The organism is Limnohabitans sp. Jir72 (genome assembly GCF_003063575.1).
Lineage (GTDB): Bacteria > Pseudomonadota > Gammaproteobacteria > Burkholderiales > Burkholderiaceae_C > Limnohabitans_A.
This window is the reverse complement of the sequence record NZ_NESC01000005.1, coordinates 54,541-108,716: the sequence shown is the minus strand read 5'-3', so window position 1 is coordinate 108,716 and position 54,176 is coordinate 54,541. Positions and strand designations below refer to the sequence as shown.

General features: G+C 58.9%; 57 protein-coding genes (1 of these 57 running past the window's edge). 18 read left to right on the top strand and 39 right to left on the bottom strand.

The window, feature by feature from the left end; translation table 11 throughout:
- Together B9Z52_RS08500 and B9Z52_RS08495 are read right to left on the bottom strand one after the other, a co-directional pair.
- Positions 1 to 181: the 5' end (the start) of a homoserine O-acetyltransferase gene (locus tag B9Z52_RS08500; RefSeq protein ID WP_108413424.1), read on the bottom strand. Its footprint begins 980 nt before the window's first position; the window shows 181 of its 1,161 coding nt (coding positions 1-181); its start codon is at positions 179 to 181; its stop codon lies off the left edge, out of view.
- A 133-nt stretch (positions 182 to 314) separates the two neighbouring features.
- Complete coding sequence (locus B9Z52_RS08495) at positions 315 to 878, bottom strand: TMEM165/GDT1 family protein (RefSeq protein ID WP_108413423.1); 564 nt, start codon at positions 876 to 878, stop codon at positions 315 to 317.
- Positions 879 to 1,101: 223 nt separating this feature from the next.
- Between B9Z52_RS08495 and B9Z52_RS08490 the strand changes: the two genes are divergently transcribed.
- Positions 1,102 to 2,304, top strand: a complete 1,203-nt coding sequence (locus B9Z52_RS08490) for an ammonium transporter (RefSeq protein ID WP_108413422.1) — start codon at positions 1,102 to 1,104, stop codon at positions 2,302 to 2,304.
- Between the two features lie 229 nt (positions 2,305 to 2,533).
- On the top strand, positions 2,534 to 3,097 hold the full coding sequence (locus B9Z52_RS08485) for an RNA-binding protein (RefSeq protein WP_108413421.1): 564 nt from the start codon (positions 2,534 to 2,536) through the stop codon (positions 3,095 to 3,097).
- Between the two features lie 110 nt (positions 3,098 to 3,207).
- Here B9Z52_RS08485 and B9Z52_RS08480 read toward each other — a convergent pair whose 3' ends face one another.
- The 4 genes from B9Z52_RS08480 to B9Z52_RS08465 are packed head-to-tail and all read right to left on the bottom strand — an operon-like array spanning position 3,208 to position 6,158.
- Positions 3,208 to 3,993 carry an SDR family oxidoreductase gene (locus B9Z52_RS08480; RefSeq protein ID WP_108413420.1) on the bottom strand — a complete coding sequence of 262 codons (786 nt, stop codon included), beginning with the start codon at positions 3,991 to 3,993 and terminating at the stop codon, positions 3,208 to 3,210.
- Positions 3,994 to 4,001: 8 nt separating this feature from the next.
- A complete protein-coding gene (lptC, locus tag B9Z52_RS08475; protein ID WP_233251894.1) occupies positions 4,002 to 4,604 on the bottom strand; it encodes an LPS export ABC transporter periplasmic protein LptC in 603 nt (200 codons plus the stop codon).
- Positions 4,601 to 5,179, bottom strand: a complete 579-nt coding sequence (locus B9Z52_RS08470) for an HAD family hydrolase (protein ID WP_108413419.1) — start codon at positions 5,177 to 5,179, stop codon at positions 4,601 to 4,603. Before B9Z52_RS08470 ends, lptC begins: the two co-directional genes overlap by 4 nt.
- Position 5,180: 1 nt before the next feature.
- Positions 5,181 to 6,158 carry an SIS domain-containing protein gene (locus tag B9Z52_RS08465; RefSeq protein WP_108413418.1) on the bottom strand — a complete coding sequence of 326 codons (978 nt, stop codon included), beginning with the start codon at positions 6,156 to 6,158 and terminating at the stop codon, positions 5,181 to 5,183.
- Between the two features lie 110 nt (positions 6,159 to 6,268).
- Between B9Z52_RS08465 and B9Z52_RS08460 the strand changes: the two genes are divergently transcribed.
- From B9Z52_RS08460 to B9Z52_RS08450, 3 genes are all read left to right on the top strand, one after another.
- Positions 6,269 to 8,254, top strand: a complete 1,986-nt coding sequence (locus B9Z52_RS08460) for a monovalent cation:proton antiporter family protein (RefSeq protein WP_108413417.1) — start codon at positions 6,269 to 6,271, stop codon at positions 8,252 to 8,254.
- Between the two features lie 4 nt (positions 8,255 to 8,258).
- Positions 8,259 to 8,813, top strand: a complete 555-nt coding sequence (locus tag B9Z52_RS08455; RefSeq protein WP_108413416.1) for an adenine phosphoribosyltransferase — start codon at positions 8,259 to 8,261, stop codon at positions 8,811 to 8,813.
- Positions 8,814 to 8,917: 104 nt separating this feature from the next.
- Positions 8,918 to 9,454 carry a 2,4'-dihydroxyacetophenone dioxygenase family protein gene (locus B9Z52_RS08450; RefSeq protein WP_108413415.1) on the top strand — a complete coding sequence of 179 codons (537 nt, stop codon included), beginning with the start codon at positions 8,918 to 8,920 and terminating at the stop codon, positions 9,452 to 9,454.
- A 67-nt stretch (positions 9,455 to 9,521) separates the two neighbouring features.
- Here the strand turns inward: B9Z52_RS08450 and B9Z52_RS08445 are convergent, their stop codons facing one another.
- From B9Z52_RS08445 to B9Z52_RS08380, 14 genes are all read right to left on the bottom strand, one after another.
- A complete protein-coding gene (locus B9Z52_RS08445) occupies positions 9,522 to 10,481 on the bottom strand; it encodes a branched-chain amino acid ABC transporter permease (protein ID WP_108413414.1) in 960 nt (319 codons plus the stop codon).
- 4 nt (positions 10,482 to 10,485) lie between these two features.
- Entirely contained in the window at positions 10,486 to 11,370 is an 885-nt protein-coding gene (locus B9Z52_RS08440) for a branched-chain amino acid ABC transporter permease (protein ID WP_108413413.1), read from the bottom strand.
- A 33-nt stretch (positions 11,371 to 11,403) separates the two neighbouring features.
- Positions 11,404 to 12,618 carry an ABC transporter substrate-binding protein gene (locus B9Z52_RS08435; RefSeq protein WP_108413412.1) on the bottom strand — a complete coding sequence of 405 codons (1,215 nt, stop codon included), beginning with the start codon at positions 12,616 to 12,618 and terminating at the stop codon, positions 11,404 to 11,406.
- A 34-nt stretch (positions 12,619 to 12,652) separates the two neighbouring features.
- Entirely contained in the window at positions 12,653 to 13,363 is a 711-nt protein-coding gene (locus B9Z52_RS08430; protein ID WP_108413411.1) for an ABC transporter ATP-binding protein, read from the bottom strand.
- Positions 13,356 to 14,132: an ABC transporter ATP-binding protein gene (locus tag B9Z52_RS08425; protein WP_108413410.1), complete on the bottom strand. Its 777-nt coding sequence runs from the start codon at positions 14,130 to 14,132 to the stop codon at positions 13,356 to 13,358. Before B9Z52_RS08425 ends, B9Z52_RS08430 begins: the two co-directional genes overlap by 8 nt.
- 163 nt (positions 14,133 to 14,295) lie before the next feature.
- The gene (locus B9Z52_RS08420) at positions 14,296 to 15,078 is read right to left on the bottom strand and encodes an SDR family NAD(P)-dependent oxidoreductase (RefSeq protein ID WP_108413409.1); all 783 of its coding nucleotides are present in this window, start codon (positions 15,076 to 15,078) and stop codon (positions 14,296 to 14,298) included.
- Positions 15,079 to 15,092: 14 nt separating this feature from the next.
- The gene (locus B9Z52_RS08415) at positions 15,093 to 16,070 is read right to left on the bottom strand and encodes a fatty acid desaturase family protein (protein ID WP_108413408.1); all 978 of its coding nucleotides are present in this window, start codon (positions 16,068 to 16,070) and stop codon (positions 15,093 to 15,095) included.
- 117 nt (positions 16,071 to 16,187) lie between these two features.
- Positions 16,188 to 16,766, bottom strand: coding sequence for an amino acid synthesis family protein (locus B9Z52_RS08410; RefSeq protein WP_108413407.1), 579 nt, complete (start codon positions 16,764 to 16,766; stop codon positions 16,188 to 16,190).
- 24 nt (positions 16,767 to 16,790) lie between these two features.
- A complete protein-coding gene (locus B9Z52_RS08405) occupies positions 16,791 to 17,759 on the bottom strand; it encodes a tripartite tricarboxylate transporter substrate binding protein (RefSeq protein WP_108413406.1) in 969 nt (322 codons plus the stop codon).
- Positions 17,760 to 17,818: 59 nt separating this feature from the next.
- On the bottom strand, positions 17,819 to 18,814 hold the full coding sequence (locus B9Z52_RS08400) for a zinc-dependent alcohol dehydrogenase family protein (RefSeq protein WP_108413405.1): 996 nt from the start codon (positions 18,812 to 18,814) through the stop codon (positions 17,819 to 17,821).
- A 2-nt stretch (positions 18,815 to 18,816) separates the two neighbouring features.
- Positions 18,817 to 19,683 carry a fumarylacetoacetate hydrolase family protein gene (locus tag B9Z52_RS08395; protein ID WP_108413404.1) on the bottom strand — a complete coding sequence of 289 codons (867 nt, stop codon included), beginning with the start codon at positions 19,681 to 19,683 and terminating at the stop codon, positions 18,817 to 18,819.
- 25 nt (positions 19,684 to 19,708) lie between these two features.
- Complete coding sequence (locus B9Z52_RS08390) at positions 19,709 to 20,248, bottom strand: VOC family protein (protein WP_108413403.1); 540 nt, start codon at positions 20,246 to 20,248, stop codon at positions 19,709 to 19,711.
- A 31-nt stretch (positions 20,249 to 20,279) separates the two neighbouring features.
- Positions 20,280 to 20,969, bottom strand: coding sequence for an FCD domain-containing protein (locus B9Z52_RS08385; RefSeq protein ID WP_108413402.1), 690 nt, complete (start codon positions 20,967 to 20,969; stop codon positions 20,280 to 20,282).
- 80 nt (positions 20,970 to 21,049) lie between these two features.
- Entirely contained in the window at positions 21,050 to 22,594 is a 1,545-nt protein-coding gene (locus tag B9Z52_RS08380; protein ID WP_108413401.1) for a glycosyltransferase family 39 protein, read from the bottom strand.
- Positions 22,595 to 22,737: 143 nt separating this feature from the next.
- On the opposite strand from B9Z52_RS08380, the gene B9Z52_RS08375 reads away from it, so the two are divergent.
- Positions 22,738 to 23,712, top strand: coding sequence for a glycosyltransferase family 2 protein (locus B9Z52_RS08375; RefSeq protein ID WP_108413400.1), 975 nt, complete (start codon positions 22,738 to 22,740; stop codon positions 23,710 to 23,712).
- A gap of 10 nt (positions 23,713 to 23,722) precedes the next feature.
- Complete coding sequence (locus B9Z52_RS08370; protein WP_233251893.1) at positions 23,723 to 24,103, top strand: GtrA family protein; 381 nt, start codon at positions 23,723 to 23,725, stop codon at positions 24,101 to 24,103.
- On the opposite strand, the gene B9Z52_RS08365 is transcribed toward B9Z52_RS08370, so the two are convergent.
- The 7 genes from B9Z52_RS08365 to rpmH all read right to left on the bottom strand — a co-directional run bounded on the left by B9Z52_RS08365 (position 24,050) and on the right by rpmH (position 30,569).
- Positions 24,050 to 25,432, bottom strand: a complete 1,383-nt coding sequence (locus B9Z52_RS08365) for a glycosyltransferase family 39 protein (RefSeq protein ID WP_233251909.1) — start codon at positions 25,430 to 25,432, stop codon at positions 24,050 to 24,052. The genes B9Z52_RS08370 and B9Z52_RS08365 overlap by 54 nt on opposite strands.
- Before the next feature lie 182 nt (positions 25,433 to 25,614).
- Positions 25,615 to 26,427, bottom strand: coding sequence for a ChbG/HpnK family deacetylase (locus B9Z52_RS08360; RefSeq protein ID WP_255417806.1), 813 nt, complete (start codon positions 26,425 to 26,427; stop codon positions 25,615 to 25,617).
- Positions 26,428 to 26,511: 84 nt separating this feature from the next.
- Positions 26,512 to 27,924 carry a tRNA uridine-5-carboxymethylaminomethyl(34) synthesis GTPase MnmE gene (gene mnmE, locus B9Z52_RS08355; RefSeq protein WP_108413397.1) on the bottom strand — a complete coding sequence of 471 codons (1,413 nt, stop codon included), beginning with the start codon at positions 27,922 to 27,924 and terminating at the stop codon, positions 26,512 to 26,514.
- 60 nt (positions 27,925 to 27,984) lie between these two features.
- The gene (gene yidC / locus B9Z52_RS08350) at positions 27,985 to 29,667 is read right to left on the bottom strand and encodes a membrane protein insertase YidC (protein ID WP_108413396.1); all 1,683 of its coding nucleotides are present in this window, start codon (positions 29,665 to 29,667) and stop codon (positions 27,985 to 27,987) included.
- Positions 29,664 to 29,936 (bottom strand): membrane protein insertion efficiency factor YidD, encoded by a 273-nt coding sequence (gene yidD / locus B9Z52_RS08345; RefSeq protein ID WP_108413395.1) that lies wholly within the window; start codon positions 29,934 to 29,936, stop codon positions 29,664 to 29,666. The genes yidC and yidD overlap by 4 nt, the downstream gene beginning before the upstream one ends.
- Entirely contained in the window at positions 29,933 to 30,367 is a 435-nt protein-coding gene (locus tag B9Z52_RS08340; protein WP_108413394.1) for a ribonuclease P protein component, read from the bottom strand. Before B9Z52_RS08340 ends, yidD begins: the two co-directional genes overlap by 4 nt.
- Before the next feature lie 67 nt (positions 30,368 to 30,434).
- Positions 30,435 to 30,569, bottom strand: a complete 135-nt coding sequence (gene rpmH, locus B9Z52_RS08335) for a 50S ribosomal protein L34 (RefSeq protein WP_005798102.1) — start codon at positions 30,567 to 30,569, stop codon at positions 30,435 to 30,437.
- A 238-nt stretch (positions 30,570 to 30,807) separates the two neighbouring features.
- Between rpmH and dnaA the strand changes: the two genes are divergently transcribed.
- The 3 genes from dnaA to gyrB all read left to right on the top strand — a co-directional run bounded on the left by dnaA (position 30,808) and on the right by gyrB (position 36,175).
- On the top strand, positions 30,808 to 32,208 hold the full coding sequence (gene dnaA, locus B9Z52_RS08330) for a chromosomal replication initiator protein DnaA (protein WP_233251892.1): 1,401 nt from the start codon (positions 30,808 to 30,810) through the stop codon (positions 32,206 to 32,208).
- A 165-nt stretch (positions 32,209 to 32,373) separates the two neighbouring features.
- A complete protein-coding gene (dnaN, locus tag B9Z52_RS08325) occupies positions 32,374 to 33,483 on the top strand; it encodes a DNA polymerase III subunit beta (protein WP_108413392.1) in 1,110 nt (369 codons plus the stop codon).
- Between the two features lie 94 nt (positions 33,484 to 33,577).
- Positions 33,578 to 36,175: a DNA topoisomerase (ATP-hydrolyzing) subunit B gene (gyrB, locus tag B9Z52_RS08320; RefSeq protein WP_108413391.1), complete on the top strand. Its 2,598-nt coding sequence runs from the start codon at positions 33,578 to 33,580 to the stop codon at positions 36,173 to 36,175.
- A gap of 15 nt (positions 36,176 to 36,190) precedes the next feature.
- On the opposite strand, the gene B9Z52_RS08315 is transcribed toward gyrB, so the two are convergent.
- Together B9Z52_RS08315 and B9Z52_RS08310 are read right to left on the bottom strand one after the other, a co-directional pair.
- Complete coding sequence (locus B9Z52_RS08315) at positions 36,191 to 36,835, bottom strand: RES family NAD+ phosphorylase (RefSeq protein ID WP_108413390.1); 645 nt, start codon at positions 36,833 to 36,835, stop codon at positions 36,191 to 36,193.
- 56 nt (positions 36,836 to 36,891) lie between these two features.
- Positions 36,892 to 37,266 carry an antitoxin Xre/MbcA/ParS toxin-binding domain-containing protein gene (locus B9Z52_RS08310; protein WP_233251891.1) on the bottom strand — a complete coding sequence of 125 codons (375 nt, stop codon included), beginning with the start codon at positions 37,264 to 37,266 and terminating at the stop codon, positions 36,892 to 36,894.
- A 123-nt stretch (positions 37,267 to 37,389) separates the two neighbouring features.
- Between B9Z52_RS08310 and B9Z52_RS08305 the strand changes: the two genes are divergently transcribed.
- From B9Z52_RS08305 to B9Z52_RS08290, 4 genes are all read left to right on the top strand, one after another.
- Positions 37,390 to 38,511 (top strand): S-(hydroxymethyl)glutathione dehydrogenase/class III alcohol dehydrogenase, encoded by a 1,122-nt coding sequence (locus B9Z52_RS08305; RefSeq protein WP_108413389.1) that lies wholly within the window; start codon positions 37,390 to 37,392, stop codon positions 38,509 to 38,511.
- Positions 38,508 to 39,335 (top strand): S-formylglutathione hydrolase, encoded by an 828-nt coding sequence (gene fghA, locus B9Z52_RS08300; RefSeq protein WP_108413388.1) that lies wholly within the window; start codon positions 38,508 to 38,510, stop codon positions 39,333 to 39,335. Before B9Z52_RS08305 ends, fghA begins: the two co-directional genes overlap by 4 nt.
- A gap of 234 nt (positions 39,336 to 39,569) precedes the next feature.
- Positions 39,570 to 39,983 (top strand): type II toxin-antitoxin system HigA family antitoxin, encoded by a 414-nt coding sequence (locus tag B9Z52_RS08295; protein ID WP_108413387.1) that lies wholly within the window; start codon positions 39,570 to 39,572, stop codon positions 39,981 to 39,983.
- A 143-nt stretch (positions 39,984 to 40,126) separates the two neighbouring features.
- Complete coding sequence (locus B9Z52_RS08290) at positions 40,127 to 40,468, top strand: helix-turn-helix domain-containing protein (RefSeq protein ID WP_108413386.1); 342 nt, start codon at positions 40,127 to 40,129, stop codon at positions 40,466 to 40,468.
- Positions 40,469 to 40,711: 243 nt separating this feature from the next.
- Here the strand turns inward: B9Z52_RS08290 and B9Z52_RS08285 are convergent, their stop codons facing one another.
- From B9Z52_RS08285 to B9Z52_RS08255, 7 genes are all read right to left on the bottom strand, one after another.
- Positions 40,712 to 41,773 (bottom strand): Fic family protein, encoded by a 1,062-nt coding sequence (locus B9Z52_RS08285; RefSeq protein WP_108413385.1) that lies wholly within the window; start codon positions 41,771 to 41,773, stop codon positions 40,712 to 40,714.
- Between the two features lie 154 nt (positions 41,774 to 41,927).
- Positions 41,928 to 45,791 (bottom strand): DUF3427 domain-containing protein, encoded by a 3,864-nt coding sequence (locus tag B9Z52_RS08280; RefSeq protein WP_108413384.1) that lies wholly within the window; start codon positions 45,789 to 45,791, stop codon positions 41,928 to 41,930.
- Between the two features lie 91 nt (positions 45,792 to 45,882).
- A complete protein-coding gene (locus B9Z52_RS08275; RefSeq protein WP_108413383.1) occupies positions 45,883 to 46,659 on the bottom strand; it encodes an HNH endonuclease in 777 nt (258 codons plus the stop codon).
- Positions 46,660 to 46,684: 25 nt separating this feature from the next.
- Positions 46,685 to 47,107 carry a hypothetical protein gene (locus B9Z52_RS08270; RefSeq protein ID WP_108413382.1) on the bottom strand — a complete coding sequence of 141 codons (423 nt, stop codon included), beginning with the start codon at positions 47,105 to 47,107 and terminating at the stop codon, positions 46,685 to 46,687.
- An 89-nt stretch (positions 47,108 to 47,196) separates the two neighbouring features.
- Entirely contained in the window at positions 47,197 to 47,874 is a 678-nt protein-coding gene (locus B9Z52_RS08265) for a metallophosphoesterase (RefSeq protein ID WP_108413381.1), read from the bottom strand.
- 20 nt (positions 47,875 to 47,894) lie between these two features.
- Positions 47,895 to 48,326: a type II toxin-antitoxin system VapC family toxin gene (locus B9Z52_RS08260; protein ID WP_108413380.1), complete on the bottom strand. Its 432-nt coding sequence runs from the start codon at positions 48,324 to 48,326 to the stop codon at positions 47,895 to 47,897.
- Positions 48,323 to 48,562 carry a plasmid stability protein gene (locus tag B9Z52_RS08255; protein WP_108413379.1) on the bottom strand — a complete coding sequence of 80 codons (240 nt, stop codon included), beginning with the start codon at positions 48,560 to 48,562 and terminating at the stop codon, positions 48,323 to 48,325. Before B9Z52_RS08255 ends, B9Z52_RS08260 begins: the two co-directional genes overlap by 4 nt.
- Positions 48,563 to 48,721: 159 nt before the next feature.
- On the opposite strand from B9Z52_RS08255, the gene B9Z52_RS08250 reads away from it, so the two are divergent.
- Entirely contained in the window at positions 48,722 to 49,024 is a 303-nt protein-coding gene (locus tag B9Z52_RS08250) for a CopG family ribbon-helix-helix protein (protein WP_108413378.1), read from the top strand.
- On the top strand, positions 49,021 to 49,311 hold the full coding sequence (locus tag B9Z52_RS08245; protein WP_108413377.1) for a type II toxin-antitoxin system RelE/ParE family toxin: 291 nt from the start codon (positions 49,021 to 49,023) through the stop codon (positions 49,309 to 49,311). The genes B9Z52_RS08250 and B9Z52_RS08245 overlap by 4 nt, the downstream gene beginning before the upstream one ends.
- Positions 49,312 to 49,360: 49 nt before the next feature.
- On the opposite strand, the gene B9Z52_RS08240 is transcribed toward B9Z52_RS08245, so the two are convergent.
- Positions 49,361 to 50,506: a Fic family protein gene (locus tag B9Z52_RS08240; RefSeq protein WP_108413376.1), complete on the bottom strand. Its 1,146-nt coding sequence runs from the start codon at positions 50,504 to 50,506 to the stop codon at positions 49,361 to 49,363.
- Between the two features lie 120 nt (positions 50,507 to 50,626).
- On the opposite strand from B9Z52_RS08240, the gene B9Z52_RS08235 reads away from it, so the two are divergent.
- Positions 50,627 to 51,241 (top strand): PolC-type DNA polymerase III, encoded by a 615-nt coding sequence (locus B9Z52_RS08235; protein WP_108413375.1) that lies wholly within the window; start codon positions 50,627 to 50,629, stop codon positions 51,239 to 51,241.
- Between the two features lie 84 nt (positions 51,242 to 51,325).
- Positions 51,326 to 52,558 (top strand): Fic family protein, encoded by a 1,233-nt coding sequence (locus B9Z52_RS08230; protein ID WP_108413374.1) that lies wholly within the window; start codon positions 51,326 to 51,328, stop codon positions 52,556 to 52,558.
- On the opposite strand, the gene B9Z52_RS08225 is transcribed toward B9Z52_RS08230, so the two are convergent.
- Positions 52,551 to 53,597, bottom strand: a complete 1,047-nt coding sequence (locus B9Z52_RS08225) for a TadG family pilus assembly protein (RefSeq protein WP_108413373.1) — start codon at positions 53,595 to 53,597, stop codon at positions 52,551 to 52,553. The two genes, B9Z52_RS08230 and B9Z52_RS08225, sit on opposite strands and share 8 nt — an antisense overlap.
- The gene (locus B9Z52_RS08220) at positions 53,594 to 54,028 is read right to left on the bottom strand and encodes a TadE/TadG family type IV pilus assembly protein (protein WP_233251890.1); all 435 of its coding nucleotides are present in this window, start codon (positions 54,026 to 54,028) and stop codon (positions 53,594 to 53,596) included. The genes B9Z52_RS08225 and B9Z52_RS08220 overlap by 4 nt, the downstream gene beginning before the upstream one ends.
- Positions 54,029 to 54,176 lie beyond the last annotated feature (148 nt).

The window sequence follows — 54,176 nt, the reverse complement described above, 5'->3', positions numbered from 1 at the left end:
AGACCCCTGCCACATGGTGCGAGGCGTTCAGCGCGTGGCAGATCAGCACCGCATTGGACTTGTCGGTGTTGAGCGTGCCGTATGTTTCGTAGCTGAGCGAATAGCCACGGATGGACGCACCGCTTTGCAAATGCAAAGCGGCTTCAAAAGTCATCGACTGTGGTGTGGCAATCAAGCGCATGGCGAAAATGAAAAAACCCGATAACGCTGAAGAAGCGATACCGGGTTGGGCTCTACCTCTTTAGCTGCATTTTGGAATCGTCTGGATTCCTGCGCCCGCAAGCTGGAGCAAATCGGCGCAATCCAAGTATAAATCAGCCCCAGCCCAGCAGTGCTGCAGCCCCCAGCACGGCAAAAATGACCGCCGACACAATATGGACCATGCGCAGCGGCACACGCTTCGTGATGGCATCGCCCAGCCAAACCACTGGCGCGTTGGCCAGCATCATGCCCAGCGTGGTGCCGGCCACCACGGTGAACCACGCTTGGTACTGCGCGGCCAGCATCACGGTGGCGATCTGGGTTTTGTCGCCCATCTCGGCCAGAAAGAAGGCCACCACGGTGGTCAAAAACACGCCCATGCGCGGCGCGTCGCCGCCCTTTTCGTCGTCCAACTTGTCGGGGATCAGCATCCACACCGCCATGACGATGAACGAGCCGCCCAGCACCCAGCGCAGCACATCGGGGCCCAGCACGGTGGTGACCCAGCTGCCCACGGCACCGGCCAGGCCATGGTTGGCCAGCGTGGCCACCAGAATGCCCAGCACGATGGGCCAGGGCTTGCGAAAACGCGCGGCCAGCACCAGCGACAGCAATTGCGTTTTGTCACCCATTTCGGCCAAAGCCACGATGCCGGTAGAGACGAGGAAAGCTTCCATGAGTGTGTGTTGACGCAGCCCATGTCCGCGCGCAAAAGTAAAACCTGATCTTACGAGACGCAGACGTGCAATCTTGGTGCTTCCGGCGGCAGGGTGCACCGAATAAGGCCGCGCGGTGGGTGTTGGCATCAAGTTGGGCATGATTCATGCTTTGCAATGGTGCAAAATGCTAAAAATAGCTTTTTTTTGCACCAATTTAAATCAAAAATCAAAGAGGACAGTGATGGATGCACTGAAACAGGGCGCAGATGCGCTCTTTATTTTGCTCGGCGGCATCATGGTCTTGGCCATGCATGCCGGTTTTGCCTTTCTGGAGCTGGGCACAGTTCGCAAAAAGAACCAGGTCAATGCGCTGGTGAAGATCTTGGTGGATTTTTCGGTCTCTACCGTGGTTTATTTTGTGGTCGGCTACGGCGTGGCGTATGGCACCAGTTTCTTTGTGGGCGCTGAAGTGCTCGCGGCCAAGAATGGTTACGAGCTGGTCAAGTTCTTTTTCCTGCTGACCTTTGCTGCGGCCATTCCCGCCATCATTTCCGGTGGCATTGCCGAGCGTGCCAAGTTCTGGCCGCAGTTGATTGCCACGGCCGTGATCGTCGGCTTTGTCTATCCCTTTTTCGAGGGCATCGCCTGGAACCAGCATTTCGGTGTGCAAGCCTGGATCAAAGCCTTCACCGGTGACGAGTTCCATGACTTCGCCGGGTCGGTGGTCGTTCATGCCATGGGCGGTTGGATCGCATTGCCTGCCGTCCTTTTGCTTGGCGCGCGCTACAACCGCTACCGCAAAGATGGCCAGGTCTCGGCACACCCGCCATCGAGCATCCCTTTCTTGGCCTTGGGCGCTTGGATTTTGATCGTGGGCTGGTTCGGCTTCAACGTGATGAGCGCACAGACCTTGGACAAAATCTCAGGCCTGGTGGCTGTCAACTCCTTGATGGCCATGGTGGGTGGCACCCTGACCGCCTTGTTGTTGGGAAAAAACGACCCCGGCTTTGTGCACAACGGCCCTTTGGCAGGCTTGGTTGCAGTGTGCGCTGGTTCTGACTTGATGCACCCATTTGGTGCCTTGGCTGTGGGCGCTGTGGCCGGCGCCTTGTTTGTGGTCATGTTCACACTGACCCAAAACAAATGGAAGATCGACGACGTTCTGGGCGTCTGGCCGCTGCACGGCCTGTGTGGTGCCTGGGGTGGCATTGCTGCGGGCATATTTGGCTTGCAGAGCCTGGGCGGTCTGGGTGGCGTGAATTTCACAGCCCAATTGATCGGTACGGTAATGGGGGTTGTCTGGGCGTTGTTCTGCGGCACTGTGGTTTATGGCCTGCTGAAAGTCAGCTTGGGTCTGAAACTCAGCCCTGAAGAAGAGTACGAAGGCGCTGACCTGACGGTGCACAAAATCAGTGCCACACCCGATCGCGAAGTGAGCTGGTAAATCTGACGCCTTGTGTTGGAAAGCCAACCATGGCGCGTTTTGCGGGGATACCCCTTGCATCTTTTTTTGTTTTATGACGCATAATGGACGAGCGTTGCTGTAGAAAAACAGCAACGCATTGTTTGCGGTGACCAGATCCGTTTCGCTTTCCTTCCGAAGTTTCAAGGTTTGTTGAATGCGCTTTCAGAGCTACATCGCTTTTATCTCTGTGTTTTGAGGAGTCCCTTTCATGGGCAACAAACTTTACGTCGGCAACCTGCCTTACTCGGTTCGTGACGGCGATTTGGAACAAGCTTTCGGTGAATTCGGTGTTGTCACCAGCGCCAAAGTCATGATGGAACGTGACACGGGCCGCTCCAAAGGCTTCGGCTTTGTGGAAATGGGCAGCGATGACGAAGCGCAAGCTGCGGTCAACGGCATGAACGGCCAGCCTCTGGGCGGCCGCAATGTGGTGGTCAACGAAGCCCGTCCGATGGAAGCACGTCCTCCCCGCACCGGCGGCGGTGGTTTTGGTGGTGGCGGCGGCTTTGGCGGCGGTCGCCGTGAAGGCGGCGGTGGCTACGGTGGCGGTCGCGAAGGCGGCGGCGGCGGTGGTTATGGCGGCGGCCGTGAAGGCGGTGGCGGCTACGGTGGCGGTCGTGAAGGCGGCGGTGGTTACGGCGGTGGCGGTGGCCGTGAAGGCGGCGGCGGCGGTTTCCGCAGCCCCTACGGTGCTGGCCCACGTGGCGGTAACGGCGGTGGCAATGGTGGCGGGCGTCGCGAAGGCGGTGGCGGCTACGGCGGCGGTTACTGATTCACGCCTGCGGCTGGGTCAATACCCAGTCCTTGAATTTTGACAAGGCCCTGCACTGCAGGGCTTTGTTGTTTCTGGGCCCGATGCATGCACAGACGCTCGGGCCAGTCTCAGTTGTCTGAGTGCCTGTGTTTTCGGGGCTGGCCCTTGAGCACGCGATCAAACACCGCATTGGGCAAGATGCGCAACAGTTTGGCCACCACAGCCATGGGCCGTGGGATGACCTGGTAGCTCGTGCCGCGTGCAATGCAGCGCACCGCCTGCTTGGCAAAGGCTTCGGCACTCATTAAAAAAGGCATGGGGTAGCGGTTGCGCTCGGTCAGGGGCGTGGCCACATAGCCGGGCGCGATGGTGGTGACGCAAACGCCGGATGCGCGCAATTCGCCACGCAAACTCTCGCAATAACTGATCACGGCGGCTTTGCTCGCGCAGTAAGCCGCATGACCAGGCAAACCGCGAATGCCCGCAACGCTGGCAATGCCCACCAGCGAGCCCGATCCGCGTGCTTGCATCCCGCGAATGAAAGGATGAAATGTGGCGGCCATGCCCAGCACATTGGTGTCCATCACCTGGCGCATCACCGCCAAGTCTTCGCGCTCGGCTGTGTCTACGCCTTGGCTGATGCCGGCATTGGCAATCACCACATCGGGCAGGCCCATTTGAGCGATGCATTGATCGGCAGCCGCGATGATGCTGTCCACGTCTTGCACGTCTGCACCATAGACCTGAAGACGATCCGGGCCCAGAGCGAGTTGCACAGACATGTCTGCGGTCCATGCCGTCAGGGCATCCAGCCGCCTGGCCACCAGCGCCACGCGCCAGCCTTGTTGCAAATAAACGGTGGCCATGGCTTGGCCAATGCCACTGGAGCCACCTGTGATGAATACCAGTCTCATGTGTGCTTTCAAGGTTTGGCCGCCAGCATGCCGCGGACGCGGCCTTCCAGCAGGTAAATGCCGCTCTTGCTGTTGAAATTCAGGGTGAGCGCGGTGAACACGTCCTTGTCGCGGGTGATTTCCACCGGGTCAGAAGACAGCAGGCGATTTTCTTTGGCCAGTGCCACCAGCCGCTCGCCCCGTAATTCAGTGCGGGGCGATTGGGCATCGGCAGGGCGAATGGCCTGCGCATTGCCAATGAGGGTCACGCGTTCACCATCACCTGTGGCGATGCCGGTTTGTGCTTGGGCGTATATCTTGACACCGGTATCGCTTTCGGAATAAACGCGTACATTGTCGATGTGCATGTCGTCCACATCTGGAAAGTGACGGCCTTTGTCACCCAGCACTTCGCGTGTCATTCGGCCCGTGGTGTCAAAGGACTTGACCGAGAAATTTTCCAGCCGGTAGTCCGGATCTTTACGCAAAGGCTTGTTCTCGTCGATACGGACCATGACGGGCATGCTGCGCACCAGCCACCAGCTGGCCAGTGCCAGAAAGCCCATCAGTATTAAAGGCAGGTAAAGCGACAGCCGGTCCAAGAATCGGCGAAAAAGGCTGATGACTTTCATGCCGATGCACCTTTGTGCGCATCCAAGCCCACATGGGCCAGCAAGCGTGCGTAATGACCGCTGGCGACCAGCAGCAGATCGCAGAAGGCGCGGGCGGCCCCTTCTCCGCCCCGCTCGGCCGTGACGTGATGCGCGATGGCCAAGGCCTGCGCATGACCATTGGCTGGCGCGCATGCGAAAGCCACCCGTTGCATCACCGGCAGGTCAGGCCAGTCGTCGCCCATGGCGGCGGCTTGTGACCAGCTCAGACCCAACTCTTTCAAGAAATCTTCAGCAGCAGGGCGTTTGTCTTCGGTGCCAAAGCGCGCATGGGTGATGCCCAGTGCTTTGAGGCGCAGGCGCAGAGGAGCCGAGTCGCGACCAGTGATGACCACTGGCGTGATGCCCGCTTGCTGCAAGAGCTTGAGGCCTTGGCCATCCAGAGTGCTGAAGCGTTTGAGCGTTTCGCCCGATTCAGAAAAGTAAAGACCGCCGTCGGTCAGCACGCCATCGACGTCGAAGAAAACCACACGGATGCCCTGCGCCTGCAGCAGCAATTCGGGTGCGTAGTTCAGGGCGGGGATCAAGGCCTGCATGTCAGATCACCTTTGCACGCATCAGGTCGTTGGTGTTGATGGCGCCGCACAGGCGGCCTGCATCGTCCACCACCAGGATGCTGGTGATGCGGTGCAGTTCCATCATCTCGGCCGCTTCCACGGCCAGCGCTTCGGCGGCGATGGTGCGGGGCTGGGGGTGCATCACATCGCGGGCCTTCAGGCCTCGCAGGTCAGCGCCCTTTTCAATCAGGCGGCGCAAATCGCCGTCGGTGAATACACCCAGCACGCGGCCTTCGTCATCGACCACCGACGAGGCACCCAGACCCTTGCTGCTCATCTCGCGCATCAGGTCCGAGAAGCCGGTGTCGAGGCCCACGCGGGGTACTTCGTCACCTTGGCGCATCACATCGCTCACATGGGTGAGCAGCTTGCGACCCAAGGAACCACCGGGGTGCGAGCGGGCAAAGTCTTCGGGCTTGAAGCCGCGTGCATCGAGCAAGGCCACGGCCAGGGCATCGCCCATGGCCAGCTGCGCGGTGGTGCTGGCGGTGGGGGCCAGGTTAAGAGGGCAGGCTTCTTTCTCGACCGAGGTGTCCAGCACCACGTCGGCATGGCGTGCCAGTGACGAGCTCAGGCCACCGGTCATGGCGATCAAGGGTACGCCTTGGCGCTTAAGCACCGGCAAGATGGCGACCAGCTCGTCGCTCTCGCCACTGTTGGAGATGCCCAGCACCATGTCCACCGTTTTGATCATGCCCAGATCGCCGTGGCTGGCCTCGGCCGGGTGCACAAACATGGCGGGCGTGCCTGTGGAGGCCAGTGTGGCGGCGATCTTGCGGCCGATGTGACCGCTTTTGCCCATGCCGGTCACCACCACGCGGCCTTGCACAGCCAGCATCATGTCCACAGCTTTGAGAAATCGTTCGTCGAGCCGGGCTTTGAGGCCCAGCAGCGCGGCAGCTTCGATGTCGAGGGTCTCGCGGGCGAGTTGAAGAGTTTGTGCATTGTGAGCGGGCATGAGGCCATTTTATCGGCCGGCATGGCAGCGCATACCCCCACTTCCTAGAACGATCAAGGGCAGGGGTCACCACGCATGAAATACGCCCTCGCGCTTGTTACCATCCAAGCATGAGCGCACTTGAGCTGACACTGCTGTATTTGCTGGCCGCCGTCTTGGGCGTGGTCGGCTGCCGCATGCTCAAACTGCCGCCCATGCTGGGCTATCTGGCTGTCGGTGTGGTGATCGGCCCCAATGCACTGGCGTTTGCACAAAACTCCGATGGCGTGAAGCACTTGGCCGAATTCGGCGTGGTGTTCCTGATGTTTGTCATTGGGCTGGAGTTCAATCTGCCCAAACTGCGCTCCATGCGCAAGCATGTCTTTGGCTTGGGGTTGTTGCAAGTGGTGGCGACATTGGTGATCGTGACCTTGACGTCCTTGTTTGTGGCGACTTTGGCGCCGACCCTTTGGAAGATGGAGTGGCAGACCGCTTTGGCTCTGTCGAGCGCCATGGCCATGAGCAGCACGGCCATTGTGGTCAAGCTCATTGCCGACCGCATGGAGCTGGAGTCCGAGCACGGCAAGCGGGTCGTGGGCGTTTTGCTCTTCCAAGATTTGGCGGTAGTGCCGCTCATTGTGATGATTCCCGCGCTGGGTGCGCCGGCTGAAGAGATGTTCAGTGCTTTGCTCGCGGCCGGTGCCAAGGCTGCAGTCCTGATTGCCTTGCTGATGACGGGTGGCCAACGCGTGATGCGCTGGTGGCTTACCTTGGTGGCCAGGCGCAAAAGCGAAGAGCTGTTTGTGCTGAACCTTTTGCTCGTCACGCTGGGACTGGCCTGGATCACAGAGTTGGCCGGATTGAGCTTGGCGCTGGGTGCTTTCATTGCCGGCATGCTGATCTCCGAGACCGAATACAAACATCAGGTGGAGCTGGACATCCGGCCGTTCCACGATGTTTTGTTGGGGCTTTTCTTCATCACCATTGGCATGTTGTTGGACTGGCACATCGTGATCGAGCGTTGGCCCTTGGTGGCGGTGCTCACTGTTTTACCGGTGCTCTTCAAGCTGGTGCTGGTGACTGCGTTGGCCAAGCTGACCGGGGCCACGCAAGGGGTAGCACTGCGCACAGGTCTGTATTTGGCGCAAGCTGGTGAGTTTGGTTTTGTGCTGCTCACACTGGGCTCTCAGCATCAGTTGATTCCGCCCACCTTGCTCAATCCGGTGTTGGCCAGCATGGTGCTGTCGATGTTGGCCACGCCCTTCATCATCCTGCACAGCAACACGATCGTGATGAAGTTGGTGGCCAGTGAATGGTTGCAGCAGTCTCTGCAAATGACCACCATCGCCCGCAAGTCGATCAACACCAGCAAGCACGTCATCATCTGCGGTTATGGGCGTTGTGGCCAGAACCTGGCCCGCATGCTCGAAAAAGAAAACATCCCTTACATGGCGCTCGACCTGGACCCCGACCGGGTGCGGCAGGCTGCAGCCGCGGGAGACTCGGTGGTGTTTGGCGATGCAGGGCGATTGCAGTCGCTCATGGCCGCTGGTCTGGCCCGCGCCAGTGCCGTCGTGATCACCTATCTGGATGTGCCTGCCGCCATGAAGGTGCTGGACCATGCACACAGTCACGCACCGCAGGTGCCGGTCATCGTGCGCACGCAAGACGATCTGGATCTGGAAAAGTTGCAACTGGCCGGTGCCACCGAAGTGGTGCCCGAGGCCTTGGAGGGCTCGCTGATGCTGGCCAGCCACGCGCTGGCGCTGGTGGGTGTGCCCATGCGCCGCGTGATCCGTCTGGTGCAAGACCAGCGTGATGCCCGTTACAACCTCTTGCGTGGTTATTTCCACGGCGCCGATGACGACACGCTGGACGAAATCGATCATGAGCGTTTGACCACAGTGGGCTTGCCCCTCGTTTCTCCTTGGTTGGGCAAGACGGTGCAAGACCTGGCTTTTCACGCCATGGGTGTGCGCGTGGTCAGTCTGCGCCGCGCCAACGGCCACACCGAAGCCGTCACCGACGACACCGAACTGAAGATCGGTGACACCCTGGTTTTGTCGGGCAAATCTCAAACCTTGGCCTTGGCCGAGGAAAAACTTTTACGGGGTTGAAGCCATGCAGGACTTGAACGTCAACGATTACCTGAAAAGCCACATCCGCACCGTGCCCGATTGGCCAGCGCCGGGTGTGCAGTTCCGCGACATCACGCCCCTCTTGCAAGACCCGCGCGTGTTTCGCGTGCTGATCGATGCCTTTGTGCACCGCTACATGGACCCGGCCTTGCGCCCCGATGTGGTGGCGGGTCTGGATGCGCGGGGCTTTATTTTGGGCTCGGTGGTGGCCTACGAGCTGGGCTTGGGTTTTGTGCCCATCCGCAAGAAAGGCAAGCTGCCCTTCACCACCGTGGAAGAAACCTACGAGCTCGAGTACGGCAGCGCCACGGTCGAGCTGCACACCGATGCGGTCAAACCCGGCCAACGCGTCCTGTTGATCGATGATTTGATCGCCACCGGCGGCACCATGATGGCGGGCAAAAAGCTGCTGGAAAAATTGGGCGCTACCGTCATCGAGGGCGCGGCCATTGTGGATTTGCCCGAGCTGGGTGGCTCTCAGCGCATCGAAGCCTCGGGTCTGAAGCTGTTCACACTGGTGTCTTTCGAAGGCCACTGACAGGGGCTGAAGAGGGACACCTGCGCGACGCGCTGTCGCGCACAGTGCTGACAGCCAGGGACGCTGCTTTTACGCTGTCCTTCTTTTGTTTGCACAGGACCGCCATGACCACCTCTGCCACCCCGCCAGCTGCTGCGGACGATCGCGTACCTTACGCCAAACCGCAACCTTGGGGCATGTCGCCCGACATGGTCATCCCCGATGTGGACACCGATGACGAACGTCTGTGGGCTCCCATTGCCCCTGGCATCTGGTCGCGCCCCTTGCATTTGAATGTGAATGGTGGGTTCTATGTTCACCTGCTCAAGGTCAAGCGCTCGGGCTTGCTGCAGCGCCATCGCCATTCGGGCATGGTCCACGCCTATGTGCTGCGCGGCAAGTGGCTTTACCTGGAGCACGACTGGGTGGCCGTGCAAGGGAGCTATGTGTATGAGCCGCCTGGCGAGACCCACACCCTGGTGGTGCCTGACGATTGCCAGGACATGGTCACCATGTTCACCGTGCATGGGGCGCTGATGTATGTGGACACACAAGGCAATGCCACCGGTTATGACGATGTGTTCACGCGCATCGAAAAGTACCGAGCACACTTCGAAAATGTCGGCTTGGGCGCGGACTATGTGAAGAACTTCATGCGCTGAGTTTTTGGCGCAAAGCATAAAAAAGGCCTGCTCTTTGAGCAGGCCTTTTGCATGAGCGCAGCAGAGATTACAGCGGCTTTTTGATCCAGTTGGCGATCTCTCCAATGATGCCTCGGCGGAAAGCCAGCACGCAGACCACGAAGATGAATCCTTGAATGATGGTCACCCATGCGCCCAGATGTGCCAGATAGTTTTCCATACTGATGATCACGGCTGCTCCCACCAAAGGCCCGAACAGGGTGCCCATGCCGCCCACCAAGGTCATCAACACCACTTCGCCCGACATGGACCAATGCACATCGGTCAGTGATGCCAACTGAAACACCAAGGCCTTGGTGCCCCCCGCTGTACCAGCAAGAGCACCAGAGATCACAAAGGCGAGCAGCTTGAACGTATCGGTGTCGTAACCCAAGGAGGTGGTCCGATCGGGATGCTCGCGGATGGCTTTGAGAATCTGGCCGAAAGGCGAGTGGATCACGCGCCAGATCAGCAGGAAGCCCATCAGGAAAATGGTCATCACGAAGATGTACATGTTGACGTTGTTTTCGAGGTCCACCAAGCCGAACAAATTGCCGCGTGGCACAGCCTGGATACCGTCTTCACCACCGGTGAAAGGCACTTGCAGACAGAAGAAAAACACCATCTGGGCCAGTGCCAAGGTGATCATCGCAAAGTAAATGCCTTGGCGACGGATGGCCAGTAGGCCGACCACCAGGGCCAAAGTGGCCGATGACACGGTGCCCAGCAGCACGCACAGTTCGGGGTTGAGCCCCCAAGACTTGGCCGAGTAGGCAGCGACATAACCGGCCGAGCCCATGAACATGGCATGGCCAAAAGACAGCAGACCCCCAAAGCCCAGCAACAGGTTGAAGGCGCTCGCAAACAAGGCGAAACACATCACCTTCATCAAGAACACGGGGTACACCCACATTGGGGCGATGGCCAGGATGGCCGTCATGAGGGCAAACGCCACCCACAGGTGCTTGGAGGATTTGGCCGATGAAGTGGCAGAAATCGCGTTGGACATGGTGTTACTTCTGTGTGCCGAACAGACCGGCGGGCTTGATGAGCAGGACGATGGTCATGATCACGAAAATGACCACGTTGGACGCTTCGGGGTAGAACACCTTGGTCAGGCCTTCGATCAGACCCAAGCCAAAGCCCGTCAGGATGGCGCCCATGATGGAGCCCATGCCCCCCACCACCACCACGGCAAACACCACGATGATCAGGTCGGCACCCATGGTGGGGTTGACTTGGTAAATGGGCGCAGCCATCACACCGGCCAATGCGGCCAAGCCAACGCCAAAGCCATAGGTCAGGGTGATCATGCGCGGCACGTTGATACCAAAGGCCTGCACCAGGCTGGGGTTCTCGGTGGCGGCACGCAGGTAGCCCCCGAGCTTGGTGCGCTCGATCACGTACCAAGTGGACAGACACACCACCAAGGATGCCACGATGACCCATGCTCTGTACTTCGGCAGAAACATGAAGCCAGTGTTGAACGCGCCTTGGAAGACTTCAGGCACCGGGTAAGGCATGCCTGAAGAGCCGAATTCGTTGCGGAACAGACCCTGAATGATCAGCGCCAGACCGAAAGTGAGCAGCAGACCATACAGATGGTCAAGCTTGTAGAGTTGTTTGAGCATGGTGCGCTCGATCAGCACACCGCTGGCACCCACGATGAACGGTGTCAGCACCAGAGCCAACCAATAGTTGACGCCCAGTTTGTTCAGGCCCAGGTAGGCCACAAATGCGCCCAGCATGTACTGGGCACCGTGTGAAAAATTGATGATGTTCAGCAAGCCGAAAATCACGGCCAGGCCTAAGGAGAGCAGCGCATAAAAGGACCCGTTGATGAGTCCGATTAGCAGCTGCCCGAACAAGGCTTGAGAGGGAATGCCAAAGATTTCCATGGTGATTTCAGGCTTGCGTGAACAGGGGTTGGATTACTTCTTGACCAGAGGGCAGTCGCCTTCGTTCAGGGGACGGAAGGCTTCTGCAGCGGGGATGGTGGCTGCGACCTTGTAGTAGTCGTATGGGCCTTTGGATTCCGAAGGCTTCTTGACTTCAAACAGGTAAGCAGGGTGAATCTTGCGACCGTCAGCACGGATGGAGCCTTTGCCGAACAAGATGTCGTCTGTGGGCAGGTCCTTCATCTTGGCAATGACTTTGAGACCGTCATCGGTCTTGCCCGCATCCACTGCCTTCAGGTAGTGGATCACACTGGCGTATACACCTGCTTGGTCTGACGAAGGCATTTTGCCGCCGTGCTGTGCAGCAAAACGCTTGGACCATGCGCGAGTCTGGTCGTTCAGATCCCAATAAAAGGTCTCGGTCAAGAGCAGGCCTTGGGCTTTTTCCAGACCCAGTGCGTGCACGTCGGTCAGGAACACCAGCATACCGGCGAGGTTCTGGCCACCTTTGACAATGCCGAACTCGGACGCTTGTTTGATGGAGTTGATGGTGTCAGCACCCGCGTTGGCCAAGCCAATGATCTTGGCTTTGGAGGCTTGCGCTTGCAGCAGGAAGGACGAGAAGTCTTGTGTTGGGAAAGGGGTGCGAACTTTGCCCACCACTTTGCCACCGTTTTTGACCACCACGGCTTCGGTGTCGCGCTCCAGGGCGTGACCGAAGGCGTAGTCAGCGGTCAGGAAGAACCAGCTGCTGCCGCCGTTTTTCACAATGGCTTTGCCGGTGCCGTTGGCCAGCATCCAGGTGTCGTACAACCAGTGCACCACGTTGGCGTTGCAGGACTTGCCGGTCAGGTCGGCGGTGGCCGAGCCGGTGTTCACGTGGGCCTTGTTCTTGTCTTTGGAAATTTGGGCAATGGCCAGACCCACAGACGATGTGGGCACGTCGGTGATCATGTCGACCTTGTCGGTGTCGTACCACTGGCGGGCGATGTTGGAGCCGATGTCGGGTTTGTTCTGGTGGTCGGCGCTCACGACTTCCACTTTGAGTGTGCTCTTGGTGGCCTTGATGTAGTCCTCAACCGCCATCTTGGCGGCGACCACGGAGCCTGGACCGCCGATGTCGGAGTAAGGGCCTGACATGTCGCTGAGCACACCGATCTTGACCAGATTATCAGACACTTGTGCCTGTGCCGTACCGGCAAATGCACATGCGGCCAAAGCGGCCGTTGCGAGAAGTTTGCGTTTCATGGGATCTCTCCTGTGGGATGGGTAAAAAAATGAATCAGACGCCGAGGTATTCATGCAGCATCGGCATCTTGGCCTGCAGCTCGCTGGCTGCAAAGCCTTCGATGATGCGACCGTGTTCCATCACGTAGAAGCGGTCGGCCAATGGCGCAGCAAAGCGGAAGTTTTGTTCGACCATGATGATGGTGAAACCCTTGGCCTTGAGCGAGAGGATCATGCGGGCCAGCGCCTGCACGATCACTGGGGCCAGACCTTCAGAGATTTCATCGAGCAGCAAAAGCTTGGCACCCGTGCGCAGGATGCGGCCCACGGCCAGCATCTGCTGCTCACCACCTGACAAACGTGTGCCGGGGCTGTTCTTGCGCTCCAGCAGGTTGGGGAACATCTCGTAAATCTCGTTGATGGGCATGCCGCCGCCAGCAATCACGGGGGGCAGCAGCAGGTTTTCTTCGCAGCTGAGCGAGGCAAAAATGCCGCGCTCCTCAGGGCAGTAGCCAATGCCCAGTTTGGCGATGTTGTGCGGTGCCATGTCGATCGACTCGCGGCCGTTGATCGTGATCGAGCCGGTGCGCTTGCCCACCAAGCCCACGATGGACTTGACCGTGGTGGTGCGGCCCGCGCCGTTGCGGCCCAGCAGCGTGACCACTTCGCCTTTGTGAACCGTGAGGTCCACGCCGTGCAGGATGTGCGACTCGCCGTACCAAGCGTGCAGGTTGCTGATGCGCAGGAATTCGTCGGAATCAGCCATGGGCCCCCTCCAACTCGGTTGCGACTGTGCCCATGTAGGCTTCCAGCACTTGGGGGTTTTGAGACACCACTTCGTAAGGTCCTTCTGCGATGACTTGGCCGCGTTGCAGCACACTGATGGTGTCGGCAATGCTGGAGACCACGTTCATGTTGTGCTCCACCATCAAGATGGTGCGGTTGGCACCGACCTTTTTGATCAGCTGCGTCACGCGGTCCACGTCTTCGTGGCCCATGCCCTGGGTGGGCTCGTCCAGCAGCATCAGCTCGGGGTTCATGGCCAGCGTGGTGGCAATCTCCAGGGCGCGTTTACGGCCATAAGGCAGCTCCACCGCCGTCAGGTCGGCCATGCTGCCCAAATCGACTTCGTCGAGCAAGGCCATGGCTTTGTCGTTGAGCTGGTCGAGCACGCGCTCGGAGCGCCAGAAATGCATGGACATGCCGGTGTTGCGTTGCAAGGCGATGCGCACGTTTTCCATCACCGTGAGGTTAGGGAAAGTGGCCGAAATCTGGAACGAGCGCACCAAACCACGCCGTGCCACCTGGGCAGGCTTCTCAGCGGTGATGTCCTGGCCGTTGAACAAAATCTGCCCACGTGTGGGGATCAGGAACTTGGTCAGCAGGTTGAAGACCGTGGTTTTGCCTGCGCCATTGGGGCCGATCAGGGCGTGGATCTGCCCGCGCTGGACCCCCAGATTGACGCCGTTGACGGCGACAAAGCCTTTGAACTCTTTGACGAGCTCGCGGGTTTCGAGAATGAAATCTTTGGACATGACTTGTGAACAAGGTTCCTGTTAACAGCCATGCTTCATAACATCTGCATGGCTTGTCTCATTCTGGGTTCATCACGGCACGTCTGCCGTAGTGGTTATCCCGAACGCATGTCTCTCACGCGTCTGAGCGTCGACCCCGATTCACAAAGCTATTGAAAAAACCTCAACTCAAGACCATGCCGCCATCCAGGTGAATGGACTGCCCGGTCATGCCTCGGGACTCGGCCGAGCCCAGGTAAACGGCCAGACTGGCGATCTCGTCCGGGTCGAGCACACGGCCCAGCGGCACACGGGTCAAGGCGGCTTTGACCATGTCCTCGCCGCTGATGCCCGAGCTTTTGGCCACTTGCGCCTTGAGCTCTTCGACCATGTCGGTCTGGATGAAGCCGGGGCAAATCGCATTCACGGTCACCTTGTAAGGGCTGGCTTCGAGCGCCAGGCAACGCGTGAGGCCCACCACGGCGTGCTTGCTCACGTTGTAAGCACTCTGATTGCGTGAGCCCCATTTGCCTGCGGTGGACGCCATGTTGACGATGCGGCCGTGCTGGCGAGCTTGCATGCCCGGCAAGCAGGCCTGCGTGAAGTGCAGCACGCCGAACAGGTTCACATCGAGCATGTCCTGAAAGTCCTGCGGCACATAGTCCATGAAAGGCTTGGCGCGGTACACCCCGGCGTTGTTGACGAGTATGTCCACGCGGCCAAAGCGCTGTTCGACTTGTTCCACCGCGGCAAAGCAGGCATCGCGGTCGGTCACGTTCAGGCCTACGGTCATGATTCGCTCGGCAGGCAAGCCCAGTGCGTCTTTGACTTCATTCAGGCGGGCTCCGTCGGTGGCCACCAGACACAGGCTGGCGCCCTCGGCGGCATAGGCCTCAGCGATGGCGCGGCCGATACCGCGGCTGGCCCCGGTGATGATGGCCACTTGTTGGTCGAGTCGATGTGCCATGAGGGTTCCTTGCTTCAAATGAGGGCTGCGCGTTTGCGCTGATCGGCCGGTGTGCCGTGCTCAGGGTCGTCGTGCGGGTTGGAGATCGCCTTGCGCAGCACTTGCCGGTAACCGGGTGTCAACTCCATGCGCGGGCCAAAGCCTTGCGCGATCAGCATGCGGTGGGCAGCGGGCAACTTCCAGCAAGGCGTGAAAACAAACAGGTGGTGTTCCAGGTGGTAGTTGACCCAGTAGGGGGCCAGCACCATGCGCATGCCCCAGTTGGTCAGTGTGGTACGGGTGTTGCGCAAGCGGTCATCGTTGTTGCCTACCACCGCGTGTTCGGCGATGTTGCGGATGCGGCTGATGACTTGGTACCAAGTCAGCAAAGGCAAGAGCCACAGCGCAAAGTAAGCCCACCACACGCCGGCAGCGGCGCAGACGGCAAAGATGGCCAAGTTGCTCAAGGCGAAATACTTTTCGGCACGCCAAAGGTTCAGCCAGCGCTTCATGCGGCTGGGCTCATCGCCCATCTCCATGCGGAAAAATTCTATGCGCCGCTGGTAACCGGTGATGCCCAGAATGTCGCGCCGCATCTTGCGCCAGAAACTGCTTTTGCTGATCGGAAAAGGTGCCGACAGGATCAGGTCGGGGTCGTCCTTTTGCTGTGTGTGACGGTGGTGGCTCAGGTGGTAGGGCCGGTACAGCGTGAGGCTCGCGCCCACGGGCCAGCCGCACAAGAACGCGCCCAGCGTGTCATTGAGCCAAGTGGTCTTGAACAGGGCACGGTGCGCCGCATCGTGCATCAAGATGGCCAGGCCCAGTTGCCGCCCACCAATGACGACCACGGCCACGATGAAGCTCAAGGGGTTGGGCCAGGCGATGAAAAACGCCATGGCCAGTGCGATCACCCCCCAAGCATGCAGCACCAGATAAGCGCCTATGCCGTCGGATCGGCTGCGCAGGTAGGCGTCTTGTTCGGGACTGAGCACCGGTTGTGCGTCTGTGACCATGTTTGGCAATGAAAAAAAGCAAAGGAACCATCTTGAGATGAATCCTTTGCCTGATCAGTCACTGAAGTGACCTGTGGTCAGAGGCCTGGCAAAACGCTTTGACCTCCTGCCTGGCGCTCAGCGCTGGCCGTCGTGGACCGATACCTTGTCCTTGGTCAAGCCACCCAGTCGAGAATGAACGCGGCCCCCTGTGCCCATGACCAAGGCAAACAAGATTTCGTTGGGGCGAGGCGCATCCTGAATGCCCACTTCCATGCTGTTGAAGTGGCTGCGCACATAACTGGCATGGATGTAATGCAGCGGCACCATCAGGCGATAACCGGTGTGCGCCACCGCCTTGCTGGCAGGCACCATGGCTTTGGGCTCGCCCAGCACCGTGCGCATGGCCCAGCCGCCTGCCTCGTGCCACACAGCGCCGTGCTCCATCTCGCCATTGACGCCCACGATGGCCGCTTTGCTGTAGACCTCGATGTTGTCTTTGCCCAGCGTGTCCACCAGCTCTTGGGCCAGCAAGGTGCCCAAAGACCGCAGCTCCGCCATGAAGGGCATGAGGTCAGGCTCGTAACGCCCGGCATAAGGGTTCTTGATGACCGCACACGCGGCGGCCAGTTTCAGCGGTGTGTCCGTGACCGGGCCACCCTCGTGGTAAGTGGTTTCGATCGTCAGGCTGCGTTTGCGAATTTCAATCAATGACATGCGGGGTCCTTGTTTCAGAGGGATTTATTGTTTGGGAATTTTGGCTTCGTTGACGACCTGGATCCATTTCTGGGTCTGGTTGGCCACCATGGTCTTCATGTCTTCAGGGGTGCTGCCCCGCACCTCGCCGCCCATGTCTTCCAGGCGCGTTTTCACAGCAGGCACCACCAGCGCTTTTTGCAGCTCGGCATTGAGGCGATCGATCACAGGGCGGGGTGTGCCTGCAGGTGCCATCAGGCCAGCCCATGAGCGCACGTCATATGCGGCCACGCCTTGCTCGGCCACCGTGGGCACATCGGGCAGACCCGGCCAGCGCTGTGGCCCTGTGGTGGCGATGGCGCGCAATTTGCCTGCTTTGATGTTGGCCATCACCGCAGTCGGTGGCGCAATGATCATCGGGATGTCACCGGCCAACAAAGCCGTCAGGGAGCCCGAATCGCCTTTGTAGGGCACGTGCAGCAATTGCGTTTTGGACATGCTGGCCAACAGCTCGCCCGCCAAGTGGTGGGTGGAGCCGATGCCTGCCGTGCCATAGGTGATTTGCTCGGGGTTGGCTTTGGCCGTGGCCAACAAGGCCGACAAATTGGCGAACTTGCTGTTGGTCGGCACCACGATCAGGAAGGGGAAATACGTGATGGTGCTGACCATCTCGAAGTCTTGCACCGTGCGGTAGGCCAGGTTGTTGTACAGCGCCCCCGCCACCGCATGCCCACCCGTGGCCAAGAGCAAGGTGTAGCCATCGGGTTTGGCCTTGGACACGGTGGTGGCCGCAATCGTGCCACCGGCCCCGGCCTGTGCCTCGACCACCATGGGCTGGGCCAGGCCCTTGCTCATTTCCAGGCCAACGGCACGTGCAATCGCATCGGCATTGCCGCCCGGCGCGAATCCTTGGAGCACCTTGATGGGGCGTTCCGGGTAAGTTTGAGCGACCGCCTGAAAAGGCAAAGCCAGCGAGCTGACGCCCAAAGCGATCAGTAAATTTCGACGAAGCATTTTTGTCTCCTGATGGATAAACCATGCAGCCTCTCTTTGGACGCTTGCATGCGCGAACTTCACGGTTGCATCACCAGCTTGCCGCTGACCATGCCCTGATCGAGCAACTCATGCGTTTGACGAACCTCGCTGAGTTTGAAAATCCGGTGTTCGGGTGCCTTGACCTGGCCCTTGGCCATCAGCTCAATGGCCTCGTGCATCAGCGCGCGTCTGGCCTGCGGGTCTTCGTCAAAGGTGTGCATCGAAAAACACCGCACGGCCAGGCTCTTGCCCAAAAAGTGGCGAAGCACCTGAAACACGTCTTGTGTGGGCATGCCCTGGACAATGTTGTAGGACACCACCATGCCCAGCGGTGCCAGACTGTGCAAACCATCGATCAGGCTTTGCCCGCCCAGATGGTCGAACACCAGGTCCACGCCGCGGCCTTGCGTGATGGTCTGAATGCGCGCCTTCAGATCGTCTTGCCCGGTGCAGACCACATGGTCAAACCCCTGGCCGAGTGCGCCTTGGCTTTTGTCCGGGGTTCGGCTGGTGCCAATGGTGGCAAAACCCCGGTGCTTGGCGACCTGACACAGCATGCCCGCCACGCCGCCCGATGCTCCCGTGATCAGCACATGTGGCTGTGGGCGATGGCTGGGCCCGGCCACGCGCATGAGCGCCAAGGCCAGTTGCAAGTTGGGCAGGCTGACCGCGTCTTCAAAGGCCACAGTCGGGGGCAAGCGGTAAGGCGCGTCTTGCGGCACCACAATGGCCTCGGCGTAGCAGCCGCCGCGCTGCGTCAGTTCACGTGCGCTGACCAGCACGCGGTCACCCAGTTGCCACTGCGTCACGCCTTCGCCGATGGCGTCGACCACGCCGGCCATCTCCGCACCAGGGATGGCGGGCAGCGGCGGCATCCATTTGTAGGTGCCTTGGCGAATCAACACATCCGGGCGGCCCACCCCAATGGCATGGGCTTTCACGCGCACCTGTCCAGGGCCAGGCAGCGGATCGGGCAGATCCACCAGCAGCAAGCTTTCTGGCCCGCCGGGCACCTGGACTTGGATGGCTTTCATGTTCAGGCTTGGGCTGCGATCGGGTTGACCAAGGTGCCGATGCCCTCGATCTCGACCTCGCACACATCGCCGGGCTTCATGAACCAGGCGGGCTTGCGGCTCCAGCCCACACCCGCAGGCGTGCCGGTGGCGATCACATCGCCGGGCACCAGCGTGAAGATGGTCGAGGCGTAGCTGATGAGCTTGGCGATCGAGAAAATCATGTGGCCGGTGTGGCTCGACTGCACCACTTCCCCGTTCAGGCGCGTGACCAGCTGGAGTTGCTGGTTGGGTGCGATTTCGTCGGCCGTGACCATCCAGGGGCCAAAGCCGCCGGTGGATTCAAAGTTTTTGCCCGAGGCGATTTGCTTGGCGTGGAATTGCCACTCGCGGATGCTGCCATCGTTGTAGCAAGAGTAGCCCGCCACATGGTCAAAGGCATCCGCCTCGGCAATGTTGCGGCCTTCCTTGCCGATGATCACGGCCAACTCGCCTTCCCAGTCGAGTGAGCCCGACACCTTGGGGCAGATGATGGGCTGGCCATGCGCCACTTGCGAGCGCCACACGCGCAAGAAGATGGGCGGCTCTTCGGACAACTCGCGGTGCATGCCGGCGGCCAGCACTTCCTGGTGGTGGTCCATGTAGTTGCGCACGGCGCAGACGATTTTTTCGGGCTTGGGAATCACCGGCAAGAAGGTGATGTCGGCCAGTTTGACGTCGGCGCTTTTGCCGACCACATCTTGTTTGGCGTTCAGGTAAGCGCCCGAGGCGATGTAGTCGGTCAGCGTGGCGTATTGCGGCAGCGCTTTGCCCAGGTCAACGATGGCGTCTGTGCCGACGAGTGCGCCCCAAGTTTCGCGGCCTTGGTGGATGAAGGAAAGCAATTTCATAAGAAGTCCTTGGTGGAATGGTGATTCAGTGGGCCTTGGCAAATTTCGCTTGCCATTGCTCGATCGGCATGAAGCTCGGATCTTGTCTGCAGATGGCTTCGGTTTCGCGCAAGATGGTGTCGTCGTCTTGGCTCAAATCCAGCGGGTCGCCGTGCGGCTGCGAAATGTAGAAAGGCATGTCGATGTAAATCTCGACCGTGTTGCCCTCTGGGTCTGCAAAATAAACCGACAAGGCGTTGCCGTGGTTCAAAGGCAGCACTCGGCTGGCACCCAGAGCGACTGCTTTGTCTTTCAGCTCGCGCAAGGATTGGATCGAGGGCACTGCAAAAGACATTTGCATCACCGTGCTGAAAGTGGCCTCAGCGGGGCGACCCCCTGCGATCACCAACTGGTGGTGTTGGTGCGGGCTGGCACTCAAAAACACCAAGGGCGCCTTGAATGTCTTGCCCACACCCCGGTCGGTCTCGACCAGTCCGAACACGGTTTTGTAGAAATGCACCATCTTCTCGACATCGGTCACGTAGATGCCGAAATGGGAGGGGGTGGGTTGACTGACTTTCAGCATGGGTGTCTCCTGCAGAGGGTGAGGTGAGGGCTCAGGCGCCTTGTTTTTGTTGCAGCGCAAAGGCCGCCATCACATTGGTTTGTGTGCTGCGAATGTGCTCGGACAGCAGCGCAGCGGCTGTCTTGCCGTCACGCCGAAGCACCGCCTTCATCAAGGCGCGGTGTTCGTCGTCTTTCTTTTTCGAGACCGTCCGGTTGCGTGCGGCAAAGTGCCGATAACGCTCGGCCTGGTCAAACAGGCTCATGCTCCACGACAGTTGTCGCTCCGAGGGGCAGGCCGCAATCAGGGCCATGTGAAAGTCCCGGTGGCGTTGGCTCCACTCGGCGTCCAGCACCACGGGGCCTTGGGGCAGACGCGATTCGATCTTTTCGAGGCGGTGGAAGGCGGCCACGATCTGGGCCTCCCAGGCGTCATCGCCCGCAGAGATGGACTCTTGCAAGGCCGGGATGTCCAGCATCAAACGCATTTTGGTGATGTCGGCCAAATCGGATGGCGAGATCGGCGTGACCCGAAAGCCCCGGCGCTCGTCCGCTTTGACCAGGCCTTCTTGCACCAGGCGGTTGAGCGCTTCCCGCAAGGGGCTGCTGGAAAAACCGTACCTCTGCTGCAAAGCATCGACCTTGAGCTTGCTTTCAGGCGCATGGCGCCCAGACAAAACATCGCCGCGCAAGACCTGGAAGGCTTGCTCGGACAAGGTGGCGGTAGATGCTAAATTGTGCATGATTTATAAATTGTGCATAAAAAAGAAATTGTGCGCATTCACGCAAACCCTGATGTCTCGGCATCGGGGGCAGCGTTTTCTTAAGAGCTGTGCTGTGGAGCCGCCTGCTGCGATGAGGGGAAGTAAGGGCTCCAGCCCCAACCGCTTGGCAGTCGTGTTTGGGTGTGAGGTCCGCTGTTCGGTGCCCACAACTGAATCACGCCGGGTGCTTGAAGTTCTTCATCAAGAACCCATGGGCTGATGGTTAAATTGCCATCGATCAAGACTTTCGGATGTTCTTTCAAAGCCATGGCGATAGCCCCGGCTACGGTGGCCGGGCCGACGATGATCTTGATCCGACCCTCCGTGGTGTCGCGCACAGAGTCTGCAAGCTCCCTTGCAATTGTTGGACTGTCGAACAATCTCCAGCGAGTTGGCGCGGATTGGGCGCAGCATCCAAAGGCTGAAGTCTCGTAAGATTGAATGATGAGCAAGCTCTGAATCCCGACAAAAAAAGACAACACCACCCATGCTCTCTTTGGATGGATTTGTTTTTGATGCAGCCTCAAAAACATCATCAAGGGCGGAACAGTCCATATAGCAAAAGCGGTGCCCCACTGCATCTGCAGATCCATGCCCAGAAACAAGCCCAACAAGGTGATGCACAGGGGCGGCAAAATGCCCCAGACCAGCAAGAAACGGGTGCCAGAAATGGCGGTGTTGTGGGTGTGTTGATCGGCGCTGATGGGGCGGTACAGTGCTTTAACGATGAACAGAAACAAAATGGCGGGCAAACAACGGTTGAACAACAGGTCCATCAGCCAGATGCCGCTGCGCAGTCTGTTGGCAACAGGGGCAGCGCTTTGCAAAAATTCAGGCCGAGAGGTTTTGAGTGCGTACTGAATGGGGCTATTGGCCATGTCTTGGTGCAGCAACCACCACACGTGCGGTGAACACAAAAGTGTCGCGGTCAGGATGGCCAGGCCAAGGCCTTGAAGTTGTTGCTTGCTGCGCCAGGGTTTCAGTTGCCAGATCAGGTAGGCACTGGGGGCACAGACCAATAAATATTGGTATTTGCTGAGCATCCCTGCACCTGCTGACACGCCGAGTAAAACCCACCACCGTGTGCGCCCGCTTGTGACAATCTGCCACCAGCAATATGCGCTCAGGCTCACGCAGAGCATGAGCAACACATTGTGGTTGTAATAATTGAGTCGACCGTTGTAGAACGTGATGCACAAGCCTGCCAACACGGCAATAAGGGCGCTGTGTGCGCCCCATATTTGCCGAACCAGACTGGCGAAAATCATTGCAGCAGTTAAGGTGCAAAGACTGCCCAGAATTTGGCTGGTCAAGGTCGTCGGGCCGGTCAGCATTTGTGGCAAGCTCAGCAACCACGTAGGCAGCGGCGGGTGCTTGTAGTAGCCCCACTGCAGTGAGTGAGACCAAACCCATTGCTCCATGTTGTCCATTGGCGCTGTGAGCGCAACGGACGATAAATGCCCAACCCAGACCAGTCCGAACAACAGCATCAAGAGGGCTAAACTGCAGGAACTTTCAAGCAAGCGCGTTTGCGAAAAATGGTTGTTTTCATCGCGGTCTTTAAATGGCATGCGTTTGAGCAGCAGAGTTTTGTACGCGGGCATGCAATGAATTTAAAATTAATCAATAAAGGTCAATTATCCTTTATTTGTATTCATTTAATTGCGGTTAATTTTGGGGCAAGGTCAGGTCGCGGTCAGCTGAAAGTCCAGAGAATCTTTGAAACCAAATTTGTTATAAGAATTAAATGCACAAAGACACATTGCGTATTCGACCGCAGAATCCCCGGATTTCTTGCGTCATTCCCGCTTACAACGAGGCACTGAATTTGCCGATGGTTCTGCCTGCGATCTGGCAGCAGATCGGAACCTTGACGGATCAGTTCGAGATCATCGTGGTCAACGATGGAAGCCGGGACAACACGTTTGATGTGGCGTGTGCGTTGGCGGTTCAATATCCTGGCATTGTGGCCTTGGATTTGTCACGCAATTTTGGCAAGGAAGCTGCCATGACCGCGGGCTTGGAAGCGGCAGCTGGTGATGTCGTCATTTTGATGGATGCGGATGGGCAGCATCCGGTCGCCTTACTGCCAACCATGCTCCAGAAATGGCAAGACGGGGTGGATGTGGTGTATGCCATACGCCGCACGCGCGATGATCAATCATCGCTTCATGCCACCTTGACGGGCTGGTTTTATCGTTTGGTCAACTGGGGCAGTCGCGTCAAAATTCCGCGCGATGCCGGAGACTTTCGTTTGATGGACAAACAAGTCGTCGCTGCCTTGGTGGCTTTGCCCGAACGTAACCGTTTCATGAAAGGTCTTTACGCTTGGGTTGGATTTTCGAACATGGCCTTGGACTATGAACCGTTGCCCCGACAACAAGGTGTGAGCAATTTTGGCTTGCTTGGTGCCTTTCGCCTTGCTTTGACGGGCATGCTGGCCTTCTCAACGGTCCCGCTGAGGTTGTTGACAGTCTCGGGTTTGTTGCTTTCGTTGGCCTCCATGCTTTACATCGCTTGGGTCTTTGTGGAGTATTTCTATCGGGGTATTCAGGTCCCGGGTTATGCCACCTTGGTGGTCAGCATCATGTTTTTCAGTGGTATTCAGTTGTTGGCTCTGGGCATCATGTCCGAATATGTGGGTCGTATTTATGACGAGGTCAAACGGCGTCCTTTGTATTTACTTAAACAACGCACTGGCCACGGTCTGGAGCGTGATTGAGATGGTGCGCTTGAAAATCTCAGCTTGGCTGGCCGGTTTCTGGTTCGGGTCGGTAGGTCTGGTGGCCGCCTTGGTCCACCTGTTGGTGTTTGAGGCCTTGCGACATGTGTTCAGGCCTGAGTTGGCCAATTTCGGCGGTTTTGTGGTCGCTTTCGGCGTGAGTTTCGTGGGTCACCGTCAATTGAGTTTCAAGGATGCCCAGACATCGGTTCAGCAAAGCCTGGTCCGTTTTATGGTGACGGCCATCGCAGGGTTTGTCACCAATGAACTTTGCTTCATGGCACTGATTCACAACTTGCGCTGGGCCGATTGGCCCGCCCTGATCGCCGCCTTGGTTTTAGCAGCCGGGCAGACGTTTGTCTTGAGTCGTTGGTGGGCCTTTCGCCGCTGAGCGATTGAATTGCCACAGCGTCCAGGCGAGCCCCTTGAAGTTCCTTGACCAGCCAGTTGGAAGGCTTTGACTGTCGAAATCGTTGGGTGTCACCAGCCAGCTGTTTTCTGCCGGGTCCAGCAAAGCTGAAATGGGTTGCAGGTTTTTTGCGGCTTTCAGATCGAAATCGCCCGCTTCAAACAGTTCGCGTCGCCAATTGTCTCCACTGGATTTACGGGCTTCATCCCAGTCTTCAAGCACGATCAATGCTTGTGTCAGCTGTGCATAAAACGGCAAATCATACGGGTAGGCACCCACTGCGTACACACGTTCAGCCGGATCCAGATGGCATTGCAGCACATGTGCGACATCATGGCTTGAGCGCTTGAGGCTGTGGCGACCTGCAGCCCAATTGGCACCGATGGACAGGCCCAGGCTGGCAAGCAGCAAGACGGTAAACCATCTGGCATTGACTCGACCCGTTTCAGTCCACCTTTGCCAGGTCATGGCCGCCAGGCATGCGACAGGCGGTAGCACGGTGAAGATGTAGCCGACGATCTTCGATTTTGGGAGCGAGAAAAATGCAGTGATCACCAACAACCAGATCCACAGCAGACTGCTCCAGCGGTTACTGACAGCGGTGCGCTCATGTCGCCAACTGTGAAGCCATTTGCGCGGGGCGACTGTGCCCACCAAAATCATGCTCCAGGGAAAAAGAAGTAAAACGATGACGACAGGATAGAACCACCATGACCATTGGTTATTGAAACTGCCCCCCGTGTACCTTGAAAAATGCTGTCCAACAATCAAGTAGTTGAAAAGTTCGGGATAGTGTTTTTGACCTTCAATGAACCAAGGCAGGCCTATGGCACAAAAGACCAACAAGCCACGAATCCATGGGAGTTGCCATAAGCGCCGGGTTTGGTTTGTCCAAATCAGCCATGTCAACAGCACCAGACCCGGTAAAACCAAACCAATCAAGCCCTTGCTGAGCAAACCCAAGGCGCAGGCGGCAAAGCCCAGTAAGGCGAGACGAGCGTCAGGCTTGCCGTGTTGTCGAAAAGCGGCAGCAAAAGCCCAAATGGCGATGCTGACCCAGCTGGCCACCAGCATGTCGTGGTTGACGTATTGGCCACCGATCAAAAACCCCAGGCTGCTGCCCAGAATCCATATGGTGCGCTGTGCGGTCTTTTCACCTTGGGTGTCGCGTGTCGCCAGATAAACCGCCAGCAACATCAGTCCAGCATGGAGTGCAGGGACCAGACGTGCGCTCCACGGATGGACACCCCAGACCGCGAAAGAGCTCGCTTGCAGCCAGTGCAGCAGCGGTGGCTTGTGAAAAAAAGGCATGCCATCCAAGCGTGGTGCGAGCCAATCGCCCGACATCAGCATCCAGCGGCCAACTTCTGCATAGCGACCCTCATCTGGCAATGCCAGTGGCCGGGTGCAGGCCATCACCAGCAGTAATGCCCAAAGTCCCAGCAGGGTCAGCCAGGACCGCTGTTTTTCAGTCCATCGTCTTGTCATGATGATCATGGTGTGAGCTTATCAGGGCGTTGAAATAGCGCACTGCCGCGCACCAAGGTGGTCTGGGTGTTGTCCAGCATCGTCTGAAATGCCTCACTCTGCAAGACTTCCTGCTCCCATAAGCGCGCCTGGGCAAAGGGAGCCAAACCACATGGACCTTGACCCGGGTGGCACATCAACACGCTATTGGAGGGCATGTGCTCCAGCCAATTGCGTAAGCGTTGACTATAAAAATGGGCATTGCCTTGGAAATCGTAGACCCCCGTCAAATCATCCGAGTGTGCAAAACCATACCCGATGGTCAAGCGCTTCAAAGCGGTGGCCCCCATGGCATTGATGACTTGCGATTTCAGGCTCGCAGCGGCCTCGGTTATCCGTGCAATGCGAATCCATGGCCGGTCATGAGCCCCATAGCGGCGTGACAGAACGCGCATGAGCACCTCCCGAATCACGGGGAACTGGTGAATGTGTTGGTGGCCATCCACGTGATCTGGAGGGGCCAGAAAATGGGTTTCAAAAAGATCCAGTTGCCGCTCAATCGCACACTCAATCGCAGAGGTCCGCAGCAGCCGCAGGGCGCTGAGCGCCATCAACAACGGTAAGGATTTTCCAAATCCTTCGTCGACAGCGAATGCGCTGGTCCAGTCCAGATGCAAGCCTGCATCTACACGGCCCCGCAGCTCTCGCAATGGGGGTGCCCAGTGGGGCCAGTGGGGTGACAAGCTCATCACGCTGGTGGCGCTGATGCGGTTTTGATCTGCCAACTTGAGGATGCCGGCGCTGATCTCGGGTGTCATGCCGTAATCGTCGGCACACATGACGAAAGGCGTCACAGCAGACTTGGAGGGCATCGTCATATGTAGATCAGTGGTAAAGGACATGGCAGGTATTGCGAGCTCAGTTTATTTACCAATGCAAAAACTTGAAAAGATCACACCCAGCAAATCGTCGGCACTGAACTCGCCGGTGATCTCGTTCAGGGCGTTCTGGCCCAAGCGCAGCTCTTCGGCCAGCAGGTCCAGGTTTTGGGCTTGCGCGGCCAGGTGGGCGTTGGCCACATCCAGATGCTCGCGCACGCAGTGCAGGGCCTGCACATGGCGTTCGCGGGCGATGAACAAGCCTTCGCTGGCTTGCTGCCAGCCCGCTTGTTGCAGCAGTTGCTGGCGCAGCGCCTGCAGTCCTTCGCCGGTGCGGGCCGACAGGGGCAGGCCTGCACGGTCGCTCGGTGCGCTGGCGGCATCGGACTTGTTCCAGACATCGATCACTGTCACGCTTGCAGGCAGGCGGCTTTGCAGCCGGGTGGCGATGTCGGCATCGGCGCTGTCGTAATCGGCTTGGCCCACGCGGGTCAGGTCGTGCAAGAACAGCACCGCGTCGGCGTTTTCAATCTGGCCCCAGGCGCGTGCAATGCCGATTTGCTCGACCTCGTCCACACCCTCGCCTTCGCGCAGACCGGCGGTGTCAATCACATGCAGTGGCACGCCTTCGATCTGGATGGTCTGTTGCACCACATCACGCGTGGTGCCCGCAATCGGCGTGACGATGGCCAGCTCGGCCCCGGCCAGTGCGTTGAGCAGTGAACTCTTACCCGCATTGGGCTGGCCCGCGATCACCACCTTGATGCCTTCGCGCAGCAAGGCGCCTTGCTTGGCGCGGCCCATCACGGTTTGCAGCGCGGCTTGCAATCGTGTCAGCTGCCCTTGGGCATCGGCCTTTTGCAAGAAGTCAATTTCTTCTTCCGGAAAATCCAGTGTCGCTTCCACCAGCATGCGCAGGTGGATCAAGGCATCGCGCAGCACATGGATTTCTTTGGAAAAATCACCCGCCAAGGATCGGCTGGCGCTGCGGGCAGCCGCTTCGGTGCTGGCGTCGATCAGATCGGCAATCGCCTCGGCCTGCGCCAGATCGATCTTGTCGTTCAAGAAGGCCCGCTCGGAAAACTCGCCTGGCTGCGCCACGCGCAAACCTGCCAGTCGTGGCTGGCCGGTGGCCGGGTCGGTCTCGGCAGCAGCCTTCAGGCAACGGGCCACCAGCAGTTGCAGCACCACCGGCCCACCGTGGGCCTGCAGCTCCAGCACGTCCTCGCCAGTGAAGGAATGCGGCGCCACAAAATTCAAAGCCAAGCCATGGTCGATCGGGCTGCCATCGGCGTCGGCAAAAGCCAGGTAAGTCGCTTCGCGGGCTTCCAGGCTGCGACCACACAGGGCTTGTATCAGCGAAGACAGGTTTCGGCCCGACACGCGCACGATGCCCACGGCCCCTCTGCCGGGGGCGGTGGCGATGGCAACGATGGGATCCTGATGGCGAGCGAGCATGGCAGCAAAAACGGTGGGTGAGGTGAACCAAAAAAAGGCCGCTTGCGCGGCCTTTGGGGTTTACTTGAACTTGGGCAGATTGAACTGCGGTGGCACGCCCATGCGGGTGTTGATGATCCACTGCTGCGCAATCGAGAGCACGTTGTTGGTGATCCAGTACAGCACCAGACCGGCGGGGAAGAAGAAGAACATCACGCTGAACACCAGCGGCATGATCCACATCATCTTCGCTTGCATCGGGTCTGGTGGCGCGGGGTTGAGCGCCGTTTGCAGCAAGGTGGTCAGGGTCATCACCACGGGCAAGATGAAGAACGGATCAGGTGCTGACAAGTCGTGGATCCAGAGAATCCAAGGCGCGTTGCGCATCTCGACGGTGGACAAGAGCACCCAGTACAGCGCGATGAACACAGGGATCTGAATCATGATCGGGAAGCAGCCACCCATGGGGTTGACCTTTTCCTCGCGGTAGATCTTCATCATCTCTTGTTGCATCTTTTGCGGATCGCCTTTGAGGCGCTCGCGCATTTCCATGATCTTGGGGTTGATGGCTTTCATCTTGGCCATGCTGGAGTAGGCCTTGGCGTTGAGCCAGTAGAAAGCAATCTTGAGCAGCAGCACCAGCGCCACAATCGACCAGCCCCAGTTCTGGATGAAGCCAAACAGCTTGTCCAGCAGCCAGTACAAAGGCTTGGACAACATGGCCAACCAGCCGTAATCCTTCAAGAGGTCCAGGCCAGGGGCCAAAGCTTCGAGGACTTTTTCTTCTTGTGGGCCCACAAACAGTTGCGAGCTCACGCTTTTGGACTGACCGGGGGCCACATCGGCCACGGGTGTGATCATGCCGACGGCGTACAGGTTGTTGTCGACCTTGCGCACGAAGTTTTCGCGGTTGATACCTTCACCCAGCAACCAAGCCGAAGCGAAGTAGTGCTGCACCATGGCCACATAGCCGTTGGGCGAGGTCTTGTCGATCTCGGCCTTGTTCTTTTCGATGTCGGAGAACTCGACCTTGTGGTACTTCTTGGCGTCGGTGTAGATCGCAGGGCCGGTGAAGGTCGAATAAAACGACGATTCGCCCGCAGGCTTGTTGCCGTCACGCACCAATTGCAGGTACAGCTGGGGCGACACAGCGGCGGTGCCGGTGTTGACCACTTCGTGCTTGACGCCAATCACGTAGCTGCCGCGTTGCAGGGTGTAAGTCTTGACCAGTTTCACACCGTTTTGCACGTCGGACTCGAAGCGCAGGGTCAATTCGTTCTGGCCGTCTTTCAGGCTTTTCTCACCCGCAAAACGCATGGCACTTTTGTGTGTGGGGAAGTTGCCACCAATCAGGCCGGTTTGGGCGGTGTAAACGCGTGCAGGGCTTTGGTCCAGCAAGACAAAAGGCTTTTTCGCGTCCACCATGTCGTTGTGCTGGGTGAACTCGGTGCGTGTCAGCGTGCCGCCTTCGGTGTCAAAACGCAGTTTCAGCACATCGGTGCTGACGTCGATTTGCTCGCTGGCGTTTGCAGTCGCAGGGCCTGCAGGCACTTGGCCTGGTGTGGCGGCGGCCGTTGTGGCCACAGGGGCAGACGCCGTGGGCACGCCACTGGCCGTGCTGGCAGGGGCCGCTGCGACCTGGGCTGCGCCCGGACGAGGGAAGAAAGTGGCTTTCTGGCCGTTGTGGACCTGCCACGCGTCCCACAGCAGGACCATGGAGAAGCCAAAAATCACCCAGAGGATGGTGCGACGGATATCGTTCATGAGGTCTTCTTTGACGAAGTAGGGGAAAACAAAGCCGTGAACAGGCGAGGTGCCTGTTCGGGAATGGGGTCGCTGCCACCAGCGCACCACGGGTGGCAACGCATCAGGCGGTGAACGGTCAGGTAGCTGCCAGCGGCAGCGCCATGACGGTCCAGCGCCTGCAAGGCATACGCCGAGCAAGTGGGCTCGAACCGGCAAGCCGATCCCAACCAAGGACTGAGCAAAAGACGGTAACCGCGCACCACGCCGATCAGCAAACGCTTGATCATGCCATTTCTTCCTTGCGACTGGCGCGTTCAAACAATTGCTCCAGCTCCAGACGAACCGCCAGTTTGAGCTGTTCAGATGACGCGCTGATGAATTGCTTGCGGTCAAACCCCGTACGCAGGCGCACCACATGAGCGGCCAAAGGCAAGCGCGTGACAAAACGCAGGCTCACCGTATAGATTTGGCGCTTGATGGCATTGCGGGTGACCGCCCTGCGCGCCCAGCGTTTGGGTACCATGGCACCCAGCCAGACGTCAGGCAAGTCAAAAAGGGCCTGCTCCGGTGAGGGTGCAGGCCCGATTGAATCGGCTTGTGCCAAATAGGTTGTCGGTGCAGTCAAGCTCAGGCGGTGCAACGCAAAATGCGCTGTACGCGAGACCGTGCCACCAGCCAAGGCGGCCTGAAATTGTGGGCGTGTTTTTAGACGCTGCACGATGACCAGGCCCCGGCATGAACCGCCAGCAGTGGCACAAGGCCACAGCCGGACGGCCGGATGGACATTAGACAGCCAGACGTTTACGGCCCTTGGCGCGGCGTGCGTTGATCACAGCACGGCCGCCACGGGTTTTCATGCGAACCAGGAAACCGTGGGTACGGGCGCGACGTGTTTTGGATGGTTGGTAGGTGCGTTTCATAACTCTTCCTTTGTGCCCAAAGCTATAAGTTGCGTTGGGCGAAACCCAAGATTATCGCAAACTTTCGGGCCCGCGGCAAATTTGGCTCAATTTAAGCTTTCGGGAACACCCGCATCCAAATCCAGTTGATGTGGTTTATGATGGCCGTCCAGTTGCTTTTGCGATTGTGGATAAGCTCTTGATAAAGTCAGCTGTCCTGCCGTTTTTCTTCTTCTCTATCCACAAAAACAAATACAACATGTCCGAGGGACTCCCCCCAGAAATTCCGATGGATGCAGGTCAAGCCTTGTGGCGTTCTTGCGTGGACGAGCTGTCCCGCGAGCTGCCCGAGCAGCAGCTCAACACCTGGATCAAACCACTCACCGCCAACGTCTCTGAAGACCAGCAACGCGTCACTTTGTTCGTGGCCAACCGTTTCAAGCTGGACTGGATTCGCGCCCAATACGCCGGTCGCCTGTCGGCCATTCTGGAGAACCTGCAAGGCCATCCAGTTCAAATTGAGTTAGCGATCACTCCGCGCGAATCTGGCGTCAAGACTGTACGACAGTCTACGCCTTCCTCGATGGAGAACGCCCCTGAGGTGTTGGAAGCGGCCGACGAGCCGGTGGTCAACACCTTTCGCAGTCGCCTCAATTCGGCGCTGACTTTTGACACCCTGGTCGAAGGCACGGCCAACCGCATGGCACGTGCTGCGGCCATGCACGTGGCGGGCCAGCCCGGGCACCTGTACAACCCCTTGTTCATCTACGGCGGCGTCGGTCTGGGCAAGACCCACCTGATGCACGCGATTGGCAACAAACTGCTGGCCGACCGCCCCGAAGCGAAAGTTTTGTACATCCACGCTGAACAGTTTGTGTCGGATGTGGTTAAAGCCTACCAGCGCAAGACTTTTGACGAGTTCAAGCACCACTACCACTCGCTCGATTTGCTGCTGATCGACGATGTGCAATTCTTCGCCAACAAGGACCGCACGCAAGAAGAATTCTTCAACGCCTTTGAAGCTTTGCTGGCCAAAAAGTCACACATCGTGATGACCAGTGACACCTATCCCAAGGGCCTGGCCGACATCCACGAACGCTTGGTTTCGCGTTTTGATTCTGGTTTGACGGTGGCCATGGAGCCGCCCGAACTCGAAATGCGGGTGGCCATTTTGATCAACAAAGCCATCAGTGAAGGCAGCGAAATGCCCGAAGAGGTGGCGTTTTTCGTGGCCAAAAACGTGCGCTCCAACGTGCGCGAGCTCGAAGGCGCGCTGCGCAAGATCCTGGCTTATTCGCGCTTCAACCAAAAGGACATCTCCATCCAGCTGGCCCGTGATGCCCTGCGCGATCTGCTGTCGATTCAGAACCGCCAGATCAGTGTGGAAAACATCCAAAAAACCGTGGCCGATTACTACAAGATCAAGGTTGCGGACATGTACAGCAAGAAGCGTCCCGCCAGCATTGCCCGTCCGCGCCAGATTGCGATGTACTTGGCCAAAGAGCTGACCCAAAAGAGCCTGCCCGAAATTGGTGAGTTGTTTGGCGGGCGTGACCACACCACGGTGTTGCATGCGGTTCGCAAGATCGGGGCCGAGCGCCAGCAAATGACCGAGCTCAATCAGCAGTTGCATGTGCTGGAGCAGACCCTCAAGGGCTGACCGGACCAGATGGACGCCTGCTTTCTGTCATGGCCGCGCGCTTGCGACTCGGCAATCGCGCCGATGCCCCTCAAAAGCATCCAAAAACAGGCGAAAATGTCGTCTGTTGACCCTCTCACCCCAGCCCCCAGGGCTGAAGCTTGAAAAACCACCAAAGGTAGACCCATGATCGTCCTGAAGGCCACCCAAGACAAATTGCTGTCGGTTCTGCAATCCGTGTCGGGCATTGTGGAACGCCGTCACACCTTGCCGGTGCTGGCCAACGTGCTGATTCGCAAAACCGGTCACGCCGTGCAGCTGACCACCAGCGACTTGGAAATCCAGATCCGCACCACCGCCGAGATGGACGGCGACCCTGGCGACTTCACCACCACCGTGGGTGCCCGCAAGTTGATCGACATCTTGCGCACCATGCCCTCGGACCAGACCGTCAGCCTCGAATCGTCACAGGCCAAGCTGATCTTGAAGGGTGGCAAATCCAAATTCACGCTGCAGACCCTGCCCGCCGAAGACTTCCCGCTGGTGCAAGAAGCCGCCAGCTTTGGCCCCGTGTTCAGCGTGCCGCAAAAGACCCTCAAGCAATTGCTCGGTCAGGTCTCGTTTGCCATGGCCGTGCACGACATTCGCTATTACCTGAACGGCATCTTGTTTGTGGCCGAAGGCAACAAGCTCAGCTTGGTCGCCACCGACGGCCACCGCCTGGCCTACACCTCGGCCACGCTCGACGTGGAAGTGCCCGTCAAACAAGAAGTCATCTTGCCGCGCAAGACCGTGCTGGAGTTGCAGCGCCTGCTGTCTGACGCCGATGGTGCGATCGAGATGCAATTTGCCAACAACCAGGCCAAGTTCAGCTTTGACGGCATGGAGTTCGTGACCAAGCTGGTCGAGGGCAAGTTCCCCGACTACAACCGCGTCATTCCTAAGGGCCACCGCAACAACCTGACGCTGGGCCGCCAAGCCTTGCTGTCTTGCCTGCAGCGCACCGCCATTTTGACCAGCGACAAATTCAAAGGCGTGCGCCTGAATCTGGAGCCCGGCACGCTGCGTGTGGCCTCCACCAACGCCGAACAAGAAGAAGCCGTGGACGAACTCGACATCGACTACGGTGGCGACGCCATCGAGATTGGCTTCAACGTCACCTACATCATCGACGTGCTCAGCAACATGGGCCAAGACATGGTCCGCATCGATTTGGCCGACGGCAACAGCTCGGCGCTGATCACGATTCCTGAGAACGACAACTTCAAATACGTGGTGATGCCCATGCGCATTTAAGGCGAAAGCCCACTAGGCACCTTTATGGCTCCTTTTATCGAAACCCGCGACCCATCGCGGGTTTCGGCCATTCAAGCGACAGAGAAAACAGACCATGACCGAAGAAAACAAGCCCAGCGAAGAGTCCTTCACCACCGTCCAGCCCAAGATCGACGCCCACCAAGCAGGCGCATCTGAAGGCTATGGCGAAGGCTCCATCCAGATCCTGGAAGGCCTGGAAGCGGTGCGCAAGCGCCCCGGCATGTACATCGGTGACACGTCGGATGGCACCGGCTTGCACCACTTGGTGTTCGAGGTCGTGGACAACTCCATCGACGAAGCACTGGCGGGCCACTGCGACGACATCGTCGTCACCATCCACTCGGACAACTCGATTTCCGTGACCGACAACGGCCGCGGCATCCCCACGGGCGTCAAGATGGACGACAAGCACGAGCCCAAGCGCAGTGCTTCCGAGATCGCTTTGACCGAACTGCACGCCGGCGGCAAGTTCAACCAAAACAGCTACAAGGTCTCGGGCGGTTTGCACGGCGTGGGCGTGTCCTGCGTGAATGCCTTGAGCAAATTCTTGCGCCTGACGGTGCGCCGCGAAGGCAAAGTCCACGAGATCGAATTCGCACGCGGCTTTGTGCAAAACCGCCTGCTCGAAACCGTCAATGGCGTGGAAGTCTCGCCCATGCGCGTCACGGGTGCCACCGACAAGCGCGGCACCGAAGTGCACTTCCTGCCCGACACCGAGATCTTCACGCAGAACAACGACTTCCATTACGAGATCCTGGCCAAGCGCTTGCGCGAGCTGTCCTTCCTCAACAACGGCGTGCGCATTCGCCTGAAGGACGAACGCAGCGGCAAAGAAGACGACTTCTCGGGCGCCGGTGGCGTCAAAGGCTTTGTCGACTTCATCAACGCCAACAAAAAGGTGCTGCACCCCAACGCCTTCCATGCCATGGGCGAGCGCCCTGCCGACAGCTACGGCGGCATCCCCGGCACCAGCATCGGCGTGGAAGTCGCCATGCAATGGAACGACGGCTACAACGAATCGGTCCTGTGCTTCACCAACAACATCCCGCAGCGTGACGGTGGCACCCACCTGACCGGCCTGCGCGCCGCGATGACCCGCGTGATCGCCAAGTACATCGAGAAAAACGAGATCGCCAAAAAGCAAAAAGTCGAAGTCAGCGGCGACGACATGCGCGAAGGCCTGTGCTGCGTGCTGTCCGTCAAAGTGCCCGAGCCCAAATTCAGCAGCCAGACCAAAGACAAGCTGGTGTCCAGTGAAGTGCGCGCCCCGGTGGAAGACATCGTGGCCAAAGCCCTGAACGACTACCTCGAAGAGCGCCCCAACGACGCCAAGATCATCTGCGGCAAGATTGTGGAAGCCGCCCGCGCCCGCGAAGCCGCCCGCAAAGCCCGCGAAATGACACGCCGCAAAGGCGTGCTGGACGGCATGGGCCTGCCCGGCAAACTGGCCGACTGCCAGGAAAAAGATCCGGCCCTGTGCGAAATCTACATCGTCGAGGGTGACTCCGCCGGTGGCTCTGCCAAGCAAGGCCGCGACCGCAAATTCCAGGCCATCTTGCCCCTGCGCGGCAAGATCTTGAACGTCGAAAAAGCCCGCTACGAAAAGCTGCTGACCAGCAACGAAATCATCACGCTGATCACGGCCCTTGGCACCGGCATTGGCAAGGCCAGCGCCGAATCGGGCAAGAGCGCCACCGACGACTTCAACCCCGACAAACTCCGCTACCACCGCATCATCATCATGACCGACGCGGACGTTGACGGTGCCCACATCCGCACGCTGCTGCTGACCTTCTTCTACCGCCAGATGCCCGACCTGGTCGAGCGCGGCCACATCTACATTGCCCAGCCACCGCTCTACAAAGTCAAGGCTGGCAAAGAAGAGCTGTACCTCAAAGACGGCCCGGCGCTCGACGGCTTTTTGCTGCGCATCGCCTTGAAGGACGCCAGCATCACCACCGCCACACAGCAAGTGCTGACCGGCGACACCCTGGAAGCCTTGGCGCAAAAGCACCAAGTGGCCGAATCCGTGATTGCCCGCCTGTCCAACTTCATGGACGCCGAAGCCCTGCGCGCCATCGCCGACGGCGTGTCGCTCAACATGGAGTCGTTGGAAACCGCTGCCCAAAGCGCGCCCGCACTGCAAGCCAAACTGCGCGAACTCAACACCACCGGCATCCCTGCCGAAGTGGCCGCCGAGTTTGATGTGCGCACCGACAAACCCATCTTGCGCATCAGCCGCCGCCACCACGGCAACATCAAGAGCAGCGTGCTCACGCAAGACTTTGTGCGCGGTGCCGACTACGCCGCATTGGCCGAAGCGGCAGAGACCTTCCGAGGCCTGCTGACCGAAGGCTCCAAAGTCTCACGCGGCGAAGGCGAGCGCCAGAAGGAAGAAAAAGTCAGCGACTTCCGACAAGCCATGCATTGGCTCATCAGCGAAGCCGAACGCACCACCAGCCGCCAGCGCTACAAGGGCTTGGGCGAGATGAACCCCGCCCAACTGTGGGAAACCACCATGGACCCCACCGTGCGCCGCCTGCTGCGCGTGCAGATCGACGACGCCATCGAAGCCGACCGCGTCTTCACCATGCTCATGGGCGACGAGGTCGAGCCACGCCGCAACTTCATTGAGAGCAACGCGCTGCGGGCGGGGAATATTGATATTTGATCTGGACGCTGACGTTCAGAAATCAAAGCGCACACGGCCATTCGACAGTGTCACCTTGTCGGCCGTGGTGTTGCAGTGCCATTGCTCATAACGGCCATCGGGTGTGACCATGGTCAAACTGCGTGGATCAAAAACGGCCGCGCACACATGGCCGGTGGCGCGCACTGGCGCGTAGCGGACCCAGGTCAACTCAGTCTGAGATTCCCGAATTAGTGTCGCCAGTTTTTGGGTTTCGGTGTAGTCGCTCGGGTGCATCCAGAACTCCTGCGCCAAAACCCATGGTTGTGACAGCAAATCCAAAGCGCTCCCCTGAACAGATGCTTCGTACATGGAGTGTTCTGTGCTCAGCGTCTGCTTCAGGAGTCCCGCGCTGTCCAATAAAAAGCGCTGACGCCAATAAGCTATTTCTGAGCAGGCGCAATAAGGGTCGTCTGCGCCGTACCAAATGCCCGGTGAGTTGACAGCACGAAAACGCGAACCCGTCTGAGGCACATACCGAAAAGGCGCAGCCAATAGATAGTGCAAACCGCTTGCCTGGGGTGGGAGCGGTGGCTTGCTCGCCTCCAGCATTTCTTCCAGCATCAGCTGCTCGTCTGCGGAGTCCACCAAGCGCATGGTGGCAGCAACGTACTGCGTCTCGACCATTCGGAACGCAGTCATGTGCAAGTCGGCACTGAACTCATGAACCCAATCCGGGTTCCATGAAGCCGATGACGTCAAGCCGCACCTCGCATGCCATCCAAATAAGAAAGGGCAGTCACAAGACCTTGGGGGGACTCAATCAGCGTGGCTGGGATGCCGTTCAGCGCTTTGTTGTGGCTGCGCAGCCAATCTTGGCGCTTTTGTGCATCGCCACCCACAAGAGGATCTAAAGAGCGAAACAAACGCACCAACAGCAGCGCCAGTTGCCCTTCTTTGGAAAGCGGGTCAATGCCCCGGCTGCCGTTGGCAATGCGGCTAATGGTCGGCTCACTGAACCCGATCACGCGGGCCAAAGCCGCACTCGACAGATGCAACTCTTGGGCAGCGCGCATGGTGGCTTTGCCCAACACCATGAATTTGTCGGGGGCTGTGACTGCATTGGTTAACATGGCGCACTCCTTGGTTTCTACAGAAAGAATTTAACATAAATATTAAAAATTGTTGCGTCATGTTATTGGGCGCCGAAGTCGTCCGATCACAATACGTTCAATTCAAACCCCCCAGGAGCCTTTATGAAATCCCGTGCCGCCGTCGCCTTTGAAGCTGGCAAGCCTTTACAGATCGTCGAGATCGACGTCGCGCCACCGCGCAAGGGCGAGGTGCTGGTCAAGATCACGCACACCGGCATCTGCCACACCGACGCTTTCACGCTCTCGGGCGAAGACCCCGAAGGGCTGTTTCCGGTCGTGCTGGGCCATGAGGGCGCGGGCATTGTGGTCGAGGTGGGCGAAGGGGTCACCAGCGTTCAGCCCGGCGACCATGTCATTCCGCTTTACACGGCCGAGTGCGGTGAATGTCTGTTTTGCAAGTCGGGCAAAACCAACCTGTGTGTGGCCGTGCGCGCCACGCAGGGCAAAGGCGTCATGCCCGACGGCACCACGCGTTTTTCATACCAAGGCCAGCCGCTGTACCACTACATGGGTTGCTCCACCTTCAGCGAATACACGGTCGTGGCCGAGGTTTCGCTGGCCAAAATCCGGCCCGACGCCAACCCTGAGCAAGTCTGCCTGTTGGGCTGCGGCGTGACCACCGGGCTGGGCGCGGTCAAAAACACGGCCAAAGTGCAAGAAGGTGACACAGTGGCCGTGTTTGGCTTGGGCGGCATTGGCCTGGCCGTGGTGCAAGGCGCCAAGCTGGCCAAAGCCGGGCGCATCATCGCCATCGACACCAACCCGAGCAAGTTCGATCTGGCACGCACCTTTGGCGCGACCGACTGCGTCAACCCCAAAGACCACGACAAGCCCATTCAGCAAGTCATCGTCGACATGACCGGTTGGGGCGTGGACCACAGCTTTGAATGCATAGGAAACACCAACGTCATGCGGGCCGCGCTCGAATGTGCGCACCGCGGCTGGGGCCAGTCGGTCATCATCGGCGTAGCCGGTGCGGGCCAGGAAATCTCCACCCGCCCCTTCCAACTGGTCACCGGCCGACGCTGGCTGGGCACCGCCTTTGGCGGCGTCAAAGGCCGCAGCGAAGTACCCGGCATGGTGGACGACGCCATGGCCGGGCGCATCGCGCTGGCCCCGTTTGTCACCCACACCATGGGGCTGAGCGGCATCAACCACGCCTTCGACTTGATGCACAACGGCGAGTCCATCCGCTCGGTGGTGCACTTTGAAGGCGGCGAATGAAACGCATCGAACAACACGCCAGCTTTGGCGGCATGCAAGAAGTTTGGACGCACGCATCCAGCACCCTCGGTTGTGAGATGCGCGTGGCGGTGTACTTGCCCGAGCCCGCGCTGCGCGGCGTCAAGTGCCCGGTGCTGTACTGGCTCTCGGGCCTGACCTGCACCGAACAAAACTTCATCACCAAAGCCGGTGCACAGGCCCACGCGGCGCGGCATGGCGTGATCGTGGTGGCTCCCGACACCAGCCCACGCGGGGAAGCCGTGGCCAACGACGCGGCCTACGACCTGGGCCAAGGCGCAGGCTTTTACGTCAACGCCACACAAGCCCCTTGGGCCGAGCACTACCGCATGCAAGACTATGTGGCCGATGAGTTGCCTGCCTTGATCGAACAACACTTTGCCGCCAGCGATTCACGCGGCATCTTTGGCCATTCGATGGGCGGGCACGGCGCACTGGTCACGGCGCTGCGCCACCCAGGCCGCTACCGCAGCGTGTCGGCGTTTGCACCCATCGCCGCGCCGTCGCAAGTGCCCTGGGGCCAAAAGGCCTTGACTGCTTACTTGGGCGCAGACCCGCAGGCTTGGTGTGCATGGGATGCAGCAGAACTGGTGGCCACTGCGCGCCAAGAAAAACTGCACCTGCTGGTGGACCAAGGCGATGCCGACGAGTTTTTGGCGCAACTGTGCCCCGAACTGCTGCAAGCGGCCTGCGAGGCGGCGGGCCACCCGCTGACCCTGCGCATGCAGCCGGGGTATGACCACAGCTATTACTTCATCGCCACGTTCTTGGGCGATCACTTTGATCACCACGCCAAGTATTTGTAGCCCTATAAGGCGGCCATGACGGCTTCGTGTGATTCAACTGGCGCGGCGTGAGTGGAATATCGATATTTGATCGATCTGAATCGTCATGTCGTCAAAACACAGTTTTGGCGACATGACAGGGGTGACGTGTTCTCACCAAGAACATGAAGAACTCCTCATGTTTTTCAGAGGTAAGGCATGCCACCAAGGGCAGGCCGGTTTGTGCGTGGGTGCCAAGCCTTTACGATCAACATCATGAATGCAGACATCAACGTGAAGCACCTGCTCCTCATTTGGGAGCAGTTCCGTGCCGCAACTGACATCACCCCCATTCGGGATGAAGCCCACTGCGCGCGCATGACCGAGATGCTCCAAGCCCTGCTGGATGAAACCCAAGGCGAAGAAAAGCATCCCGCGATGGGCTTGGTCGACATCGTGGGCGATCTGATCGAGGACTATGAAGCCAAGCATCACCCTCTGCCCGAAGTCACGGGTGTGCAAGCGCTTAAATTTCTGATGGAACAACACGGACTGAAGCAAAGCGACCTGAGCGAGATCGGCAGCCAGGGTGTCGTGTCCGAAATCCTGACGGGCAAACGCGAACCCAACATTCGCCAAGTGCGCGCGCTCAGCGAACGGTTTGGCGTTTCTGCTGCGACCTTTGTGTAAAGGGGGGAAACTCGGGCACCGCTGCGCCATGAAGACAAAACGAAACCTTTGGACGCGGTAGGCGCCGTCCACATGCAGACAGAATTTCAAGTAACATGTTCGTTTAATCGATCATTAAATCAATAAAAATCGATTTAACGAACATGAAAATCAATCAATCTGCCATGCTCATGCCGTCACAGCAAGAAGAATGCGCACGCTTGGGGCAATTGCTGGCGCGTCTTCGGATGGCACGTCAAGTCAAGCAGGCTGACGCTGCACTGCGTGCAGGGCTGTCTCGCAACACGGCCTATCGCCTTGAAAAGGGAGAGCCCGGCATCGCGCTTGGCCAAGTTTTGCGCTACCTGCAGGCCATCTCGCCAGGCAGCACGCTGTTGGACTTGTTGTCTGAAAAAGACCCGGCGTTGCTGGCGCTCAGTGCGCGTGAGAAAACCCAGCGGGTCCGCGACCTGAGCGCGGCAGAGCGCGAAGAACTGGACTTTTAAGGCAAGACGCAGATGATCGCCAAAACCCTGAAACTGATGGTGTTTGCTCACCTGGGGCGGGACTGATGGTCTTGACCTTGTAACCCAGCACCAGCGTTCCGGCATTTGGACGACGTGTCGACGCCCGAACTGCGCAAGTTGCTGCCGTAGCTCAGGCGCGGATCGTTACCCGATGGTTGCAACTCCTGCAGCGTGAATTCCGTCGCTGACTCAGGTTTTGAAGTTTGCCACCATCCCCATCACTCATTTCAAGCCGTACCAGACACCACGTCCGCTGCCGTGCTGCTCCAGATGGTTGCGCTCGGCCAGGTCGCGGAAATGCAGCTTGAGGGTGTTGCGACTGGCACCCGTCAATTGGATGGCATCCATCATCGTGACGCGCCCGTGCTCTCTGGCGAATTCCACGATCTGCAGTGACAGCTCGGGCAGGGTGGCCAGCAGGATCTTTTCGCGCTCAACCTTCTTCTCCAGGCGCCGCACCTGCTCCGCCAGCGAGCGCAAGAAGAACACCAGCCATGGCTGCCAGTTGGGCGCATCCCTGCGGATGGTTCCTTGTGTCTGGCGCAAGGCCAAATAATAGGCTTCCTTGTTCAGCTCGATCACGCTCTCCAACGAGCTGTAGGGCACATAGGCATATCCGGCCTGGATCAGCAGCAGGGTTGTCAGCACCCTGCTCAAACGTCCGTTGCCATCCTGAAAAGGGTGAATTTCCAGAAACACCACGACGAAGATCGCGATGATCAACAAGGGGTGCATCTTTTCCGATATCAGTGCCTTATCCCGCTCGCCATTCACCCATGACACCAATTCAGCCATCAGCCTTGGCGTGTCAAATGGCGTGGCGGTCTCGAAGACGATGCCAATTTGTGCACCGTTTTCATCGAATGCGGCGACGCTGTTCGAATGGGTTTTGTACTGCCCCCGGTGGCGAGCATCTTTTTCGCTGTGGGTCTGCAGAACTTGGTGCAGTTGCTTGATGTGGTTCTCGTTGAAAGGGATGTCCTGCCACGCGCTGAACACCATGTCCATGAGTTCAGCGTAACCGGCCACTTCCTGTTCGTCGCGTGTGTCGAAGGACTTGATGGCCAGGTTGGAAAGCAGACGTTGCACTTCGCGGTCGGTCAGTTTGCTGCCTTCGATGCGGGTGGACGAGCCTATGCTCTCGATGGTGGCCACCCGCCGAAGCGCCAAAAGACGCTCGGGTGCCAGCGTTCCCAAAGCTCGCCATGCGCCCTTGAATTCGTCGATCCGAGCAATCAGGCTCAGGATTTCGGGTGTGATCTGGAGGGTGTCTGAACGCAACATGAAACCAATATTACACCCATTAACACCCATTTAGAATGCGCATCCTGTGAATGGATTGAAGTCGATAACCAGTGTGGCATGCCGAGTGATCACATCAACGCAACCCATTCGCCCTGCAAACCATCGCCCACATGCAGGGCCAGCGATGCAGCCGTCAATCCGCCCCGCTTTGCAGCCCAAACACAATGCTCATGGGCCTGCTGCCCTGGTGCGACTGGTAGCGCACCCGGCCGTGGTACGTGAAGGGTGCGGCCTTGCCGACGGCCAGCTTGGTGTCGCGCACAAAGAGATGGATGTCGATTCCTAAAGCGGCGTGGCGGATGATTTCGTCGCCGCGTTTGCTGGTCGGGTCGGTGGCGTTCTGGCTTTGCCAGTGAAAGTGCGTGTCATCGATCCAGTGGTCCATGTACTTGTGCTCGTCAGCCCGGCCTTGTTTGTTGAGCGTGACCAGCAGGATGTGCGCCTTTTTCTGGGCCAGCACCACATGGCCGACATTCCAATTGCCGGGGTTGAAGGCCTCGCCAAACAGGGCCGGAATGTCTTCGCGCATGAAAGGCTCACCGAGCGCCAGATCCAGTGGATCGATGATGTTGCGCAGGCGAGCCAGCGTGCGCATGTCGTCGGTGGCCGTCAGGTCTTCGTAGTCGGGATTGTTGGCTTTCAGAATGTATTGGCCATCGCGTCCCTTGGTGACCACCCGCAGCAGGTATTGGTTGTCGCCGCTGTCGTCTTGCCGCTCGATGGCCATCACATTGCCCGTGATCGAGCCCGCACGGCTGGGCGTGATCAACTCCAGCAGCAAATAGTCGCCATCGAGCACCGGGTTTTTGCCGCCGTTCATCGAGTTGCCAGAGGCACGCGCAATGAAGTGGCGACTCGGGTCCAGCGTGCCATAGGCCAGCGGTAAAGCCCTGTGCTCTTCGGCGTCTGCACGCCCGGTTTTGAAATGGCCGCAAGCGATTTTGAGGTTGGGGAAATACGGCAACTCCACCGTCTCGCGCCGCTTGACGGGGAAGGGAATCACATTGTTGGCGGGCTCCACAGCCACCCTGCGCACCTCGTAAGCGGCCAGTCTGTAATCGACCAGTTCTTGCAGCATGTCTGCAAGTGTTGACGCGTCAGAAACCGCAACGGTTTGTTTGAGCCCAAAGCACCCATCGCGCACCTCGAACGGCACCGATGCCGGGTTTTTAAGGTTGCCGCCCGTCCAGGCTTTGATGGGGTTGTCCAGCCAATACTGCGCCCATGCCGCGTCGGTGCCCGGGGTGGTCAGCATCTTGGCATCGAGGTCAGACAACAAAGGGCGACGGCGGTCGAGCACCGCACGCGAATGCGCGGCCAATGCGCCCAGCACAACAGGCTGGCGCAGGCCACCCAATTCCAGCCAAGCCTCTAGCGTGACGGCCTTGAAGCTTTTGGTCATGGCCGTGGTTTCGACTTCACGCAAGACCATTTGGAATCGATCGGCAACGGCGGTTTCGTCCGCAGACAAATCCCCCATGCTTTCGACCAGTGCAAACCAATGGCCTTCACGCCGACGCATGTCCTGCATGCTGCTGCCCGAGTGGTAAAACTCGGTGAGGGTGGGCCTGCGGCCCAGTACGGCCCGAAGCGCCTCGTAGTCTTTTTGCGTTCCGGCGCCATCAAGGGATTTCAAAAACTCGATGATCGACAAGTCGTAATTGACGTAACAACCGTTTGGCAGCGTCAGAGCGTTCTTTTCTGCCTTGCGTCCAAACTCCGCCAAAGCTTTGTACGTGGCACCCACACCAAACAAGGCTTGCGGCTTACCCAAAAAGGCTTGGTGATTGCCAATGAAGTCCAGCACCACCAACTGCTGTTTGCCTTCGTGCCGCCGCAAGCCACGCCCCAGCTGCTGCAAAAACAAAATTTTGGATTCGGTGGGCCGGAGCATCAGCACCGTGTCAATGCTGGGCAAGTCCACGCCCTCATTGAACAAGTCCACCGAGAACAAAACTTGCAAACTGCCGTCTTCCAGTTTTTCGAGCGCCTGTGCACGCCCCAGCAAAGAGCCTGAATACACCGCAGCGGCCGACACGCCAGCCCGCGTGAAATGCTCGGCCATGAAGTCGGCATGCCGGGTGGACACACAAAACGCCAGCGTGCGCTGCTGGGCCTTGGCACGCCACTGCGCCAGGGCATGCCGTGCACGCGCCAAGGTGGCCAATTTGTTCGACAGTTCTTCAGGGTCAAAGCGTCCATTGCGCCAAGGCACTTCCTTGTAATCGACCGATTCGTCGTGAACGCCGTAGTAGTGAAACGGGGCCAACAAGCCGCTGGTGATGCCCGCAAACAGGTTGCAGCCAAAGACCAGGTTGTCGTCACACAAAGTCAAGATGTCCGACTGGTCTGTGCGGTCTGGCGTGGCCGTCAAGCCCAACAAAAACGAGGGTGCAAAGTGCGCCAGCAAGCGCTTGTAGGTGGCCGCAGCGGCGTGGTGGAATTCGTCCACCACGATGTAATCGAAGTGCTGCGGTGCAAAGCGCTCCAAGTGCGCCGCCTTGCCCAGCGTTTGCACCGATGCGCACAGCACGTCCACATCGCCATCGCGGCTGCGCCCGGTGTAGTAACCCACACGCTTGCCGGGCAAGATGCGGATGAAGGTGGCCGCCGCTTGGCTCAAAATTTCTTCGCGATGCGCCACAAACAAAATGCGCCGAGCCCCCATCCGCACCGCATCAAAAGCGGCCAGCCATGTCTTGCCAAGACCCGTCGCCAAAACCACCAAGCCGCGCCGGTAACCGTTTTCGCGGGTTTCGGTCAGTGCGGTCAGGGCTTCATGCTGAATGTCGTTGGGCAGGGGTGGCGCTTCTTGTTCGTGGCTGCCGGGTGCCACCGAGCGCGTGGGCGGCAAGCGCCGCTGTTCATAGGCCTCGATCCAGCTGTCGGTCAAGGCCATGGTTTTGGGGTGCGCAAAAAGTTCTTCAAACCGTTCGCGTGCTTCCAGATAGCCGGCGTCTTGCGGAAACACCACGCGGTAGTTCCACTCCAGTCCATCGCGCAGGGCTTTGCTGCTGATGTTGCTGGACCCAATGAAGGCGGTGCCAGACTTCAACTGCCCGGCTTCGAAGCGGGCGAACACATAGGCCTTGAGGTGAAAGCTGTCTTGGTTTTGAGTGGCGTAGACGCGCACCTCGGCACCGCTCTCTTGGAGCAAGAGCAGCAAGCGCAAAGCCTCTGGGTCGGTGATGTCCAAGTAGTCACTGGTCAACACCCGAACGCGATGGGTGTCACCAGCTTCTGCCATGCCTTGCAAATCGGGCAACAGCAAACGCAGCCCCGAGGTCTTGACAAAGGACACCGCCAAATCGGCTTGGTTGGAACGCGCAAAAGCGGCTGACAGGTGCGGCAAAAAATGGTCGTCACCGCCCGTGACAAGCCGCTTGTCAGGCCCGGTCGAACGGTAGGCCAAAGCATTGGTCCAGCTTTCAGTGCGGTCGGGCCGTTGGTCTTGGGTTTGCCAAAACTCCATGCGCAGCAACTCGGGCATGGCCTCCAGCCAAGCTCGCACGGTGTCCTCGTCGGCATCGGTAAACCGTCGCCCATCGTGCTCACGCTCGCCGCTGCCAAGCTTATAGCTCACATAAATGCGGCCACCTGCTTTGAGCGCCGCCCACAATTTGGACAACACACCCGGCATGTCCAAAAGCGGCACATGCAGCAAACTGGCGCAGCACCAGATCGCATCGTATTGGGCGACCTCGTCCACATCTTCAAAGCGCCGCACATCCACCACAAAACCACAGTGCTCACTGGCCCGCTTGGCCAATTCAACAGACGCATCAAAAGCACTGACGCTGAAGCCACGGTCAGCAAATGCACGCGCATCACGCCCCGAACCGCAACCGGCATCCAAGATGCTTGCGCCCGGTGTAAGCCCGTCAAGAAATCGCTCGTAGATTGGACCCATGTCCACCCGCAGGGTTGAGCTGAAAAACTGCTCGGCGCGGTCATTGTAGTAGCCAACGGTGGTTGATAAATCAATCTTTGCGGTCATGGGGTAGGCTATCTCGCGTGGCTTATAAATATTGCTATTGATTGTCCTTGCTTTTTTAGCATCTATTTAAAGACTAGCCTAAGCTACCCATTTACAAAAACCCAAACCGCCGCGCATGCGCCTCCAAAAACGCAGGCGCAGGCCGAAAGCGTTCCGGCAGGCGGATGACTTGCCCTTCGCATCGCGCCAAGCTGCTTTGTGCAAACGGGTCCAACTCGGCGTGACGCAGCGCTTCGCCCACGCGGATGGTGAAGTCCGGTAACACCGTGATCAACCCTTGGTCATACGCCCGGTCGTGCAAGGCCGACAGGCACAGGCCGTTGCTCGGGTTCAGGCGGTTTTGGGTGTCCATGCTCCACGGCACGATGTGGCTGGCCACCAGCAGCTTGGGCACGCGCAGGCCGCTCATGCAGCAAGTGGCGTTGTAGCTGGCCAAAATCGAGCGGCGAAACCGGGCTTGGTTGACGCGCACCTGCACGATGGCCGTGGTGGTTTTGCCTTCCGCAATGTCGGGCACTTCGTCCAGCACGTCCACAAAGGGTGGCAGGCCGTTTTGTTCTGCATAGTGGCCAAATGACGTGGCCGCTTCGGTGACCACGGGGTCGTTGGCCGCCAAAAATTCGTTCCAAATTTGTTGGTCCAGCTTGGATGCATTGCCCATGCCGCGTCGGCCACTGGCCACAATTTGAGGGTCGAGGCTGGCCAAGTTAACCAGCTTCATGGCCACAGCGCTGGCGGTGCGCCCAATCCACTGCGACAACTGCACGATGCGCGGTTGGTTGCGGTGCAGCTGCCCAAATGGCAGTTGCAGGTAAATGTGAAACGCCGCCAATGTTTCGTTGCGCGTCCAGTTGGTGGATCGAGGCATGTGTTGTTCTCCCTGACGCCAGATATTAGCTGTCCTCGTCCCACGGGATCGGCTTGGCTTGCCTGCGCAAATCGTTGGGGCGGGTGTTTTGCCGGAAGGTGTCGGGTGGCCTGAAGCATTCTTCGGGCGAGACCCAATACACCGTCCAGTCTCCGTACAGCTTGCCGTCAAAGCACAGCAGGTCACCGTTGATGGCCAAGTCCATGAGCGTGTCGTGGGTGCCTGTGAAAAGTTGGGCATCTGTGGGGCTGACAAATTCCACATTCACCGAGCAGGCGTAGGTGGTGTGAAAGTACCTGAGTGGCCCAATGGCCGGGCCATCGAAGCCCCAGTCGTGCATGGTTTGGTTGGGCGTGTCGCGGCCATGAAACAAGCCCAGATACAGGCCGGGCTTGCTGGGGCGAACGCCATAAACTGGCGTGGTGGTTTTGTCGGTTGGGGTTTGCATGGTGCCTCCAGTGGAAGAAGGCGCTCAGCATAAAAATTGGCGACGCGTTTGTGTACCAGGGCTTTGCCTGGGTCACTCACCCATGCCGATCATGCCAGCCCATCCACCACCATCACCCCCCGCAGCCCCACCCCAAAACTCTTGAACCCTTGCGCATCCCAATGCGCGCTGCTGTCGATGCTGTCGTGTTGGTGGCCGTGCACCGTGGTGTGCACGCCCATGCGGCGGGCCAGTGTGTCCAGTGCCGTAAAGCCGTAGGCGTGGTAGCCGGGGGCTTCGTGCGTGATCAGGATGTCGGCTTGTTGTGCGGCCAGTTGCTCCACTTCGTCGGGGTAGATGCTTGACCAGTGTTTCAGGTGTGCGCTGCCTTGCCAGCGGTCTTGGCGCGGGGTTTTGTGGGTGTGTTCGTCGCGGTTGCGGTAGTGGGCAGGCCGCGTGTTTTTGGGGTACCACACCGCGCCGCGAAACACGCCGCCCAGCCCGGCAATGCGTGTGCCGCAGGGCAGCGTGACCACGCGGCCATGGATGTGCCGCTCGGCCAGCTCGGGGTGCCACACGTTGGCAAAGGTGCCTTCGCTGTCCGTGTCGTGGTTGCCATGGATGAACCACACGCGATCCCAGATGGCCTCCAGCTCCACGTGCAGCGGCCGTGCAGGCTCCAGGTCGCCCAGCAAGATGACGGCGTGGGCGCGGGTTTGCTCAGCCGCATCGATGATGTGCTGCCATTGGCCGTGGGGGTCGCCACAGAAAAGGATGGGGCCGGTCATGTGTGCGCAGCTTGCGGCGGTCAGTGTTGAACTGTCCAGGGGTTGATCACGGCAACACCCGCTGCTTCAAATGGGCTGGCGTCGCGCGTGGCCACCATGAAGCCATGGCACTTGGCTGTTGCGGCGATGTAACCGTCAGCCGTCGAGATGGCTCGGCCCTGGGCGCGTGCTGTCGATAGGATGTCTGCATAGGCCTGAGATGCGATGGCGTCAAAAGGCAGGATTCGGTCAGCGAACAAGGGCAGGATGCGTTGCTCCAGACCCAGTTGCAGGGTCTCTTTGCGTTTGCCCGTTGGCAGGGCCGCGATGCTAAAGCGCAATTCGGCCAGGCTGATGGCGGACAGGTAAAGGGTGGCTATGGATTGCGCGTCTATCCACGCCAAAACGCCAGCGTCAGCGTCAGCTGACAGTTTCAGTGGCTCCGAGATGACGTTGGTGTCGAGCAAGATCATTCAAGCCCCATGGGTTCTGCGGGTGTTGGGTCTCGCTCCATATTCAAGTCAAAGCCGCCCGCTTGTTGGCCAATTTCGGCCAGCAGAGATCCCAGTTGGATGCGCCCTTGAGGGCGTGCGGCTTGCTCCAGAATGGCGCGCACTTCGGCCTCTGTGCTGCGGCCCGCCAACGAGGCGCGCAGGCGAAGGGCTCTGTGGGTTTCTTCGGGCAAGTTGCGGATGGTGATGGATGACATGGCAGGGTCTCCTGATTTTCGTCAAATGATATCATTTAATTAATTTTGATATCATAATTTGTTTTGCGAGTGGCAGCATGCTCATGGCAGTGAACGCCGCCATTGGTGGTATTGATCGGGTAACACCTTGGCTATACTGATGGCAACAGGAGCCTCAAAATGCCGACTTTTTCAGTCAAATTGGACGAACAATCTCGCGCCAAGGTGCAAGCTGCGGCCAGCCAACGTGGCGTGACGCCGCATGCCTTCATGGTGCAAGCCATTGAATTGGCCGTCGCCCGCTCTGAAGAAGAAGACGCTTTGGTTCAGCGTGCGTTGCAGGCGCGGCAAAACTTGCTGCAAACAGGCCTGGTCGTGGATGGGCGGGCAATGGCCGAATACCTGAAAGACAAGGTGCGAGGCGGCACGCGCAAGCGGCCAGCGGCACAAGGGCTTGAGCAGTTGCTCGCCCCGCGGTCATGACGCAGTTGGTGCACTCCCCGGAGGCGGCTAACGACCTCGAAGAGCTGGTGGATTTTTTGTTGGTGAGTCGACCTGAACACGCGGTCGAAACGGTGGACTTGGTGCTGGATGCTTTGTCAGTGTTAGAGCGCCATCCGTTGATGGGACGTCCCGTGGCCCACGGTATGCGTGAGCTCGTGATTTCACGCGGAAGATCGGGTTATTTGGCGCTGTATGCTTTCGACGCCGCTGCCGATGTGGTGTTCGTGCTGGCCATTAAGCACCAGCGGGAGCAAGACTATCACTGAGGTTTTTTGACCTTCGTCGCCATTGATGCCATCACCGGTCGTCCAAAAATCAATCGCTCAGCAATTCCACATAGGCTTGGTAGCTGTAATGACGGTTCTTTTTTTGCCCAGTCTGCTCGACCACGATGCCGAGCTTTTCCAGTATTTTGACCGCTGCATTGGCTGTGGGGAACGTGGTTCCCAGTCGTTCGCAGACTTGATCGATGGAGAAAATAGGCATCAGTGGCAAGAGTTCAAATAGGCGAAGACTGGCTGGCGTGATGCGGGGCTCTTGGAGCAGGCGACGTCGGTCCGTGTTGATGAGGCTGGCCAATGCGACGATGCCACGCTCTGCGGTGTCTGCTGCGCGGGCAACACCTTCCAGGAAAAAAGCCACCCAGCCTTCCCAGTCGCCATCGGTGCGGACTGCAGAAAGTCGTCGGTAGTATTCGGTTTGATGCTGTTTCAGGTAGGCGCTCACGTAAACCAAGGGCTCTGACAATAAGCCCCATTGCTCCATGAGTGCGGCAATCAGCAATCGCCCAATGCGTCCATTGCCATCCAAAAAGGGGTGAATGGTTTCAAACTGAACGTGCACAAGCCCAATGCGCACCAGAGGCGGCAGGGTGGGCTCTGTGTCGTGGATGAAGCGTTCAAGATCGGCCAGCAGGGCGGGTACATGCGTGGGCGGCGGGGGGACAAATACAGCGTTGCCGGGCCGTGTGCCGCCGATCCAGTTTTGAGACTGGCGCAACTCGCCCGGTTGGCGACCCGAGCCACGGGAACCGTCCATGAGCAGGCGGTGGGCTTGCCGCATCAGGCGCACGCTTAAGGGCAGGCCTTTGGGGTCCCGCAATGTTTGTTCTGTCCAGCGAAAGGCACGCAGGTAATTGGTGACCTCCTCCACATCGTCTGTGTTGCTGACGACCAGCCCCGCCTCTTTGTCAAACAGGTCGACCAGTGTCGCCTGGGTCCCTTCAATCTGGGATGTGAGCAGAGCCTCTTTGCGGATAGCGCTGTAGAGTAACCAGTCGATCGAAGGCACCAAGCCTGCCACCCCTGCCAGACGGGCTAAGGCCAGTTCAGCCGTGCGGTTGAGTTCGGAATAACAAGCAGCGTCCAGTTCGGGCTCAGCAGGTGGCAGCGCATGGGGTACAAAAGCGCACACGCTCTCGCCGAGAGTGGTTGAGGTGACGTAGGTTCCGGTGATGCGCATGGCCAGATATTAAAGATCGCTTGAATACAGGTTCATCATATTAAAGCCATCTTTAATATGGCGCAAGCCTGTGAAAGCGGGTTTTAATCTGAGACCCGTTTGTGCCTCAGCCTTCACTCCATGTCTTCCATCGCCATCATCGACTTCGAAACCACGGGCATTTCGCCCCATATGGGCGACCGCGCCACCGAGGTGGCCATCGTCATGCTCGAGGGCGGTCAGGTGGTGGACCGTTACCAGAGCCTGATGAACGCGGGGGTGCGGGTCAACAGTTTCATCACCCAACTGACCGGCATCACCAACGAGATGGTGCTGGCCGCGCCCCCGGCCGAGCAGGTGATGCGCGAGGCGGCCCGCTTTGTGGCCGGGCGGCCCATGGTGGCGCACAACGCGGCGTTTGATAAAAAGTTTTGGCAGGCCGAATTGGCCCGTTGCGGCGAAGACGGTGCACACCCCTTTGCCTGCACCCTGCTGCTGTCGCGGCGCCTGTACCCGCAGGCGCTCAATCACAAGCTGGGCACGCTGGCGGCTATGCACCACTTGCCTTCGTCAGGCCGTGCGCACAGGGCCTTGGCCGATGCCGAGATGGCCGCGCATTTGCTGGCGCAGATGCAACGCGACCTGAAAACCCGCTACGGCTGCAGTCAGACGGACCACGCCTTGCTGATGGGCCTGCAGCGCACCAGCCGCCACATGGTGGGGCCGTATTTGAAGCAGCGTGCCGGAGCTCAATAAAAGCGCATTCAAAGTCGCATTCAAAGTCGCAAAATTTTCTGCAGGATTTGGAAAATACCTTTACATGACATAGACTTACGGCTTATGTCAAAGTCGCAAAAATTTCAGCTGTACGACCATCCTGCGCAGATGGAGCCTTTGCTGCCGGCTGAACACCGCATGGGGCCATTGCTGGAGCGTGCCCACGACCTGATCCGTAAGGCGGATCGTTTGTCGGGTTGGTGCCCAAGCGGGGCGCTGCCGGGGCTGCGCTCATCTTTGCGGGCGATGAATTCGTATTACTCCAACAAGATTGAGGGGCAGCACACCCTGCCGCTAGAGATCGAGCAGGCTCTGCGCAACGATTACGCACAGGACGCTGACAAGGCCCGTCGCCAGCGAATGGCCTTGGCGCATATGGCCACCGAATCGCAGCTGGAGGTACTTTGGCCCACGTGGGGTGCGGACAAAGTCTGGGCGGCGCAGACCGTGTGCGAGATTCATCAGGACTTGTTTGCCCGCTTGCCCGAGGCCGATCGGCAGATCGATGCACCTGGTGGCTGGCAGACGCTGCGGCCAGGTGCGCTGCGTGAGCGCGAGGTCAGCGTGGGCCGCCATGCTGCACCCGCAGCCGCTGCGTTGCCAGCTTTTTTGGCTCGGTGGTCGTCTGTGTATTCAGGACTGCGACGTGGCGAAATGCAATTGGTCGCCATGGCTGCGGCGCACCAGCGACTGGCGTGGGTGCACCCTTTTGCCGACGGCAATGGACGGGTCGTTCGCTTGCACACCCATTTGGTATTGGGTCACATGGGGCTGACCAATGGGCTGTGGTCGCCATTGCGGGGTTTTGCTCGCACGCAAGAGGCTTATTACGCGCATTTGGCTGCAGCCGATGAACCCCGGGCGGGTGATCTGGATGGAAGGGGTAACTTGACCGAGTTGGGCCTGATCCGCTGGGTTGAATACGTGTTGTCCGTGTGCATGGATCAGGTCGATTTCATGTCTGGTTTGTTGTCACTCGATGGCATGAAGGACCGCATGGCTGCCTGCCTGGCTTATGAGGAGAACGTGGTCAAGCAGGGTGTGCGTAGAGAAGCATTGCGTGCTTTGCACTACTTGTTTGCATCGCAGACAGAGTTGGACCGCGCAGATTTCAAAGCCATGCTGGGTTTGGGAGAGCGACTGGCCTCGGCGCAAGTGTCGGCCTTGCTCAAGCGTGGCCTGCTGGAAACCGACTCACCGCATGGCGCATTGCGTTTGGGTGTGCCACAGCACGCCCTGCGGTTTTACTTCCCAAGCTTATGGCCAGAGGCCGAAGCACAGCCCCCAATCACTTGAACAAACTCGGCGGCGAGACCACGCCGTAGTTGGGGCCGATGCCTGTGCCCCAAGGGGCTTTGCACTTGGTGCTCATCTCGGCCTGGATGTATTTGCCGCCCTGGTTGGCGTCCAGAATGTGCACGCAAGCAAACGCAATGATGGGCGTGCGGGAATGCGAGGTGACCGTCGTCACGGTGGGGATGACCACGTACTCGCATTTCTTGTTGCCCGCAGCGCTGCAGGCTTGAACGGTGCCAAAGACGGCGGCTTTGGCGCCGGTCTGTATCCAAATGGATTGACCGATGCTCAAATCGACCGGATTGCCGTTGGCGATCAATTCTTTGATGTCCGAAGTGCTGTTGGAGTCGTCCAGCAAAGATGTCCATTCGCCCGATGCGCAGGTGCCGTAATGGTAGGAACTGCCAATCTTGAAGACATAAGGTTTGCCGGTGGCCGGGTCAAGCTTGGGGCCAGCCGGTGTGGCGTTGAAGTTCCAGTAGTTGTCGTACAGGCATTGCGCGATCACCATGGGGAACACGCCGCCGGGCAAGATGGTGCTGGGGCTGGCCAAGCCGGCCACGGCGGTGGCCTGCATGGGCTTGGACACGATGCCCCAGTAACGCGCAAAGAAGGTGGGCACTTCGCCATCGTTGGTGCTGCCGGTTTTGGCCACGCTGACTTGAATGGCCGGCGCATCGTAGGCCTTGGGCACCATGGGCAAAGACTGCAGCACTTTGGGGGTGTCCACCAGGTTCCAGTAGCCGGTGGCCACCGTGCCGGTTTTCAGGGCGGTGCCTGAGGCGGTGTTGGTGGTCACCGCGACTTGGGCTTTTTGGGTGGCCAAGGTCCAGTTGGGCGTGGCGTTGGTGCCATCAAAGAAATACGCAGCGCCGGTCAGCGCGGCGGCATCGGCATCGTTTTGCATTTCGTTGCGCACGATCTGCAGGTAAACCAGATCGATGGCCAAAGCGGCCAGGCCCAAAAATATCGGCAGCAAAAAAGCCACCATCACGCTCACCGAGCCGCGTTGTGGGGGGCGGTACGGGCGCGTGCTCATTCGTTCACCATCGATGTGCTGCTGGTCAAAACAATGGGCGTGCCCAACGCGCCCAGCATGGTGCCCACGCCCAAGCCTTTGTAGGTGTAGCTCACCGTCACGCGCAAGGGGTTGGGGAAACTGGCAGGGCTCGACTGGCTGACGGTGACGGTGGGTGCTGTGGTGGTGCCCAAGGAGATCAGGCCGCCATTGGTGTAGTTCAGCACCACCGCACGGATTTGGGTGTCCGTCATTTTGGGTGAGCTCAGCACGATGCCTGCTCTGGCACCTTCTCGGCTGGCGTTGGTCAGGATGGCTTTGTCGTACAACGCCAGGCTCAGCTCAACCATGCCCAAAAAAACCAACAGCAAGATGGGCAGGATGAGCGCGAATTCGACGGCGGCAGCGCCCTGCTGTGCCTGCCGCCGGATGGCCATGTGACGTGGGTGCATGTGTCTTCTCCGAGTGCGTGCAAGGCCCTGTGGCCATGCATGGATCACGCACCTTAGGCCACTTGCGCCCGCCACTCGGTGTGCATGCGCACACACAGCATCACAAAAAACAAACTCCCAAGATGGGCTGCAAAGCCTGTCGCACAGA

What these genes read in the sequence shown, in the direction of transcription:
- B9Z52_RS08495 (WP_108413423.1), bottom strand. Translation starts at nt 878, where the DNA reads ATGGAAGCTTTCCTCGTCTCTACCGGCATCGTGGCTTTGGCCGAAATG.
- B9Z52_RS08490 (WP_108413422.1), top strand. Translation starts at nt 1,102, where the DNA reads ATGGATGCACTGAAACAGGGCGCAGATGCGCTCTTTATTTTGCTCGGC.
- B9Z52_RS08485 (WP_108413421.1), top strand. Translation starts at nt 2,534, where the DNA reads ATGGGCAACAAACTTTACGTCGGCAACCTGCCTTACTCGGTTCGTGAC.
- B9Z52_RS08480 (WP_108413420.1), bottom strand. Translation starts at nt 3,993, where the DNA reads ATGAGACTGGTATTCATCACAGGTGGCTCCAGTGGCATTGGCCAAGCC.
- lptC (WP_233251894.1), bottom strand. Translation starts at nt 4,604, where the DNA reads ATGAAAGTCATCAGCCTTTTTCGCCGATTCTTGGACCGGCTGTCGCTT.
- B9Z52_RS08470 (WP_108413419.1), bottom strand. Translation starts at nt 5,179, where the DNA reads ATGCAGGCCTTGATCCCCGCCCTGAACTACGCACCCGAATTGCTGCTG.
- B9Z52_RS08465 (WP_108413418.1), bottom strand. Translation starts at nt 6,158, where the DNA reads ATGCCCGCTCACAATGCACAAACTCTTCAACTCGCCCGCGAGACCCTC.
- B9Z52_RS08460 (WP_108413417.1), top strand. Translation starts at nt 6,269, where the DNA reads ATGAGCGCACTTGAGCTGACACTGCTGTATTTGCTGGCCGCCGTCTTG.
- B9Z52_RS08455 (WP_108413416.1), top strand. Translation starts at nt 8,259, where the DNA reads ATGCAGGACTTGAACGTCAACGATTACCTGAAAAGCCACATCCGCACC.
- B9Z52_RS08450 (WP_108413415.1), top strand. Translation starts at nt 8,918, where the DNA reads ATGACCACCTCTGCCACCCCGCCAGCTGCTGCGGACGATCGCGTACCT.
- B9Z52_RS08445 (WP_108413414.1), bottom strand. Translation starts at nt 10,481, where the DNA reads ATGTCCAACGCGATTTCTGCCACTTCATCGGCCAAATCCTCCAAGCAC.
- B9Z52_RS08440 (WP_108413413.1), bottom strand. Translation starts at nt 11,370, where the DNA reads ATGGAAATCTTTGGCATTCCCTCTCAAGCCTTGTTCGGGCAGCTGCTA.
- B9Z52_RS08435 (WP_108413412.1), bottom strand. Translation starts at nt 12,618, where the DNA reads ATGAAACGCAAACTTCTCGCAACGGCCGCTTTGGCCGCATGTGCATTT.
- B9Z52_RS08430 (WP_108413411.1), bottom strand. Translation starts at nt 13,363, where the DNA reads ATGGCTGATTCCGACGAATTCCTGCGCATCAGCAACCTGCACGCTTGG.
- B9Z52_RS08425 (WP_108413410.1), bottom strand. Translation starts at nt 14,132, where the DNA reads ATGTCCAAAGATTTCATTCTCGAAACCCGCGAGCTCGTCAAAGAGTTC.
- B9Z52_RS08420 (WP_108413409.1), bottom strand. Translation starts at nt 15,078, where the DNA reads ATGGCACATCGACTCGACCAACAAGTGGCCATCATCACCGGGGCCAGC.
- B9Z52_RS08415 (WP_108413408.1), bottom strand. Translation starts at nt 16,070, where the DNA reads ATGGTCACAGACGCACAACCGGTGCTCAGTCCCGAACAAGACGCCTAC.
- B9Z52_RS08410 (WP_108413407.1), bottom strand. Translation starts at nt 16,766, where the DNA reads ATGTCATTGATTGAAATTCGCAAACGCAGCCTGACGATCGAAACCACT.
- B9Z52_RS08405 (WP_108413406.1), bottom strand. Translation starts at nt 17,759, where the DNA reads ATGCTTCGTCGAAATTTACTGATCGCTTTGGGCGTCAGCTCGCTGGCT.
- B9Z52_RS08400 (WP_108413405.1), bottom strand. Translation starts at nt 18,814, where the DNA reads ATGAAAGCCATCCAAGTCCAGGTGCCCGGCGGGCCAGAAAGCTTGCTG.
- B9Z52_RS08395 (WP_108413404.1), bottom strand. Translation starts at nt 19,683, where the DNA reads ATGAAATTGCTTTCCTTCATCCACCAAGGCCGCGAAACTTGGGGCGCA.
- B9Z52_RS08390 (WP_108413403.1), bottom strand. Translation starts at nt 20,248, where the DNA reads ATGCTGAAAGTCAGTCAACCCACCCCCTCCCATTTCGGCATCTACGTG.
- B9Z52_RS08385 (WP_108413402.1), bottom strand. Translation starts at nt 20,969, where the DNA reads ATGCACAATTTAGCATCTACCGCCACCTTGTCCGAGCAAGCCTTCCAG.
- B9Z52_RS08380 (WP_108413401.1), bottom strand. Translation starts at nt 22,594, where the DNA reads ATGCCCGCGTACAAAACTCTGCTGCTCAAACGCATGCCATTTAAAGAC.
- B9Z52_RS08375 (WP_108413400.1), top strand. Translation starts at nt 22,738, where the DNA reads ATGCACAAAGACACATTGCGTATTCGACCGCAGAATCCCCGGATTTCT.
- B9Z52_RS08365 (WP_233251909.1), bottom strand. Translation starts at nt 25,432, where the DNA reads ATGCCTTTTTTTCACAAGCCACCGCTGCTGCACTGGCTGCAAGCGAGC.
- B9Z52_RS08360 (WP_255417806.1), bottom strand. Translation starts at nt 26,427, where the DNA reads ATGTGTGCCGACGATTACGGCATGACACCCGAGATCAGCGCCGGCATC.
- mnmE (WP_108413397.1), bottom strand. Translation starts at nt 27,924, where the DNA reads ATGCTCGCTCGCCATCAGGATCCCATCGTTGCCATCGCCACCGCCCCC.
- yidC (WP_108413396.1), bottom strand. Translation starts at nt 29,667, where the DNA reads ATGAACGATATCCGTCGCACCATCCTCTGGGTGATTTTTGGCTTCTCC.
- yidD (WP_108413395.1), bottom strand. Translation starts at nt 29,936, where the DNA reads ATGATCAAGCGTTTGCTGATCGGCGTGGTGCGCGGTTACCGTCTTTTG.
- rpmH (WP_005798102.1), bottom strand. Translation starts at nt 30,569, where the DNA reads ATGAAACGCACCTACCAACCATCCAAAACACGTCGCGCCCGTACCCAC.
- dnaA (WP_233251892.1), top strand. Translation starts at nt 30,808, where the DNA reads ATGTCCGAGGGACTCCCCCCAGAAATTCCGATGGATGCAGGTCAAGCC.
- dnaN (WP_108413392.1), top strand. Translation starts at nt 32,374, where the DNA reads ATGATCGTCCTGAAGGCCACCCAAGACAAATTGCTGTCGGTTCTGCAA.
- gyrB (WP_108413391.1), top strand. Translation starts at nt 33,578, where the DNA reads ATGACCGAAGAAAACAAGCCCAGCGAAGAGTCCTTCACCACCGTCCAG.
- B9Z52_RS08315 (WP_108413390.1), bottom strand. Translation starts at nt 36,835, where the DNA reads ATGACTGCGTTCCGAATGGTCGAGACGCAGTACGTTGCTGCCACCATG.
- B9Z52_RS08310 (WP_233251891.1), bottom strand. Translation starts at nt 37,266, where the DNA reads ATGTTAACCAATGCAGTCACAGCCCCCGACAAATTCATGGTGTTGGGC.
- B9Z52_RS08305 (WP_108413389.1), top strand. Translation starts at nt 37,390, where the DNA reads ATGAAATCCCGTGCCGCCGTCGCCTTTGAAGCTGGCAAGCCTTTACAG.
- fghA (WP_108413388.1), top strand. Translation starts at nt 38,508, where the DNA reads ATGAAACGCATCGAACAACACGCCAGCTTTGGCGGCATGCAAGAAGTT.
- B9Z52_RS08295 (WP_108413387.1), top strand. Translation starts at nt 39,570, where the DNA reads ATGAATGCAGACATCAACGTGAAGCACCTGCTCCTCATTTGGGAGCAG.
- B9Z52_RS08290 (WP_108413386.1), top strand. Translation starts at nt 40,127, where the DNA reads ATGAAAATCAATCAATCTGCCATGCTCATGCCGTCACAGCAAGAAGAA.
- B9Z52_RS08285 (WP_108413385.1), bottom strand. Translation starts at nt 41,773, where the DNA reads ATGTTGCGTTCAGACACCCTCCAGATCACACCCGAAATCCTGAGCCTG.
- B9Z52_RS08280 (WP_108413384.1), bottom strand. Translation starts at nt 45,791, where the DNA reads ATGACCGCAAAGATTGATTTATCAACCACCGTTGGCTACTACAATGAC.
- B9Z52_RS08275 (WP_108413383.1), bottom strand. Translation starts at nt 46,659, where the DNA reads ATGCCTCGATCCACCAACTGGACGCGCAACGAAACATTGGCGGCGTTT.
- B9Z52_RS08270 (WP_108413382.1), bottom strand. Translation starts at nt 47,107, where the DNA reads ATGCAAACCCCAACCGACAAAACCACCACGCCAGTTTATGGCGTTCGC.
- B9Z52_RS08265 (WP_108413381.1), bottom strand. Translation starts at nt 47,874, where the DNA reads ATGACCGGCCCCATCCTTTTCTGTGGCGACCCCCACGGCCAATGGCAG.
- B9Z52_RS08260 (WP_108413380.1), bottom strand. Translation starts at nt 48,326, where the DNA reads ATGATCTTGCTCGACACCAACGTCATCTCGGAGCCACTGAAACTGTCA.
- B9Z52_RS08255 (WP_108413379.1), bottom strand. Translation starts at nt 48,562, where the DNA reads ATGTCATCCATCACCATCCGCAACTTGCCCGAAGAAACCCACAGAGCC.
- B9Z52_RS08250 (WP_108413378.1), top strand. Translation starts at nt 48,722, where the DNA reads ATGCCGACTTTTTCAGTCAAATTGGACGAACAATCTCGCGCCAAGGTG.
- B9Z52_RS08245 (WP_108413377.1), top strand. Translation starts at nt 49,021, where the DNA reads ATGACGCAGTTGGTGCACTCCCCGGAGGCGGCTAACGACCTCGAAGAG.
- B9Z52_RS08240 (WP_108413376.1), bottom strand. Translation starts at nt 50,506, where the DNA reads ATGCGCATCACCGGAACCTACGTCACCTCAACCACTCTCGGCGAGAGC.
- B9Z52_RS08235 (WP_108413375.1), top strand. Translation starts at nt 50,627, where the DNA reads ATGTCTTCCATCGCCATCATCGACTTCGAAACCACGGGCATTTCGCCC.
- B9Z52_RS08230 (WP_108413374.1), top strand. Translation starts at nt 51,326, where the DNA reads ATGTCAAAGTCGCAAAAATTTCAGCTGTACGACCATCCTGCGCAGATG.
- B9Z52_RS08225 (WP_108413373.1), bottom strand. Translation starts at nt 53,597, where the DNA reads ATGAGCACGCGCCCGTACCGCCCCCCACAACGCGGCTCGGTGAGCGTG.
- B9Z52_RS08220 (WP_233251890.1), bottom strand. Translation starts at nt 54,028, where the DNA reads ATGCACCCACGTCACATGGCCATCCGGCGGCAGGCACAGCAGGGCGCT.